Origin of the sequence: Nostoc sp. FACHB-152 (assembly GCF_014697475.1) — a bacterium.
Taxonomy (GTDB): Bacteria; Cyanobacteriota; Cyanobacteriia; order Cyanobacteriales; family Nostocaceae; genus Nostoc_B.
This window is the reverse complement of sequence record NZ_JACJRV010000048.1, coordinates 1-54,570: the sequence shown is the minus strand read 5'-3', so window position 1 is coordinate 54,570 and position 54,570 is coordinate 1. Positions and strand designations below refer to the sequence as shown.

The following is a 54,570-nucleotide window of genomic DNA, read 5'->3' as shown; positions in this document are numbered from 1 at the left end:
TTGGCAGCGTTACCTGTAGCGGTGGCATTTTGTTGATCTGCTAAAGCGTTGCTACCTGTGGCGATCGCATTTAGACCACTGGCTGTCGCCGTATCACCCGTGGCAATGGAACTGGCACCAGATGCGGTTGAAGCTTTACCTATAGATGTGGCATTTGTCCCACTGGCAGTGGCAGTGTCACCGTAAGCAGAAGCGGAAATACCTGTAGCTTTGGCAGCGTTACCTGTAGCGGTGGCATTTTGTTGATTAGCGAGAGTATTTGTACCTGTGGCGATCGCATTTGTCCCACTGGCAGTAGCAGTATCACCCGTAGCAATGGAACTCGCACCAGATGCGGTTGAAGCTTTACCTATAGATGTGGCATTTAGACCACTGGCAGTAGCAGTATCACCCGTGGCAATGGAACTCGCACCAGATGCGGTTGAAGCTTTACCTATAGATGTGGCATTTGTGCCACTGGCAGTAGTTCCGTCACCGTAAGCAGAAGCGGAAATACCTGTGGCTTTGGCGGCGTTACCTGTGGCGGTGGCGTTTTGTTGATTGGACAGAGCATTTGTACCTGTGGCGATCGCATTTTGTCCACTGGCTGTCGCTGTATCACCTGTAGCAATAGAACTGGCACCAGATGCTGTGGAACCTTTACCGATAGATGTGGCATTTGTACCACTGGCTGTCGCTGTATCACCTGTAGCAATAGAACTGGCACCAGATGCTGTGGAACCTTTACCGATAGATGTGGCATTTGTGCCACTGGCTGTGGCACTGTCACCATAAGCAGATGCAGAAGCACCTGTGGCTTTAGCGGCGTTACCTGTGGCGGTGGCGTTTTGTTGATTGGCAGTGGCAGTTGTACCTGTGGCGATCGCATTTTGTCCACTAGCAGTGGCAGTGTCACCCGTGGCAATGGAACTGGCTCCAGATGCGGTTGAAGCTTTACCTATAGATGTGGCATTTAGACCACTGGCTGTAGTTCCGTCACCGTAAGCAGAGGCGGAAATACCTGTAGCTTTGGCAGCGTTACCTGTGGCGGTGGTGTTTTGTTGATTGGACAGAGCATTTGTACCAGCCGCGATCGCATTTGTCCCACTGGCTGTGGCTGTGTCACCTGTGGCAATAGAACTGGCTCCAGATGCGGTGGAGCCTTTACCTACAGATGTGGCATTTGTACCACTGGCAGTAGTAAACGTGCCTAAAGCAGTAGCATTGTTTGCTGTTGCTTTAGCTGTATCGCCTGTGGCTGTTGCTGAAGTTCCTGAAGCTTGAGAGCTATAACCGTAGGCTGAAGAAAATCCACCAGTAGCTTGGGCTAAAACCCCAGTAGCAAGGGCATTTCCTTGATTCGCTACAGCACCACTACCTGTAGCGATCGCATTCTGCCCTGTTGCTTGAGACAAAAAACCTGTAGCGATTGCTGTGCTGCCTGTAGCTTGGGCATTATTACCTGTAGCAATCGAAGATGCACCACTAGCAGTCGTGTTACTAGAACCGATAGCTACTGAGTTAGCTCCTTGTGCTTTGACAAGATCACCCAAAGCTACAGATGAAGTATTTGAAGCATTGGCACCATTACCGATAGCTGTGGCACTACTAGCACCAGCATTAGCACTTGTACCGGCGGCGATCGCATTGGTAGCACTAGCCGCTACTGTGGCATTGTTACCAATGGCAGTTGAAGCTGTTGCACCTGTATTGACGTTGGCATTATTACCTGTAGCAATAGCACCAGTCGCTTGAGCTTTGGCAGTGTTACCTGTGGCGATCGCATTGGTAGCGCTAGCAGTTGCACTTATACCTGTGGCGATCGCATTGTTACCGCTAGCACTTGCACTTGTACCTGTGGCGATCGCATCGGTAATATTAGCAGCTACAGTTGCTCCATTACCTATCGCAGTGGAGTTTAATGCTCCAGTATTAACAGTTGCTCCATTACCTATCGCAGTAGCACTGTTAGCTAAAGCACCAATAGTACCAGCAATATTACCAGTACCTATAGAAATTGCATTAGAAGCTCCACTACCAGTAGTTGCATTAGCACCGACTGCTATTGAATTAGTAGATTGAGCCTTTGCACCATCTCCTAGTGCTGTGGATGAAGAACCTGCTGCATTACTATTATTTCCCAGTGCTGTGCCTGCGGCACCAGCAGTTGAGGACTTCCCAACTGCTGTTGCATTTATTGAACTTACATTAGCTGATTGTCCAATTGCTATTGCACCAGCAGATGAAACAGTAGCACTTACAGAAGCACTAGCACCAATAGCTATTGCACCAGATGAACCGCCTGTTGATACTATTGCATTAGTACCTACAGCTACTGAGTCCTGACTTTGAGCAGATGCGCCTGAACCAATAGCAGTAGCATTTGAACCCTGTATAGTAGAGCTAAATGTTCCACCAGTAGCATTCGGTGTAAGTCTGACGTTTTGAGCTTGAACAGCCGGAGATAAAATACTTATCAGTCCAACTGGCAAGAATAGTCTAGTAAACAGTATAATCAGTAATTTTCGGTATTTACCTTTTATAGGTTGTTTGATTGTATACCAGTAAAACGGATTGATTTTCATACAAATACTTCTGTACCTTGATAACAATAAAAAGTCGAATTTATTTGATAAACCGAAGAAACTTACTTTTAATTAATTTTGTAAAAGTTTCTATGTTTATCTGGTATTGAGCCAAGTAATTACACAAAATGGCTAACTTATTAGAGGGCAATGAATATTTAACTATTAGTGGGTTCAACCAACATTTTTTTGTCGCAAAAATACCTGACTTTAAAATTTAGCGCACATGGTCTAATGTGTAGGATTTTAATTATGGATTAGAAAACTATAGATAACCCATGTCATGACACAATAAAAGACACTCTGCTTTTTTCAAAATTCTTATACATCACTTAAAGGTATGTTCAGAATTTATACTTATTGCCAGAATGTACTCATATTTTTGTTGAAAATATATGGTTTATATTCATGAAAAAAGATGAATTATTTATTGAAATAATTCCTTCATTAATCTCATATATTGCATTATTTTCAACATGAGTTAAAAAACTAAGTTACACAAAGAATAATCAAGGTTTTTGCTTTAAATATTCTTATGTAACCCGGTTTTTTCCAGGTATTTAGGGAATTTGTTGATTGATTTAAGTTTTTTCACAGATGTTTAGCTTAAATTCTGTAATTTCACTCCCTAAAAAGATAAGATATTGAATTTGTTACATAGTATCGACACTATAAGATGAATGTAATCAGTGAATACACTATTACATCCGGAAGAATTGGAAGATGAGGTAGTTTTGTCAATAAGTCTTTAGATATACATTAAGATTTAAGCATTGACAAATAAGACAAAAAATGAATTAAGATGAATAAGAACAAAACAGTTCGGGTGATTCAAATCTTGCACCAAGCGGCTGAAGTCGCGGTTCATCTTGCACACAGATAAAACCCGCACTTCGACATGGTTCGACTGCGCTCACCAGCCCCTCAGTGACCGCCTGCGCGGGTTCCAACCGTTAGTCCGCTTGGTGCGCCAAGCGCAGCGCAAGCGCGATAGGCGGACGCGCGTTTGTATAGCCACGAATTTCATTCGTTGGGGCTAGGTGCAAGATATATGATTGCAATTATCTCTCAACCAAGCAGCTGCAAAATCAACAGAGTTTCTCATATTAAATAATTTTGTTGTTGCTGAACCAACTGTTGAGATTCCAACTTGACCAGTTTTTTCTAAAGTTTCACCTATCTCGACAAAACAGTCAGTATCAAACTCAATATCTGAGAACCATTGCCAAACTCTTTGTCCTGCTTTCAAAATCGGCGCGCCCTTTTTCACTTCCTGTCTTTTACCTACCCGATACTCAGCTAGATGAAAGCTAGTGCAATTTTCATATCCAACTCCCAATAACAGTACCCAAGCATTCAAATCATACAAACGAGCTAACGGTGAATTTTCTCCCAGAGAGTAGTCTAGAGAGTGATTTGAAACTATCTTTTCAGCATCTTTACCCCAAGCTGCAAAAGAAACTTGAGGATGAGAACTTCGCATCACATTTTCCCAAGTTCGGAAGGTTTCAACAATCTTTCCCATACCTCGTGTTGGAGTCACTTTAGGGTCAAAAGCTGGCATAGTTTCCCGAATCATAGACCACCACTCTTGAGGAACTGGTGGTTCTTTCCACATTGCAGGGTCAGACAAATCACCAGAATGGGTAGGCATTACCAAGTTTCCGGTTGGTGTAATCACATCCATCAATGCCTGAACTACTGCAACTGAACCGCCACAAACCCATCCTAGTGAACTAAGAGATGAATGGACTATCACCGTCATACCTGGTGCTAGGCCAGCATTGGATAAATCGGTTGCTAAACTCTGGCGAGTGCGAGGTGATGATGTGCTGAGAAGAACTTTTAATTCACTCATCTGAAAAACTTTTAAATATAAGAAAAGAGAGGTAAAAATTATCTACCTCTCTTTGATGAATAAATTATTTAAACCAAATCAGATTTTAGTATTTGTTGGGTTTGTGAACGATGAAGCTTAATACTTGGCATTGCTTGATGTTGTCGAAACCTACAACACGAATGAAGTGAGTAGGATATTGAGAACGGCAAGATTGAACTTCGCTCAATACTTCACGGGTAGATTTAGCACCAAATAAAGGCAACTTCCACAGTGTCCAGTAGAACTCGGTAGGTTCAGAAACTTCGTTGAACTCGATCGCTGGGATGTAACCTTGAGACAAAATGTACTGAACTTGCTTTTCAATTTGAGCGTCACTGAGGGGGGGAAGATAAGAAAGGGTTTCGTAGCGGCGCTCTTTTGGTAGGGTTTGCATAACTGGTGATAACTGTTTGCTATTTTGTGACGACTTGGAATTAGGCTTATATGCCTGTCCTAACTGGCTAAGTTGTCCCAGTCAGGATCGGAAAATCTCTGTTGTTCTGATTCAGGACTGGGGTTTGACAAACTCAGCTGCGTGATGCGTTCTAAATGCTGGCGACGCTGTTCCGTATTGGCTTGCTGAATACCAGTGCGAACCATTTCTGGCAAAAATTCTGTCACTTCTTCAGCAATATGTTCTCTGACTGTCATTATCCGTAAGGCTAAGTCTGGCTTTTCTTGGAAAAGTTCTTTAATATAAGCTTCTCCATCCTGGACTTTTCCGGCGGAAAAGTTATGCAGCCAAATTGCCAATGGTGGATTCGTTTCGCCTAGCTGTGCCAGTACAGTCCTTAGCGCCTGATAAGTTAGGTAGCTTTGGAGAGTTTTGGCTGTATCTTTCGCAATTTGCTTGAGATTCATGCTTGACCCAGCCCTTCTAAAGGTTGAAGTATAAAGTGTGCAGGATGAAGTTTTTTTCATTCAACATTCATCCTTGCACCTTCAGCCTTTATCAGACGGTATCAACAGTCTCAAACTCGAACTTAATTTCTTTCCACAGTTCGCAAGCAGCAGCCAATTCAGGAGACCACTTAGCAGCTTCGCGGATGATATCGTTACCTTCACGAGCTAGGTTGCGACCTTCGTTACGAGCTTGAATACAAGCTTCGAGCGCAACACGGTTAGCGGTTGCACCAGGAGCGTTACCCCAGGGGTGACCTAGTGTACCACCACCGAATTGTAGTACGGAGTCATCACCGAAGATTTCAACTAGTGCGGGCATATGCCAAATGTGGATACCACCAGAAGCAACTGCCATTACACCAGGCATAGAAGCCCAATCTTGGGTAAAGTAGATACCGCGAGATCTGTCTTGCTCAACGTAGTTTTCACGCAACAGGTCAACGAAGCCCATTGTGATACCGCGATCGCCTTCTAGTTTACCTACAACGGTACCGGTGTGGATGTGGTCACCACCAGACATCCGTAGTGCTTTAGCCAATACACGGAAGTGGATACCGTGGTTCTTTTGACGGTCAATTACTGCGTGCATCGCGCGGTGAATGTGGAGCAACAAACCGTTGTCACGACACCAACGAGCCAAGGTGGTGTTAGCGGTGAAACCTGCTGTTAGGTAGTCATGCATGACGATGGGCATATTGAGTTCTTTCGCGTACTCAGCCCGTTTCAGCATTTCTTCGCAGGTAGGAGCGGTTACGTTGAGGTAGTGACCTTTGATTTCGCCGGTTTCTGCTTGAGACTTGTGAATAGCGTCAGCTACGAACAAGAAGCGATCGCGCCATCTTTGGAATGGTGCAGAGTTGATGTTTTCGTCATCTTTTGTAAAGTCCAAACCGCCGCGCAAGCACTCATATACTGCACGACCGTAGTTCTTAGCAGACAAACCCAATTTGGGTTTGATTGTACAACCCAACAGAGGACGACCGTATTTGTTTAATTTGTCACGCTCTACTTGGATACCGTGGGGAGGGCCTTGGAAGGTCTTGAGGTAAGCAACAGGAATCCGTAAGTCTTCTAGACGCAGAGCTTTCAAAGCTTTGAAACCAAATACGTTACCTACGATGGAGGTAAACATATTGGTAACAGAACCTTCTTCAAACAAATCTAGAGGATAGGCAATGTAGGCAATAAATTGATTGTCTTCGCCAGGAACAGGTTCGATATCGTAGCAACGACCTTTGTAGCGATCTAGGTCGGTCAACAAGTCTGTCCATACGGTTGTCCAAGTACCAGTGGAAGACTCAGCCGCTACAGCCGCGCCTGCTTCCTCAAAAGGAACTCCGGGCTGAGGTGTAACACGGAACGCTGCCAGAATATCTGTATCTTTTGGTGTGTAATCGGGTGTGTAGTATGTAAGTCTGTAATCTTTAACCCCGGCTTGATACCCAGCTTTTGACTGAGTCTTCGTTTGAGCGTAAGACATATCTATCCTTCCAAGATGTCACTCTTTTTACTTATCAAATCACGTTTTGTGCTACTTCCTCTCACCTTTTTTCTTTCTCTGATCAACAGAAGAGAAGATTAGGCAAAATTTTTTGTTAGAGGCTGTCTTCGCCAAAGGGCAGCATTTTTTTATTAACACTTGTTGTAGCGGCAACCCGCTTCAGTAGTGCTGTTCACGCCTAGCATTGCATCATCTGACGCTCTTGCCTTTCCCTCGGTTGATGAAAATATTTCTTTTATTTATTCCTCTTTACTCGCTAAATCTTCTCAGCCTCACTAAAAACTCTCCACTTCGCAGAAAGTATGAGATTATTCTCTTTTACATTCGGTTATTTCAGGGAATGGGCTTTCTAGCTTACACTCCCGCATCCGCGCTCTTGCTGTGTTCCTCTTATAAAAAACAAGCTAGGAGAGAATCTACTGGACGCTGATTTAGTCGAGCAGTGAGCGAAAGACAAAATGGCACACAACGTAATTTGTAACTTGTCTCACAATATATCAATAAATTGCATAAGTTATTCTTTGAAAGTTCTTAACTTATATATTTAAATTTGTTATTACATAAAGATTTAAACATTTTGTTAAATTTGATTTACAAATGTGTCAGCTAACTGTATATAAATGTGAACTAAAAAACAAGGGATATATTTGTTGAGATTGGGTGTCAGTTCTGAGTAAAGAGACGAAAAAATGTCTAATTTACTGTGAAGCGAGAAAAATTAGAGTAAAAGCAAGCACAATCTTGTAATGTGTTGTAAATAAAACCTCAGCCTCCATGTCTTACGCTTCTGCATTCAGTCCCAACTACGCTGCGGCAAGATATCGCTTTTGTGCAGCAGCACAGGCATTAGGTTTTCAATTAGAAACATATCCGATTAACCAAACAGGCCCGGATGAAGAAAACTTAACAATTGATGTGGCGATATTAGGAAGTTCGCAACCTGAGAAAATTCTGGTAGTTTCTAGTGGGCTACATGGAGTTGAGGGTTTTTTCGGTTCTGCTGTCCAATGTGCCTTATTAGAAGAACGTCTAATTGGTTGGTGTCCTAACCAAGGGTCTGCTTTGGTATTTTTACACGCGTTAAACCCCTATGGTTATGCTTGGGGAAGGCGTTGGAATGAAGAGAATATCGACCTCAACCGTAATTTCCTGTTACCTAATGAAGAATATACAGGTAGTCCCCCAATGTATGGTGAGTTGGATGCCTTTTTTAATCCTACTTCCCTACCATCTCCTTTCGAGCCATTTTTGCTGAAAGCGATCGCTACTATTTTTCGTTACGGCCTAGATTCATTAATCAATACCTTACCCGTAGGGCAATACGACTTTCCCCAAGGGCTATTTTTTGGTGGACACCGCCCATCTAAAACTTATGAAATTTTAGCTGCTAATCTTCCGCGATGGATTGGCGATGCTAAAAATGTTTTGCATATTGACTTACATACTGGTTTGGGTAAAAAGGCAACTTATAAACTCTTTAATGGAGATGCACCAGATTCAGAATCTACACGCTGGTTAAAAGAAAAGTTTGGTGCTGATGTTGTCCAACCTTACCAATCAGGAAAAATGTATCAAATACGTGGCAGTTTGGGAAATTGGTGTCAAGCAATGTTTCCCCAATATCAATATAGGTGCATTACGGCTGAGTTCGGCACTTATCCAGTGATCAAAGTTGTGGAAGCCTTACGTGCAGAAAATTGCGCCCATTTTTATGCCCCACCAGGGCATCCTTTTAGAGAATGGGCGCGCCAACGTTTGCAAGAAGTGTTTGCACCAGCCGATGTTGCTTGGCGGAATGCTGTAGTTTCTCAAGGTATTGATTTGATAGAACAAGCGATCGAAGTTTGTTTTCCGACAGAAGTGATTTAAAAGGACTTATGTAAAACTACTAAAAAGTTTAATTTATCGAACCGCAAAGGACGCAAAGGACGCAAAGAGAGAGAAAAAGAGAAGATTTGAACTTTACTCCAAATTTTTCAGGCCGATCGCAATTTTACTGTGTTTCTCAATTTGCCCCATAACTTGTTTTGCCCTTTGAATTACTACTGCTGGTAAACCTGCTAATCTTCCGGCTTCAATTCCATAAGATTTATCAGCACCACCCGGTTGAACTTGGTGTAAAAAGATAATTTGGTCGGGTAATTCTTTAACTGTGACTTGATAATTTGCCACATTAGTTAACATCGCCGCTAACTCATTTAATTCGTGGTAATGGGTGGCAAAAATTGTCCGTGACCGAATCTCTGTAGCGAGATATTCTGCAACCGCCCAAGCAATAGAAAGACCATCAAAAGTTGCCGTACCACGACCAATTTCATCTAATAATACTAACGACCTAGATGTGGCATGGTTGAGAATATTGGCGGTTTCATTCATCTCTACCATGAAAGTAGATTGACCTGTGGCTAAATCATCAACTGCGCCGACACGGGTAAAAATGCGATCGCATACTCCTAACCTTGCAGACTTAGCGGGTACAAAACTACCGATTTGCGCCATTAACTGAATTAACCCTACTTGCCGCAAATAACAACTTTTACCACTAGCATTTGGCCCAGTCAGAATAACCAAGTCAGGGAGTGGTGAGTGGTGAGTGGGGAGTGGATATTCTTCACTACTCCCTAATTGTGTTGAATTTGGCACAAAGAAACCTGCAGGTAAAGACTGTTCTACAACGGGATGGCGACCGTCAACAATTTCTAATTCTCTTCCGGATATCATTTCAGGGCGACAATAACCTTGTTGTACCCCTAACTCGGCTAAACCACACAATACATCTGCCGCCGCGACAGCGCGAGAAAGCTGGCGAATAGCTTCCGCTTCTTCTCCAACTTCTTCGCGCAAAGCGACAAAAATTTCATATTCCAATTTATGTAAATCATCCCTAGCACTGAGAATACGCGCTTCTCGTTCTTTGAGTTCTGGGGTGATGTAACGTTCCTCGTTCTTGAGGGTTTGCTTGCGGATGTAGTTAGTGGGTACTTGATCAGATTTGGTACGCGAAATACTAATGTAGTAACCAAAGGTTTCATTAAATCCTACTTTCAGCGTGGGAATGCCAGTTCTCGCCCTTTCATCTACTTCTAAATTAGCTATCCATTGATGGTCTGCTTCTACAGTTGCCTTTCTTTCGTCTAACAAAACATTAATACCAGGACGAATTAGCCCTCCTTCTTTTAAATGTAAAGGCGGTGCTTCTACAACATGGGCTTGAATTTTCTGTGCCAATTCTTCTAATACAGGCGGCACTTTCTGCAAAGCTTTCAAGAAAGGAGAACGGGCATCGGCTACTAAGCGGGCTAATTCTGGTAAACGTGATAAAGAATCAGCTAAAGCAACTAAATCTCTCGCATTGGCAGTACCGGAACTGGCGCGTCCTGTAAGGCGTTCTAAATCGTAGATTTGCCGTAATAATTGCCGCAAATCTTGACGCAGAGGTGTATTTTCTTTTAATTCTTGAATTGTATCTTGTCGCGCCCGAATGCCTTTAATATCAAGTAGCGGTTGCAACAACCAACGTCGTAAAGACCGACTACCCATTGCAGTGCTAGTTCTATCTAATGCCCACAGCAAGGAACCGTGAAAAGTACCGTCACGGACTGTTTGGGTAATTTCTAAGTTACGACGGGTTTGGTGGTCAATAATTAAGTAGTCTGTGAGGGTATAGGTGCGTAGCCTTTGCAAAGAAACTACGTTTTCTTTTTGGGTATCTTCTACGTATTCTAAAAGACCGCCAGCCGCCCTAACAGCCAGAGGAAGATGGTCACAGCCTAAACCTTCGAGCGATCGCACCTTAAATTTCTGCAATAATTTACTTCTAGCTTCACCTTGAGAAAAAGGTATTTGCGATCGCAAGCTATAACAAAATGATGGTGGTAAGCATTGGGGAAGATGAGGCGATGTTTCCCCCGGACGCAGCAAAGCACCTAAATCAGGCGCATTGGTGGGAACCAACACCTCTGAAGGTTGCAGACGCATTAATTCTTGCGTCAGGTGTTCTAAATCGCTACCTTGAGTTGTGAGAAATTCACCTGTTGAGATGTCTGCGTAAGCTAAACCCCAATGATTAGCAGCAATGACAACCGCAGCCAAATAATTGTTGCGGCTAGATTTCAGCATTCCTGCTTCTAACAACGTGCCAGGGGTGAGGATGCGCGTTACCTCTCGTCGCACCAAACCCACCGCCTCCGAAGCATCTTCTACTTGGTCGCAAATAACGACTGCATAGCCTTTTTCTACCAATTGGGTGGTGTAGCGTTCCCAAGCGTGATGCGGCACACCAGTCATTGCGACTCGCCCAGCTTCGCCGCCATGCTTACTGGTGAGAACTAATTCGAGTTCTCTAGAGACAGTCACAGCATCTTGGAAAAAAGTTTCAAAAAAATCGCCTACCCGATATAGCAACAGCGCATGAGGATGCTTATCTTTAACTTCCACATAATGCTGGTACATTTTACTCAGCTTACTGCGGTCTACCAGTTGCGTATCCGCGTGAGGCGCAGGGGGTTGATGAGATTCTGTTGGCTGGTTATCAGAGTCAGGGGCGGTCATAGATGCAAGGATTCACACACGGAAAAGCCACAATACTCGATGATAACGTGATGTGAGGTTGAGTAGCGATCGCTCAAGATTTTTTTATGCTTTTCTACGACTGCTGCGGCGTGTAGGTAGCTGTGGTGGGGGTGGTTCCTGCGATTTTAACTGTTCATCATCAGTTAAAAACTCCACATGATATCCCTTATGATGGTAATGCCAACCCAAGATGACAATACTGGCATCACCCATAGAAGTCTCTTGTATGGCTTGATTAGGGAATTGCACCGCTAATTTTTTTAGTTCCTCTGCTTCCCAAAGCACAATTTGTTCACGAAAAGCCGCCCAAGGGCTTGTTTCATCAGCTGCATAAGTTATAATTTCGGCAAATTTTTGCGCCGTTGGATACTTATTTGCTGTATTTGTTTTAGCCTGTGCAATATGATTACCCGTTTCGATAACAGTCGCTAAAGGCAATACTAACGTTGTAGATTTTGATATTTCTAGCTGAATTTTCTGATTTACACGCTCAAAATTCCATTCATTATTACCAGCAGTTTTTTTACCTGGCACTTGTAACCAAACGCATAACAGCGATGTATCTATCAGTAATACCTTTCTCATACTACTCACTATTCACCATGAGAAAGGCTTCTTTCAATTGCACCCTTAGTTGTCATATTTCCCAAAGAATATGAAGCAAATAACTTAGAGAAATTATCAATATCTTCTAACAGTGTAAGCTTACTTTCTCCGGTTTCAGAATCGCGGTGTGCAACAACCACGAAGGGAACGATTTCCGGGCCTAAAGCATCGAGTAATGCTGGGTTATGAGTAGTCAGTAAGATATCTATATTTCTTTTTCCGCCAATCTCGCGTAGTATTCTCACCAGTAATTCTGCACGAGAAGGATGTAGACCATTATCTATTTCTTCAATGACAATTTGACTCCCTTCGGGGCGAGTCAATAAAGCCGTGAGAATTGCTAAAAAGTGTAAAGTTCCATCCGACATAGCTTTAGCATCTATTAATGTAGTTTCTCCAGGTTTCCATTCTTCTTCACAGTAAAGCATTGCATCAGTTTTTAATCTACCGACAGCTTCTGCAAAGACTTTTCTTATATCTTTGTCCGGTAAATTTTTGGTGTAATTTGATAGATTTAATTCGACTTCGATCTTTTTGTCTCTATCCAATGCTGCTATTACCCCAGCAATATTTGATCCATCCCTTTCTAGAGTTTCAGATAGGCGCGCATAGTCACGCATTTTATAAGGAATTGGATTTAAAACTAAAATATTTTCCAGCGTTGAAACAACTTTTTTTTTTCCTTCCTTGCTTAAAACAAAAATTGTATTATGCAATTTTTCCATGAAATCATTATCTTCTATTAAAATTACCTCGTTTTTATTGTTAGTAAGGTTAGATACTATATCTTCATTAAGCTTTAGGTCAATTCCTCTATTTTGTAAACCACTTTTTGTAGATAATCTATTATCTTTTAGCTTTATAGTTATAGTATATTTTTTAGTGTTTAGGCCCTCTCTTTCAATAAAGATTTGAAATTTAATGTACTCTTTTATAACCCTTGCTTCAGGAAGTGTTCTTATCTGAATAAAATATAAATAATCTATTCTTTCGTCCTCACCCTGGATTAATGCTTTTAATGTAAACTCAGTTTTACCTCTTCTTGCAGCCCATTCAACGCCACCTCTAATTAAAGGAAGTGTTTTATCTCCTGCTAAAGCAGCCTCAACGTTTTCACCTCTAGCTATTCTTTGTAAAAATTCTAAAGCTTCAACTACATTAGATTTACCACTTGCATTTGTACCAATAAGCACCGTCAAAGGGTCAAGTGGAAGCTCCGCATAACGGAAACTTTTCCAATTTTCTAGGATGAGTTTCTTAAGCATTACCAACTCCAAAAACTCTAAAAATTTACTCTTATTTATTCTACAGAATCAATAAAAAAACTCAGCGTCACTCTGCGTCAAACTCCGCGTTACTTTGCGTTTAAATTTAAACTTATGATTTGCTGTAGCCTGCAAGCAGAGCAATTAGCAAATTTAGCACATACTTAAATCTAGCTTGCAGCAGTAGCGATCGCTCAAGGTTTTTTTATGCTTTGATATTGCTACACAACAAATTTAACTGGTTAATTCTACTTTCCCTCCAAAAGTCTAGCCTGCTGTCTTCCTCAAGAGGCACGTATCTGCACGAAACATTCCATATCCTATGAGCAGAAATTGAGGGAGGCTAAAACAATGACGAACTGTACTGTTGGCGACTATTTAGTGCTGCGTCTCAAGCAGATTGGCGTTAAGGAAGTTTTTGGTGTTGCGGGAGACTACAATATGGAGTTTCTCGATTTTATTGTGAATCAGGATGGTATTGAATTAATTACAACTTGCAACGAACTCAACGCAGCCTATGCAGCCGATGGCTATGGTCGAATTAATGGGATTGCAGCATTAGTAACTACTTTTGGTGTCGGTGAACTCAGTGCTATTAATGGAATTGCTGGTGCATACGCTGAAAAAGTTCCTGTAGTCGCAATTACTGGTTCTCCTGCTACCAAAATGCAATCATCTGGCGCACTTGTGCATCATACGCTTGGTACTGGTGATTTCTCCCTGTTTGCTCAAATGTATGAAAAGGTCACAGTGGCTCAAGCTTATCTCACACCAGAAAATGCAACAGCAGAAATCGATAGGGTTTTAAGAGAGTGTCTGCTGAGAAAGTTACCTGTTTACATTTCTATACCTATGGATGTGGCTAAACATGAAGTGACTGCACCATCTAATCCACTCATTCCGCCTGTCTGGCAAAGTGAGCCTGCTACTTTAGCTGAGGTAGTTGATGCTTGTGTGGCGATGCTAGAAAAAGCGCAAAAACCAGTGATTCTTGCTGATTTTGCTGTTGACCGTTATCGGTTGCAGCAAGAATTGCGACAGTTACTCGCAGTGACTGGATACCCTTATGCCACTATGAACATGGGTAAGGGACTACTTGAGGAAACACATCCGCAATTTATTGGCATATACAATGGTGCTGCGAGTAAAGAGTATGTGCAGAAACGTATTGAAGAGGCTGATTGTGTGTTGAGTATCGGTACATTGATGACTGATTTCAATACAGGAAAATTCTCAGCCAAACTCGATCCTAGTCGCACTATTGAAGTAAATGGACAGTCTGTAAAAGTTAAACGTGCTTTATATAATAATGTCGCTATGCGGGATGTGCTGTCTGCTTTGAGTCAAAAATTACAGCACCGAGATACAAAAACGTTGGACTTCCAGCATAGTATAGAAACTTTAGACGCTGGTTTTACCGAGCCTTTTCAGCCTAATGAAACACCGATTACACAAAAGCGTTTTTGGTACAGATTAGCTCATTTCCTGAAAGAAGATGACATTATTGTTGCTGACACTGGAACTGCTTTGTTTGGAGCCACAGTAGTTCCTTTACCAAAGGGAGCTAATTTTGTTGGACAAGTGCTTTGGGGTTCGATTGGCTATTCAGTTGGGGCGTTGCTTGGTTGTGCGATCGCTGCTCCACAAAGACGGTCTATCTTATTAGTTGGTGATGGATCTTTTCAAATTGCCGCACAAGAACTTTCAACAATGCTGCACTATAATCTTAAGCCGATTATTTTTCTCATTAACAACGATGGATATACCATAGAGCGCGATATCCACGGTGAAAAGATGCCATATAATGACATTCAACGCTGGAATTATCACAAGCTTCATGAAATTTTTGGTAGTAATAGTTGGGGAATTAAATTAAGTACAGAATCGGAGTTAGAATCAGCATTGCAAAAAGTCGAACAGAACCAAGATCAGCTTGCTTTTATTGAAGTGATAATGAGCAAAATGGATGACCCAGAGGTTCTTTCAAAGATGTTGCAGCAATAATGCAACACCCAACTATAAATAAGAGACGTAGCATTGCTACGTCTCTACAATTACTAGCAACGTTTTCTTTGTTTTTCTGCCGCTAGTTTTGGGTAATTACCCAACCACATCGATTTAGGATTTAATTCAAATAAAGTAGCTTCTAACATTGCCATCAACAAATTTTTACGGCGGATGGCTTGTTTACGATAAATAGTTGCTTGTTGTTCTTGTGTTTTAAAAGCAGTCCAAGAAACATCTGTTGATAAATTAATATCTAAATCTGTAAGGATTTGCTGTCTAAATTGTAAGTGTGAATAAAACAGCTTCTCTATATCAATATTGGCATGATATCGCCTTAGCTGTTGAGGATGTCGCCAGATGTAGGCAATACCATCACTACTGTTAATTTCTCGATTAATCTCAGCTACTACCCAGCCTTGCTGCAAAATACTAAAAAAAGCAAAATTCTGGGCAATGACTTCGCCTGTTTCTTTAAAAGCTTGCCCTATTTCAGCAAAACAATAATGTTCGGGATGAGCAAAACACCTGGCAAAACCAAAACCAGGTTTAACATCATAATCAATTAGCTCAACAAATCCAAGTGATTCTAAAATATTAGTTTGTTGGTATAACCAAACTAAATCTATCTGTGGGTAGTCAGTCAGAACTGCCACTTTGAACCGCCATTCATCTGGCATGGCTTGAAGTAACTGGGATTTAAGATTAGTGAAAAACCAGAGTAAGGGATATACAACTATAGCAACAATTAGTGTAAAACCCATTAAATCTGGCAAGCTTAACATATTGGTCAATTGCCAACGATTACCTGCCAAAAGATATAAAAATAAACTTATACCGAATAATATATAGCTGGCGATCGCCATCCAAAATTTTTGTATACCTGCACTGAGTTGCATTGCCGACCTTCTTTTAAGCTCTAACTCCGTTAGAGTACCCAGAAAAAAGGCAGCAATAACTATAGTTTGTCATCGGCAACAGGAAACACTCAAATCCCCATGAACAAGTTAAGGGGATTTGAAATTTACACTTTTCTTTTATGATTCTGGTGGCAAATCTACACTGTAAACAGTTTTTCCAGCTAAGTTACGTAATGATACCGTCATCACCTTTGTATTGCTATTAATTTTGACTGCGCCAAAGAATTGCAACCCTTCACTTGGAGGTCTATTTGCTTTTGTACCAGGAGGGATGCTTTGAAACTTTAACTGTGGGCCAAAGGTATTTTCTAATTCGTTAGGGCCGAATGTACCAGAATTGAGAGGCCCAGCGACAAATTCCCAGAAAGGCTTGAAATCTTTAAATTGCGCTTTGTTCGGGTCGTAGTAGTGGGCGGCAGCGTAATGAACATCCGCAGTTAACCACACAACATTTTTGATGTTCTTGTATTTGATAAACCGCAGTAAGTCTGCAAGTTCTAGTTCTCTTCCTAAAGCTGGGCCGTTACCATTAGCCCAAGCTTCAAAGTCAGTCGCCCCATCTCGAACTATCAGTCCCAAAGGCATATCACTAGCAATAACTTTCCAGGTCGCTTTGGATGAGAGTAATTGCCTTTTTATCCATTGCACTTGTTTTCCACTCAAGAAATCTGTTTTAGGACTGGGTTCTGGTTGACGGTTTGGGCTATTCGGGCCTCTATAGGTGCGCTCATCCAGCATGAAAATGTCTAGTAATGGCCCATACTCAAAGGAACGGTAAATTTTGGTTTTATCTGGGTCATCTGTATACTGAATGGGCATATATTCTAAGAATGCTTGTCTTCCCCTTTTTGCTAACAAGTTAACATCCTTGACTGTATAGCGGTCATCGTTGAGGAGAATTTCGCCTGGATACCAGTTATTTGTAGTTTCGTGGTCATCCCATTGCGCCAGCATAGGAACTTCGGCATTGAAACGCTTGATGTTTTCGTCCGTCAAGTTGTATTTATAATTACCGCGAAATTCTGCTAAAGTTTCTGCTACTTTAGATTTTTCTGGTGTGACGAGGTTTCGCCAAGTTGTGCCATCATCTAGCAAAACTTCTGATTGAATAGGGCCATCAGCATAGATATTATCGCCAGAATGGATGAAAAAGTCAGGCTGAAGTTTCCGCATGGTTTCATAGATTTTCATCCCACCAAAGTCGGGATTTATACCCCATCCTTGACCAGCAGTGTCACCACCCCAAACAAAGAATATATCTCTGCCATATTTAGGAGGAGTGCGGAAAGTACCTGTGACAGGCGCACTATAAGTATTTTGATAGTTTAAATCTTGAAAAATTACCCGATAAAATATCTGTTGATTTGGGGGTAAATTTTTGAGATTGAGTCTAGCGGTAAAGTCGCTATTTTTTAAAGCATCAGGGCCAGCAATGCGCTGCACATTGCGAAAAGATTCGTTAGTAGAATATTCTACGATCATTTTGGCGGGGCGATCGCTACGGCTCCAAATCACAACATTATTTTCAGTAATGTCGCCACTAGCTACACCATAAGGTATCCTCGGACGCATTTTTTCTGAAGTAATAATGCCAGGTGCTTGAGCAAAAACTTGTGATTTAGAGACAAGATTGGTAGAAATGATTCCACCTGCTGTCAAGGCTGAACGTAGTAAAAATTGACGACGATTTACCTTTAATGGCTGATTAAATTCCATAAAATTAATTTACCTTGAAAAGGTTTATATATTCTTTGAATGATTGAAGTAAATATTGAGTTATCTAGCAGTTAATAAATGGTTATATTATTCATAAATTTGCCTAAAATTAATATCCCCAACTTCTCAAAGAAATTGGGGATATAAAGTGACAAGGTTATTTTTGTCTAATTATTAATTTCAACTGGTGAAACTTTTACACCATCCTCCTTAGAAATAACCTTTTGGCTAAGTTCTCCGGCTCGCCAGCTATCTGCAATATCCTTAATAAAACTGGCGATAGGAATAGCAATTAACAAGCCTAAAACGCCGCCTAATTTTGCACCTATGAGTAAGGAAATAACTACCCATACAGGATTTAACCCAGTTAAATTACCTAAAATTCTTGGTGCAACGATATTAGAGTTGATTTGGTCAAGGGCTAGTGCTACGCCTAGAACTTCCACACCTAACCAAAAGTTTTCCAAAGCAACTAATAAACTAACTATGCCAATTCCTATTCCTGTACCAAAGGGAAACAATGAGAAAAAGCCAATAGCAATTCCAAATAGTAAAGCTAAAGGAACTCTGAGGGCTACAAATGCTAATGTTACTAATACAGCTAAAATAGACCCTAATGTTGCCTGACCAATAAAATAATTTTGAAAATCTTCTCGGAGTATTTGTCTAACTTTCGTACCTATATGAGATGGAAACCATTGATAAATTCCATCCCACAAGTTTTCACCATTTAATATCAAGTAAATAGTTAAGACAACTGCAATTAATATATTAACTACAACACCAATGGTATCAAAAGCAAAGCTAAGAATTCTACCTGTAAAAGATTGGAATTGATTAGATAACCTATCTAAAAGCTGGAGTGCTAAACCTCTTAAGTTAACAGGAATTTGTTGCGTAGCTGCCCAATTTTGAAAAGCTTCTAATTGTTGTAAGCCAGAATCTACCCATGAAGGGAGAATATTAGCTAATTCGTTAAGCTGTTGTAAGATAACTGGCACTAAAGTAACACCAACACCAGCTAAAACCACCACAGCTAACAGCAAGACTCCAATAATAGCCAAGTTTCGGGGTACACCGCGTCTTTGAAAGAATTGGATGGGGTAGTTTAAGACAAAAGCTAGTAAGATAGCGATCGCAACTACACTAACCAAGGGTTGAAAATACTTGACAACCTGAATCAATAGCCATCCGTTGAGAATGACTAGCGGAAAGGCCAAGCCATAACTTAACCATCGTGGTAGTTTGTTTGCTGATTGCATGAGAGAGGCTCCACCACAGTTATTTAGTTTATTGTGGCATTAGATGAGTTTCTGTAAAGGGGTTAGGGGCTAGAGGCTAGGGTGTATGAGGAAAGAGAATTTTTGCCTATTGCCTATTCCCCATTGCCTGTTTATTAATAAAGTCCAGCATAATCTTTTGATGCATCGCCCCTAAAGGTCTAACTTCGCCAGCTATCGCTGAGTAACAACTACCGCGACGTATATCTTCTGCTGTCAAAAGTCCCATGTCCCAGCCTTCATTCAGTACCAGTTGATTTAAGTCCACTAACAAGGGAGCCTGAAAGACATGGCGAATTACTTTTTCATCGGGATAACAGCCAAATTTTGCAAAATTTGGCAATTCATAACCAATTTCTTCGATAATTTCTCGTTTAACTGCTACCTCTGGCGTTTCACCGGGTTCAATATGTCCACCAAAAAAAGCCCAGCAACCAGGAGCCGGAATTGTCGGAATATTATCTCGCAGTTGCATGAGATACTTGTTGTCTTGATAAAGAATAGCGATCGCTACTTCTGGTTTAGTCATAAAATTTATACTTTATAATTACTCTTCTGTTATATATACTTCACCAAAATTTTGCCCAGCGATGGGAATACTTTTGTAGCGAACTTTACCCCTTAAAACTACTTGAGTTCCCTTTTGCAGATTACTTTGATTAGTAATTACCCAAATTTTGCCAGTTGAGTCACTGATTTGGTATGCCCACTGCTTCATTAGAGGAACTTGCTTTTCTACCTTACCTTGAATATATACACTAGCCTTTTTGCCTGGTTTGGCTTGAATTTCTTCGATTGTAGTCACATTGCTACCAAAGATAAAATTGCTACCTTTTAAATCAGAAGGTGTCCAAGAACCACAACCAAAAAGTCCCGCCAGTAGTAACAAATTGCATAATACACGGTAATATTTTGAAGATTTTTGTATTCTCATAAAGAGTAGGGGCTAGAAAACTTTTCTACTGTTCTACTATTACCTGTTGCCTTTTACCTCTTCCCTGTTCCCCACTCCCTATTCCCTATTCCCTATTCCCCAGACCATAAGATTTCACGCTTTTATCCGTTAGATAAGGCAATTGATCTGAGAAGATAAACAAGTATGGTCTTGTGGTAGGAGAGACGCAACAGCAATTAACAAACAAAGACTTTGTGAAAATGTTAACTTCGCTACAGACAACTTAACTTTTGGATTAGGGCGAATCTTCTGAGGATTCTCATGGAAATAACAACTGCCAAACTTCTTGATGGTAAAGCGTTAGCAGCAAAAATTCACCAACAACTAAAAACACAAATTCAGGAATTACAAGCCAAAGTTGGCCGGCCTCCCGGTTTAGCAGTGTTGATGGTCGGCGATAACCCTGCATCTGCCGCTTATGTACGCAATAAAGAAAAAGCCTGCACTAAGGTGGGTATCGCCTCTTTTGGTAAGCATTTTCCCAAAGAAACTAGCCAAAAAGAATTAGAGGCTGTAATTGCCGAACTTAACGAAGACAAACGGGTAGATGGTATTCTGGTGCAGCTACCCTTACCAGACCACCTGGATGCTGTATCTTTGTTACATCAAATACATCCCGATAAAGATGCTGATGGACTGCACCCAGTGAATTTAGGGCGACTAGTACGTGGGGAAAATGGGTTACGCAGTTGCACACCAGCAGGTGTAATGCATCTGTTGGCAGAATATAAAATTGGGTTGCGCGGCAAGAATGCGGTAGTTGTAGGGCGCAGTATTTTAGTAGGGAAGCCAATGGCTTTGATGCTACTAGAAGCCGATGCTACCGTCACTATAGCTCACTCGCGATCGCAAAATCTGGCTAGCATCACCAAGAATGCCGATATTCTCATCGCCGCAGTTGGTCGTCCAGGACTCATTACATCTGACATGGTAAAACAGGGCGCGATCGTGGTAGATGTGGGGATGAACCGCGTCACTGATGCCAATGGCAATAGTCGCTTAGTCGGCGATGTCGATTTGGACTCAATTGCTGGTGTGGCAGAATATTTCACCCCCGTTCCTGGTGGTGTCGGCCCGATGACCGTTGCCATATTGTTGCAAAACACTTTTACCAGCTATTTGCGCGCCACAACCTAATCAAAAGTTATAGGTTATGAATTTTTTACTCCCAATTCATCCCTCATAACTTTTGGGTGCCAAAGCCCCGTAAAATTGTGACGTATAAGACAAACAGCCAAAAGCCAAAAATTGAAGGAATTATAAGAATGGTAGCAGCTGATAACCTTCAGAAGATGCCCCAAACAGCAACCTTTAACCTTGCAGCCTATCTCAAAGAACGTAAACAGCTTTGTGATACTGCTCTGGATAAGTCTATTCCTGTTGTCTATCCAGAAAAAATTTACGAATCAATGCGCTACTCTCTACTAGCTGGAGGTAAGCGTGTCCGTCCCATTCTCTGCCTTGCTACCTGTGAAATGATGGGCGGCACTATCGAAATGGCTATGCCTACAGCTTGTGCCGTAGAAATGATTCACACAATGTCATTAATTCACGATGACCTGCCAGCAATGGACAATGATGATTATCGTCGCGGTAGATTGACGAATCACAAAGTCTATGGCGAAGATATTGCGATTTTAGCTGGAGATGGGTTACTCGCCTACGCTTTTGAATTTGTTGCCACTCAAACACCTGAGAGCATTCCTAGAGACAGGGTTTTGCAAGTCATTGCTCGCTTAGGCAGAGCGATGGGAGCAGCAGGTTTAGTAGGTGGTCAAGTAGTAGATTTGGAATCAGAAGGTAAATCGGATATTTCTCTCGAAACCCTGAATTTTATTCACAACCATAAAACTGCGGCACTTCTGGAAGCTTGTGTTGTTTGTGGCGGTATTTTGGCAGGAGCATCACCAGAAGATGTACAAAGATTAACTCGCTACTCACAAAACATTGGTCTAGCATTCCAAATTATCGATGATATTTTGGATGTGACTGCAACCCAAGAACAATTAGGTAAAACAGCTGGTAAAGACCTCACAGCTAAAAAAGTCACCTATCCTAGCCTGTGGGGAATTGAAGAATCACGCGCTAAAGCTCAACAACTAGTAGAGTCAGCTTGTGCCGAGTTAGAACCATTTGGCACCCTTGCACAACCACTCCAAGCCCTAGCGCACTTTATCGTGAATCGCAAAAACTAGGCTGTACCAATTTGGATCTTCGATTTTGGAGCCACTGTGTTGTGGTGAATCAGCATTAAAGGAGGGTAAGCGACTCCTAGGTGGCTATTATGCAATTAGATTCATAGTCTTGACTAACAGGCTACTCCAAAAACTCAAATAATATTAAGTGAGCCAATTTGGTATCAGTTCCTTATAAAATTTGGAATTTGGGGTTGCGTCTAATTTTTACTTACAAAATAATTACTAGTAATTTTAACTAACTGAACCAAAACACCATGCAGGACATAACCGATATTTTAGACAACCGGGTGCTGCTGGTAGCACTGATAGCTTGTTTCATTGCTCAAGCATTAAAGCTGCTTATCGAGGTCGTCAAAAATCAAAAACTGAATGTGCGTGTTTTAGTTACAACTGGAGGTATGCCCAGCGCCCATTCTGCTCTAGTAACAGCTTTGGCTGCTGGTATAGGGCAAACTGTCGGTTGGGGATCTCCAGAGTTCGCCTTAGCGACAGTATTTGCCATTATCGTGATGTACGATGCAGCTGGAGTTCGCCAAGCTGCGGGTAAGCAGGCTCGGATACTCAATCAAATGATTGCAGAATTATTTGATGACAAACATGAGTTTAGCCAAGACCGCCTTAAAGAACTACTGGGACACACACCAGTACAAGTAATAGCTGGGTCAGCTTTGGGGATCACTATCTATTGGTTAGCAAGGGCGGCTTATTAGTGACTGGTCATTTGTCAATTGTCATTTGTTAAAGGTGCTGAGTGAGAATTTATAAATTCTTTTTCTGCTACCTTGTCTTCGTTGTCCCCTCTTGCCTTCTCACACTACTGTACTTTTACTGCTGAACGCAGTAACACTACTTTACGGCTATCGACGAGGATGGCGAAAAAGCCGCGCTCGTTGAGTTGCTGTAGTGTTTTATATGCCTGTTGTTGGTTGGTGGTATGAGTTGCTAATAAGTAAGGTCGCTGTCCATAAGAGGCAAAACCAACGTTTCCTCCCACAACTTGTTGCACGCTATTAGCTATTTCTGGACGGTTGAAGTAATCTACCAGTACGGCGTAACCCTGTCCTAGGGGTTTGGGATTATAACTAACTGTTGGCGTTGTGGCTGCGGCTTGTTGAGCAACTTCGGCAGGTCGTGTAGTAATGATGGCAGACAACCCAACAATATTGTTAATATATCTTGCCCAACGATTTGCATCTTCAATTCTTTTAAAACCACCTATCCGTGAGACTGTGTCGGTGAGATATTGACAGGTAGTGGTAGAAATCTCATTTGGCAAAGCATTGCGTAATTGCCTTTGATAATCACCTGTGGGAGTAATTACTAGTAACAGATACTCACCAGGATTAGGAGGTTGGCACACAGGAATTTTTTGTTGGGCATTAACAGAAATTGTAGTATTTATAACCCCTGCGATCGCTAGCAGCAATACACTAGATATAGTCTCAAACCTCTGCACAAAATTGAGATGCATAAGCTGAATATTTTTTAAATTTTATATTTAGTAATTCGTCATTGGTCAATGGTCAAAAGTCAATGGTCAATGAACAAGCAAAATAATCAAGTACTTTGATGAACAAAAACTCTTGACTCTTGACTCTTGACTCTTGACTAGGAGACACTAGCAAGGGATGCCAAAGGATCAGGAATTGTTCCCGAAGGAGCGTAAAACTCTCCGGTAATTACGTACTCTAATCGCAGTTTTAACCAAGTAATAAATTGAGGATTAGTAGAAATTATTGCTGCTGCGGGTTTAGGACACTTAGCTTTAACTTCTGCCATTTCTGGTGCTTCTAAAAAAGCTGGTTGTTGAACTAGCCAAAAATCAATTTCTTTTTCATTTTCATGATAATGACGAGTGCGTTCTTTTAGCACTTCCTCTAGAGGTTCTTCTTGTATTAAGAAGCGTTGGCTGGCTAAAACGTAATAATATGTTTGCATTTTCATCCTTGGGTTAATAATGGGTTAAACAGGGTACAGTGTTAATTCTGCACCCTATTTAACTAACTCTTACGAAATTTTGAGAACCAAGAACTGAAGGGACAACCACTTCCTTTAGTTTCACTATTTATTTGTTTGCCACCAGCTGTGAGTTTTTGTAAAAACAGCGTGTTGTCAAAATAGTGTTCTACGGAAATAATCTTTAAATCATCAGTGACACGAGCAATGCTCATACCGACAATTTCGACTGTCTCTCCAGTGGGTGCATAACCTTTATATGCACCTTTAAAATGTCCCCAGTGCCGCCACTTAAATGCTACGTTTGGTGGCCCTGAGAACACTTCCAGCACTTCCCAAGGAAAGCCTTGGGGAAATGTTGTGTGGAAGATTTTGGCTGATGATTCAAAGCTTTCTTCTGAAGCTTTGTAATGTTCAGAATCAGCCATAAATAAATTGTAAGTACCTTGGTTGCCTAACTGGGCTGCTGTATACTCTTTACTACCATTGGTACTAACGCGAAACTTATCACTCACAACCGATAACCACTGCTGGGGGTTCGATTTGAATGATACCTCCATCTCGAAGGTTCTCACTAAATTTTGCACGATCGCTTCTAACGATCCTTCCATGTGATTACATACACTTTCTTTGGCAAGATTTTCTTTTGAGCGAGAATAATCAGGAGGTGTTTGATAACGCCACTCAGCATCTGTGCTGGCGGCGATAACTTTATCCCGATCCTGTACCCAAAGCGGAAGGTTGTTAGATTGTGTTGAGGTCATAAAAGTCTTAGTTAAAAATTTACCCAACAAAGGCTGAAAGAAAAGTAGTTTTCGTACTTCACACTTCATCCTTCTTTCTGGATTTCGCAGTTACAACCCCCCTAATATCAGTTATCAGTTGTCAGTTATCAGTTATCCGTAAAAATTGATAACTGGTCACTGTTCACTGATTTCCTTGTATGGCTTGCTTCATCTCCCGGACAGCTCTTTCCATTCCGACTAAAGCTGCCCTACTGATGATAGTATGACCGATGTTTAGTTCTTCCATTCCGGGAAGCGCGGCGACAGGATGAACATTCCAGTATGTGAGTCCATGACCAGCATTCACCCGCAAACCAGATTTTATCGCTTGTTCACACCCTGTAACTAATAAAGCTAGCTCTTGCTTGCGGCTGGTTTCATTATGCGCTTCAGCATACTTGCCAGTGTGCAATTCAATAAATTTCGCCTGTACATTGACAGATGCTTCGATTTGTGCAGGTTCCGCATCGATAAACAAACTGACAGGAATGCCAGCACTCTGCAATTTATCGACAATCTCTCCTATTCTAGCAATTTGCCCAACGATATCAAGACCGCCTTCTGTGGTGACTTCTTCACGTTTTTCTGGGACTAAAGTCACGTAATCTGGTTTAATTTCAAGAGCGATCGCTAGCATTTCTTCTGTAGCGGCCATCTCTAAATTAAGATGGGTTCTCACTGTTTGCCGCAATAAACGCACATCTCGGTCTTGGATATGCCGTCTGTCTTCCCGCAAATGTACAGTAATACCATCTGCCCCCCCTAGTTCTGCCAGCACAGCTGCCGCCACAGGGTCAGGTTCCACCGTCCGCCGCGCTTGCCGGATGGTGGCGATATGGTCAATGTTAACTCCGAGTGTAGGCAACCCTAGTCTCCCGATTCACAGTCTTCCGAACTTGATTTTACCGGAAATCTAGTAGGAGTTATGCACTAAGATTAGTTGTTGAAATTGGGTGTAGGGGTATTGGGTGTAGGTGAGAAATTTGAATTTGTAAATTACTCATTATGTGGATTAGGCACTAAAACCCTTGATTTATCGTTGTAGAGACGTTGCATTGCAACGTCTCTACAGGACGGATAATTCTTGATATTTGGTTGATTTGGATAATTCACATCAGAGGTAAATTTGTAATGGTTGAGCTTAATTCTTTACCTTACACCCCTGCACCTTTAATTAATTTGGTGGATCTAAACGATTCACAACTGTAGCCCATAAAATCATCGGTGAACCCACGCCTAAACAGAACAACCACTGCTGCAAAGTCAATGGTGCAGTTTCAAAGACTTCATTAATCAACGGTACGTGAGCAAAGACAATTTGTAAAAGAATTGCTCCTAAAATTCCAAACCCAATTGCAGGAACATCAACGTTTTCTTTCAACGTGCCGTCCATCTTGGCAATCAGATTAGGTATTAATTGGCTAATACTCAAAAGATAAAATATCCGCCCAGCAATTAGCGAGTTAATCGCCATTGTTCGAGCTAATTCTAGACTGCCTGTTGTCTGGCGGATGTATTCAAATACTCCAAATATCACAATCCAATTAAATAGAGAAATTGCTAAGATTCGCTGTATTCGACTACCTGATAATAATGCTTCATTGGGATGACGTGGTGGTTGTTGCATCACGTTTTGTGCCTTGGGTTCAAATGCCAAAGGTACTGTCATGGTGATGGAGTTCAACATATTCAACCAGAGAACTTGTAGAGATAAAATCGGTAAGTCTCTAGCCAACAATGTACTAATTAAAATCGTCATTGATTCTCCACCATTCACAGGCAGAATAAAGCAAATCGCTTTGATGAGATTCTTATAAACGGCTCTTCCTTCTTCTACTGCTGCTTCAATAGAGGCAAAGTTATCATCGGTGAGCAGCATATCCGAAGCTTCTTTCGCTACTTCTGTACCTGCGCCTCCCATTGCTATACCGATGTCTGCTTGTTTCAAGGCGGGTGCATCGTTGACACCATCACCTGTCATGGCGACGACTTCGCCTTTAGATTGTAAGGCTTCGACTAAACGCAGTTTTTGTTCTGGTGCAACACGGGCAAAGACTACGCCTTCTTCTGCTACTTGGGCGAGTTCGGTTTTATCCATTTGGACGAGTTCTGCACCTGTGAAAGCTAGAACTGAGCCGTTTTTGTTGATTCCCATTCTCCGAGCGATCGCTTGTGCTGTTACAGCATGATCTCCCGTGATCATCTTCACCTGAATCCCTGCTGATTGGCAGGCTTGCACGGCTTTAATCGCACTCTCACGTGGCGGATCAATCATTCCTTGCAATCCCAGAAAGATTAACCCCTCAGCAATATCTGGATGATCTACTGTATTTTGCTCATCTTCTATAGGCTTTTTCGCTAAGGCTAAAACTCGCAAGCCTTGACGTGCCATGATATTGACTTCCCGTTCAATTTTGGCTCGTGATAATGTATCTACACAATCTAGAGGATAGGGTTGTCCTTCGGTATTGAGAATCAGATGACAGCGTTGCAAAATTGCTTCTACTGAACCTTTTACATAAATAGTTTTTCCTCTGGGTGTTTCATGCAAAGTTGCCATGTACTGATAATCTGACTCAAAGGGAATGCCATCTAGTCTAGGCATTTGCTGGGCTAAAATAGTTTGATTAAAACCAGCTTTATTCGCTGATGCAATCAAAGCCCCCTCCGTAGGATCTCCCATCACTACCCACTTTTTGTTTTTAACTTCTAGGTGTGAATCATTACAGAGTAATCCCGCGATTAAACATTCTTGTAAACCCTTGTCCCTATTTAAATCTACTGGTTTTTCATCTTGCAGAATTTCCCCATCAGGAACATAACCGATACCTGTGACTGTATATTGATGTCCCCCTGCATAAATGGCTTGCACTGTCATCTGATTTTCTGTCAAAGTCCCGGTTTTATCAGAACAAATAACAGTTGCACTACCCAAAGTCTCGACAGCAGGTAATTTCCGAATGATGGCATTCCGCCGTGCCATTCGGGAAACCCCGATCGCTAAAGTTACAGTTACTACTGCTGGCAAGCCTTCTGGGATGGCACTGACTGTTAAAGCAACTGCGGCTTCTAGAGCTTCGTTCATACCTCTAAAGCTCAATCCTACAGCGAAGCAGAGTGTTGCTAAACCTAGCACCATATACAGCCAATTACGGCTAAATTTATCAAATTTGCGGGTTAATGGCGTAGTAATATCTGTATGCTGCTCCATTAACTGAGATATTCGCCCAGTCTCCGTAGTGTTACCTGTGGCTACTACTATCCCAGCGCCTTGTCCGAAGGTGACAAAGCCCCCCGCATAGGCCATATTTTTTCGTTCTGCTAGAGGTGTATCTGGCTGGAGACTTCGTGTATTTTTTTCGACAGCAACCGACTCACCTGTGAGAGCAGATTCATCAATTTGCAAGTTACGGGTTTGAATTAGGCGTAAGTCTGCGGGGACTTTATCGCCGGAAGTTAACAGCACTACATCCCCTGGTACTAATTCCTGTGAGGGTACGCGGACTTTCTGCCCATCCCGCAAGACTGTGGCCTCGGTGGTGATGGCTTTAGCTAATGCAGAAATCGCACTTTCGGCTTTCGACTCTTGAATAAATCCAATAATGGCGTTGGTAGTAGTTACGCCCCAAATTACCCCAGCGTTTACAAAGCTACCAGTAACGGCTTTAACTAAACCTGCACATAACAAAATAATCAATAGTGGTTGGTTGAATTGCAGCAGAAACTTTAACCACCAAGGCTGGGTTTTCTTAGCGGTGAGTTCGTTTGCTCCTACCTCAGTTAATAATTGCGTTGCTCTAATACTACTTATACCTGTTTCTGGATCGGTTTTGAGACGGGCGATCGCCTCCCCAATTTCCAAGGAATGCCAAAACTCCGGCTGTTTATCTCCTGGTGCAGCAACGGTAGATACAGCTTGAAGCATAATTATTTAGTTTCCTTTAAAGAGTGTTAAATAAACAATAGCACTATAAAATAGTGTTTACAAAATCAAAGCACTAACAAAATTGAATAATCACCATAGTTTCCTTCAATGGTTGCCCAAAAATCGAGTATGCTGACCATTAGAGTGAGGATTGCAAAGGCGAAAAATTTGTGAGTTCGGATTTGTCTACTCCATTGCAATTGATTGGGCGATCGGCAGAGTTTCAGCGTATTGTCGAAGTGTTGTCTGAAGATGGTGATTTATTAATTACCGGCGTACCTGGTAGCGGGAGACGTACCCTAGTGAAGGGAGGAGCGCAAGAAGTTGGAGCAGTCGTACTGGAGATAGATTGCATCCGCGCCACAGATGGGGAAAGATTTTTACAACTGCTAGCAGAAGCTATTAGTCAAAACTGGGAAATAGCTAAGATTCAGAATTGGGTAAATTACAATGCTAGTGAGTTTTTTACTTTTGATGTAGACAAAAAACTCAAGTTGTCGCGTTCTCTCAACCAAAAGCAACTATGGCAAGCATTTGAAATATTGGTAGAATTGCCACAAATTATGGCAGTAGATTTACACAAGCGTTTGGTGCTGATTTTGCATAGTTTTCCTCATATCCGTTCTTGGGATCGCAATAGTTTATGGGAAACAACATTTCGGCGCAAAATCAATCAAGATACTCATGTTAACTATGTTCTGATTGCAACGATCGCTGAGAAAAGCCATCACACAGATGAAAATAATTACCCTTTAGAAACTGTGCAATTGCCGCCTTTAGCGAGAGATGTGTTAGCTGTGTGGGCGAGGGAAATGTTACACGCACATAGACTAACATTTGATTCTCGTTCCAAAGCATTACCACTGTTTTTAGATGCAGTACAAGGACATATTGGTGATGCAATGGCACTGATTCGCCGTTTGCAAAGTTCATGTCTGCCTGATAGTTTAATCACGGAACAAGATGTTACAGAAGCCATTGAAGCGTTGCTCAAAGATTTGTCAATGACTTATGAATCCTTGCTGATGCTTCTACCAGCTAATCAAGTGCATCTTTTAGAATGTTTAGCTTTAGATCCCACAGAAAAACCACAGAGTAAAGATTACATTCAAAAACATGGTCTTTCTAGGGGTGGGAGCTTACAAGGTGCGCTGACTGGTTTACAGCATAAAGGTTTGATTTATGGTGCAGAACAAGCTTACAAGTTAGCTATGCCATTATTAGGTTTGTGGCTGCGCCAGAGATTGAGCTAAGGTAACGTTACCCTAAAAAACGTAAAATGTACTGGCGTGTTAAGGCTTTAACCTAACCCACTCCTATAAAAAATAAAAAGATGGATGGTGCGTTGCGCTACACGACAACGCAGCCTACTGGCGTGGCAAGGCTAAAATATTGCATTATAAATGTTTCAATCTTCGGTTTATCTAGCGGATTTTTGAAATTGAAGTATTTACAATAAACAAGAACTTTCACGATAGTCAATAGTCATTTGTGATTTGTTATTTTTTCTGATCTACTGCTTACCTCGCCACAGCCTTTTTAACAACTTAACAGCTTTCACCAGAATTTCTTCCAACCACAACATAGCGCGATCAAGCCATACTAGTATTTTTTCTAAAAAGTGCTGCTCATAACCAATTGCAGTTGCTGTAATTTCTATCCAGTCTGGTTGAGCCTCAACTTGATGATTGTGACTTTGGTGTTGATTTATTTCGCTTTGTTGTCTAGTTGCAACTTTACCAGATGTTTTTTGACTTTGGCTCAAATTACGATTTTGTTTTTTTCTTTTTACTAAACCAGCACCAGGTTTTGGTTGTGGAATTTTAATTTTTTGCTGTGGATAAGGCTTTATTAATGGGCTAGGAGATAAGGTAGGAATTTGCTCTGATGTTAGTTTAATAGTATTGTCTGCAACTGCTTGAGAATTACCAAATAAGTCATTCCAAGTTAGCCAAGGTTCTGCGGTTACATTTTGATTACGTAACTTTCTATTTTTAGGCAAAGCTTGATAATTTTTAGGATGTAAGTATTGACTTTTGCTATTAGCTGAATGAAGTTTTTTCTCTTTACCAACACCAAAAAAGTAATTCAATGCCGCTTCAATTAAAGCTTGAAAATTAAGTGTTTGGGTTTCTAAACCATCTGGTGTAACAGCAATATCTCCTTTATTGTTTAACTGTTCTTTGCCATAAAGAAATATGTTTAATTGTGTTTGGGTAAATTGAATAATTTCATGACTGCGTTGCTGCACCGGGACTAAAGTATTTTGTTCAAATTTGGCAATAACTGCGTCTAAAATTTCTAATATCTTGCCAGCTTTCAGGGATTCTGCTGATACTCCTGCTGGCAAAGCTGGTATGTTACTTATAGGTTCACCAGTCAACTTTGATAATAAACGATTAATTTCTGGTAGTAAATCTGATTGTGTTTGAGCTTCTATTACCTGTTGAGAATGCCAGTAATTAGCAACTTCGCTAATAATTCTGTCTCTCAATTTTGCCTGCTGCTGAGGTGTCAAAACATCCAGAATTTGATTATCGCTAGAAACGAGAACTAAATTGCGATCGCCTAAACTAGTTGCAATTCCCCTAACTGCTGGTAAATAGCCCAATAGGGAATTGTCTGAAATCGTTAAGGATTGCGGCAAAGACAGGTCATTTGTGGGACTATGTTGAAACGGTATTCTCAACCATTTCCCCACGGAAGTTAAAAGTGTTGATTTTTTGACAGGAGTGCTTATTTCTTCAGATGGAAGATTTTGCACAGCTTCTAAGACACGCTGTATAGGCGTATCAGTAGTTGGGATAGTTTCGGGTGGGCAATTGGTATCGTTTGGTTGTAACTTTAGCCTAGGTTCTGGTTCTTTGGTATACAGCGTTTTCACCTTTGACTCGGCTGACTGCAATATTAGATACACAGGATAAACTAATGCTTCTACACCCCACTTAGTAGCAACTTGTACTTGTCGGAAGGTTTGCTCCCATCTTTGTGTCAACCGCCGAGACTGCTGGTGGACATAGTTAAAGAGTCTGCTTTGATAACGCCCAGAAGAACCAGATGACATGATAGTGACTTGTAAGTTTGAGTTTTGTTTAGTTGTGAGACTCCCACCAAAAAGTAGTTAACAACAAATTGTTAATCATCGTAAGTGCCATCATCTTAGCGAAAATATGACCTCTTCTGTATCTCAATCCCAGACAAATTTAATCTCCCAGACTATTGAGCAATTACGCTCTTATTGTCAAGTTAATATTTTGTCTCATTGGTTATACCAAGAATCTGACCGAAATATTACGGATGTTAATACATCTAATTGGTCTGATTGGCAACCTGTAGAATTAAATTCTAAAAGGAATATTGCTTGGACAGGGGGAAAACAAATTTTATGGCTAGTACAAAAGCTAGTGGTTCCCCAAGATTTACAGGGTTATCCTTTGGCGGGTTTGTGTTTGCGCTTGTCTTTGGTTTGGTGGGCGGACTCTGCTGAGATTTATGTCAATGGAGAATTGGTACAAGCAGGAGATTTGTTTGATTGTTCACCAAGGGTGTTGCTGAGTCAGAGTGTAACTCCTGGGGATGAGTTTATCGTAGCTTTGCGGTTGGCAAGTCCGGGTCATTGTGATGGGGCTTTGGTGCGATCGCTCTTAGTTTATGAGTCTACAGATTATAATCATCCTGACCCTGGTTTTGTGGCTGATGAGTTGGCGGTGACGCAGCTTTATTTGGAAAGGTTTGCGCCGGAAGGGTTGGATGGGTTGGCGGCGGAGATAGATAAAATAACGAATCGCATTAGATGCGAAGCAACTTCCCGAAGGGTAGACGCAAAGGACACAAAGGAAGAGATTATTGTTTTACGTCAGTCTGTCTTAAATCATCTGTACGGTAGTTCAAAATTTAAGATTAATTTACTGGGTCACGCACACTTAGATTTAGCATGGCTGTGGCCTGTGAGTGAAACTTGGAATGCAGCCCAAAATACTTTTGAGTCGGTTCTGAAATTACAAGAAGATTTTCCAGAATTAATATTTTGTCATTCTACGCCAGCCCTTTATGCTTGGGTGCAAGAACATCGCCCAGATTTATTTGCAGCTATTCAACAAGCTGTGGCGGCTGGTCGTTGGGAAATTCTAGGGGCTACGTGGGTAGAACCAGAGTTAAATTTGATTAGTGGTGAATCTATAGTCCGTCAGTTATTGTATGGTCAGCGTTATTATCACGAAAAATTCGGCAAGCTGTCGCCGATAGTTTGGGTTCCTGATACGTTTGGATTTTGTGCAACTTTACCGCAGTTTTTCGCTAATGCAGGTGTAGAGTATTTTGTCACGCAAAAACTGCGCTGGAATGATACTACTAAATTTGATTATGGGGCTTTTTGGTGGCGATCGCCTGACGGTAGTCAAGTCTTTAGTTATATGTCTGCGCCTGTTGGGGAAGGCATTGACCCAATTAAAATGGCATCCTACACTCTAGAATGGCAAGCCCAAACAAATTTACAAGAATCTCTCTGGCTTCCTGGCGTTGGCGACCACGGCGGCGGCCCTACCCGTGATATGTTGGAAATTGCTCAACGCTGGCAACATTCACCCGTATTTCCAGAAATAGAATTTACAACCGCCGAAAAGTATTTACAACAAATTAACCAAGCAGACTTTCCCACCTGGGATGATGAACTATATCTAGAATTCCATCGTGGCTGTTACACTACTCACGGTGATCAAAAGCGTTGGAATCGACGTGGTGAAAATTTACTATATCAAGCTGAATTGTTTGCGACTTTAGCAACTATTACCTGTGGGGCTACATATCCCAAAGCAGACATAGAAAAAGCTTGGAAGCAGGTGTTATTTAACCAGTTTCACGATATTTTGCCTGGTTCTTCCATTACTCAAGTTTATACTGATGCTTTGGTCGAGTGGCAGCAAGTCGAACAAGTGGGGACAAGAATATTAGAAGAATCGATGCAGGCGATCGCATCTCACTTTACCTTACCAGAACCACCAGAACCAAATAGTTTACCAATTTTTGTTTTTAATTCTCTCAACTGGCAACGTTCTGAGGTAGTTGCTGTTAGCTTACCTACAACTAATCAAGCATGGCAAATATATGATGTCGCCGGAAATCAACTAATATCTCAATTCACCCAACCCGCAACATTATTATTTTTAGCGACCGATATCCCACCTGTAGGCTACCGTCTATTTTGGCTGGTTCCAGCATCCGAACTTCCCAATAATTTAACATCGCCTACCCCTGAGTTTGTGATTGAAAATGAATTTTTGCGGGTAGTCATTGACCCTGACACCGGTGATTTAACTAGCGTTTTTGATCAGACTCATCAACGAGAAGTGTTGAATGGTGCAGGAAATCAATTACAAGCTTTTAAAGATAGTGGTCAATATTGGGATGCTTGGAATATCGACCCCAATTATGCAGAACATCCCTTACCAGCCACCAGTCTCAAATCTGTTGAGGTGCTAGAACAGGGGCCAGTGCAACATCGCTTGCGTGTGGTGCGTCAGTTAGGCGAATCAGAATTTCAACAAGATTACATTATACAAGCAGGTTCACCTCTGCTGAAAATTGCCTCTACAGTTAATTGGCAAGAAAATCAAGTCTTTGTCAAAGCTGCGTTTCCTTTGAATGTAGAAGCAGACTTTGCCACTTATGAAATTCCCTGCGGTGCTATTCGTCGCTCAACAAAGCCCCAAACACCCACCGAAAAAGCCAAATGGGAAGTACCCGCCTTGCGTTGGGCTGACTTAACAGGCGAAACAGAACTCGGTATTTACGGTGTTAGTTTGCTCAATGATTGTAAATATGGTTACGACAGTCAACCAAATCAACTACGCTTATCCCTGTTACGCAGTCCCAACTGGCCAGATCCAGAAGCCGACCGAGGCTTTCACGAATTTACCTACGCCTTGTATCCCCACGCTGGTACTTGGGAATCAGCCCAAACAGTACAACGTGGCTATGAACTAAATATTCCCCTGCAAGTAATACTCAATCCCCTCCCTACTTCCAACTCCCCACTCCCCACTCCCGACAGAGTGAGTTTCTTAAATTTAACTTCTCAAAATTTAATCTTAATGGCACTCAAGCCAACAGAAGATCATCCCCAGGAGTTTATCTTGCGGTGTTACGAATCACAGGGAGAAACAGCCGAGTTACATTTACAGAGCGACTTAGGGCTATATCTGGGCAATACAGTCGATTTATTAGAACGTCCCCTAGATATCAGTGAATTTTCAGGTGAGCAACAATCACTTATAATACAGCCTTGGAAAATCGCTACTGTCAAAGTAATACCACATCCAGAGTGATTTTTTAGATAACAGAAGCAGGTAAATAGACAGTCTGCTAATAAGCTTCCTGTCTCCTGCCTCCTGCCTTCTAATCTTCGTGGTCTTCAAAGGGATCTGCCAACTCTCTGCTAGGAGGGCCAAATGCGGTATAAATTCCATACGCAGTAATTGCTACAAGTATTGCGCCGACAGAAATGCTAAGAACTATTGCGGGTTCCATAAAATATAGATTGATTATGAGTGCTATTCTTATAGAATATTACAGAAGATTAAAAAAAGCTTTGGCAACTAATCTTAGGTGAACTATGGCACAACGGACTAGGTTGGGAGATATCCTGCGACCTTTAAATTCTGAGTATGGTAAAGTGGCTCCAGGCTGGGGAACTACCCCAGTAATGGCTGTTTTTATGGGGCTGTTTTTCGTGTTTTTGCTAATTATTCTGCAACTTTACAATAGATCAATCACAATTCAAGATGTGTTGGTTGATTGGCGCAGCTTAGGCGGCTAATAGAAGCATACCAATCAAGCTTGCGTATTCAGCGAATTTACACCCGGCTTGTCCGGGTTTTTTTGTAAGTTATGTACTTGAAAGGTTAGCCTGGAAAAAGTAAGCATAATATTGATGGGAAATTTTTATTCTAGTTTCCCGCTTGCCTCTGGTCATCTGCCTGCATACTTATAGGAGCAACCTTGTGAATATATTTGGTATTGGTCTGCCAGAAATGGCTGTAATTATGATAGTGGCTTTGTTAATCTTCGGCCCGAAGAAACTCCCAGAGATTGGACGGAGTGTCGGAAAAGCAATTCGTGGTTTTCAAGAAGCTTCTAATGAATTTCAAAGTGAGTTTAAACGAGAAGCCGAGCAAATCGAACAAGCTGTAAAAACTACAGCTGAACTCGAAACCAAGCAAATCGAACCTGCTCAACCACAACATGATGCAGCTAGTTCTTCTCAAACTAGCTGAGTTATTAGTCAATTGTCATTAGTAGCAACCCAACAAAACTCCTAGGATGTTGGGTTTCACTACGTTCTGGTGTCTAAGTTTTACCCAACCTGCACTAAAAAACTAGCCTCAAGCCTCTAATCCCCTAAAATAGTGCTGCGAATCGATTGATTGTAAGTGAAATGACGGAAGCTGTAACACAACCAGCTTTGGTAATTCCTCAACTGATTGTTGGGTTGGGGAATCCAGAGCCGAAGTATGAACAAACGCGCCACAATATTGGCTTTGCCGCCGTCGATGCTTTGGCTCGTGCTTGGCAAATTTCTTTAGCGGAAAACCGCAAGTTTCAGGGAGTGTATGGCGAGGGTATGGCATTTGCGGGAAGCAAAATCCGCTTGCTGAAGCCATTGACTTACATGAACCGTTCAGGACAAGCAATCCAAGCTGTCACAAGTTGGTATAAATTACCGCCAGAGTCTGTGTTGGTAATTTATGACGATATGGATTTACCTCTAGGAAAAACTCGCCTGCGCTTGTCTGGTTCTGCTGGTGGACACAATGGTATGAAGAGTACGATCGCTCATCTTAGCACGCAAAATTTTCCTCGTTTGCGTATCGGCATCGGTAAACCAAAAGACGCAGCTAACAGCGATAACTCAGAAACGGTCTCTCATGTATTAGGAAAATTTTCTGCCACTGAAACTAAACTAATGTCTGCTGTATTGCAATTTGTAGTTGAGTGTGTAGAAATGAGCCTCAAGCAGGGAGTCGAAAAAGCTATGAATCGTTGCAATAGTCGCACTGTTAATGATGAGTAGTCAATGGTTAATGGTCAATAGCCATTTGTTATTACTTGATTCCCTATTGCCTATTGTCTATTGCCTATTCTCTCATATAAAGCAATATACCCACGCCTTAGTTAGGCATGGGTAAATTTTGCTAATTTCATGTGAGTACTCTGGCAAAGTGCTGTTGCTGATTGAGAATTATTTCTTCAAGCAACGCCAGTACCAAACCACATAGGTTTATTTAAAACGGCGCTTGCGTCTGGCTGCTACTGCCTTGCGTTTGCGCTTTTCTAATGGTGTTTCAAAATGCCGATGATATTTCACGTCAGCTAAAATACCAGCTTTGGATACTTGTCGTTTAAACCGACGTAGTGCTGAATCTATTCCTTCATTTTCGCCTAGAACCACTTGGGTCATTCTGTTTCCTCGTTATAGATAATTTCCATTGTAATAGTAGCCTCCAACTTAGCCAATTGCCTCTCACTTGCGTTCAAACATATGAGTTTTGGCAAGCGCAAGGAAGCAGCTGCGATGAAGCAGGAGAGCGGGGTTAGAAATATTACTGATGATAGCAGCTTGCCATTATATACAATTTCAAACACATAAATCATTGTCTGTTTCAGGCAGATTTTTGATAAATTTAAGCTTGGAAATTTTATACTATAACTATTTATTGCGTAACTTTTAAGACTAATATCACGCCGCTATCTTCTGATTTAGAAGTTAATTCTGCCCTGATTTAATAACTTATATCCGGCTGCTAGTGCGGTAAATGCAACACAGAAATTCCATAAACTAGTTGGTCTTAAAATAACTCCACCACTTAAGAAAACTAGTACTATGCCAATACCTAACAATATCCAGCCAAAATTACCAGTTTCTCTAGGAAAGAAAATCAAGGCAAATATACCTGCCATAATTGCTAAAACTGAGCCGCTAGCAGGTAAACTACGATAGAAAAATGAGTAGTAACCGCTAACAAATATAATGTTTTGACCAAAGAAATATAAACCTAGAAGTAATAAAATTAAGCCTAGAAGTTTTATGAAAAGCCTACCCATAATTATTTGATTTATCTTGGTTGAATCTGAAGTAAATATTGATTAATTATATTTGACTTCTCATTAATAGAATATATGTTTTAGTAAATGTTTATACTGAAATATATAAAATCCAGCAATTATACGTAAAAGCTGCCCAAATTTACTCAGAACTCGACACTATAGATAAGGCTAGTTGATAAACTTCGCGGCGGGAAAGTGAAGTAAATTTAGCTAGTTGACGGCTGGCTTGCGATCGCGATATTCCTTGACTAATTAACTGCTGCAATTCTGTCTTCAGTTCTACCTCTGTTAATAAAGGCTGCGTGGCTGGAGTTCCCGCAACAACTAAGGTGTATTCACCTTGCGGTTCTCGTTGCTGGTAATGAGCGATCGCATCAGCGATTGTGCCGCGCCAAAATTCTTCGTATAGTTTAGTTAATTCCCGTGCCAGTACAATTTGGCGATCGCTGCCAAAAGCTTCTGCTAAATCTTGTAACGTATCTGTTAAACGATGCGGCGATTCGTAGAAAATTACAGTGCGGGATTCTGTCTGCAAATTTTCTAAATGTTCACGTCGTTGTTGCGCTTTTGGTGGTAAAAAGCCTTCAAAAGCGAACTTATCGGTGGGTAAACCAGCAGCACTCAAAGCGGTAATTGCGGCACTTGCACCGGGAATGGGAACTACTGTTATTCCGGCATCAATACAAGCTTTAATCAGTTCGTAACCAGGATCAGAAATTCCCGGCATACCCGCATCACTAACTAAAGCGATCGCTTTACCGTTACCTAAATGCTCTAATATCTCTGGAATGCGACTATTACGATTATGTTCGTGATAACTTACTTGAGGCGTTTTAACTTGAAAATGTTGTAAGAGTTTCCCTGTGTGACGGGTGTCTTCCGCAGCAATCAAATCTACCGTTTGCAAAATTCGCACCGCCCGAAAGGTAATATCTTCTAGGTTGCCAATGGGTGTGCCGACAACGTAAAGTGTTCCTGGTTTGGGATCGGTTTGCATGAGAATATAATTCGTAGTTCGTAATTCGTAATTAGGTTTTGTCGTTTTAGTTGTGGAGAATGAAAATTACTGGTGTATCGGGGATTATTTATTGGTTTAGTTACTTTAGATTTGATTTATCTTGCTGATTCTGCCCCTAAAAATAATCAGAAGCTAGTTGCTGCTGACTATACTGTAGCAGCAGGCGGGCCAGCTACCAATGCGGCTGTGACTTTTGCTCATTTAAGCAATCAAGCAACTATCTTAGGTGTGGTTGGTTCACACCCAATGACACAACTAATTCGTAGTGACTTAGAAAATTATAGAGTAGCGATCGCTGACCTGGAACCTAACAAACAGACACCACCGCCTGTATCTTCTATTATCGTTACTCAAGCAACAGGTGAACGGGCAGTTATTTCACTTAATGCTGCGAAAACCCAAGCAAATACAGGTTCTATTCCAGCTAATATTTTGCAAGATATCGATATTGTATTAATTGATGGACACCAGATGGCAGTTAGTGAAGCGATCGCTCAAACAGCGAAAGCGCAGAATATTCCGGTAGTCATTGACGGTGGTAGCTGGAAAGCAGGCTTTGAAAAAATCTTGCCATTTGTAGACTACGCCATTTGTTCGGCAAATTTCTCTCCTCCCGACTGTCAGATACAGACACAGATTTTTGATTATCTCAAGAGTTTTGGCATTCCTCACATTGTAGTTACCCACGGAGAACAACCAATTGCATATTTGAGTAGTAATCAAATTGGTACTATAACCGTACCGCAGATTCCAGTAGTTGATACACTGGGGGCTGGAGATATTTTTCACGGCGCGTTTTGCCACTATATATTAAGTGAAAATTTTCCTAATGCCTTAGCAAAAGCCGCCAATATCGCCGCTAATTCCTGCCAATTTTTTGGCACACGTCGCTGGATGGAGTGAAAAAATGAAAGACTTAGAAGAAATATTAGCGATCGCTCGTGATGTCAGTTGGGGTGCAGCCGATATATTACACTCTTATTACCACGGCACTGCAAAAGACTCTAACCTGCAAATTGAATACAAACAAAATGAGCCTGTGACTGTTGCAGATATCGCCGTTAGCAAATATATTTTGCAACGATTACAAGCAGATTTAGGTGACGAAGATTTTGCTTACATTTGTGAAGAAACTTACAAATCAGCCATACATCAAGATACTTCTAAGTTTGTCTGGGTAATTGATCCTTTAGATGGTACACGAGATTTTATCGACAGAACAGGAGACTATGCAATTCACATTGCTTTAGTTAAAGATCATCGCCCCGTTTTAACAGTTGTGGCTGTACCAGAAGCCGAGAAGATATATTACGCAACCATTGGCGGGGGTACATTTATGGCAACCCCAACAGCATCTACTCCGGTAAAAATTACTTCAGACAAACAAATTGAAGATTTAATTTTAGTTGTCAGTCGTTCTCACCGTAATCAAAGGTTAAATAACTTACTACAACACCTGCCTTGTCAAACTCACAAAAGTGTTGGGAGTGTCGGTTGTAAAATTGCCACTATTTTGGAACAACAAGCAGACATATATATTTCTCTATCTGGCCAGTCTGCCCCCAAGGACTGGGATATAGCAGCACCGGAATTAATTTTAACGGAAGCAGGCGGTAAGTTTACTCATTTTGATGGTAGTCCTTTGCAGTACAACACTGGTGATATTAATCAGTGGGGAGGATTACTTGCTAGTAATAGTAATCATCATGAATTTCTATGCAACGCAGCCCAAAAGATTTTAGCGGAGATAGACAACCAAAAATAACTTTGTTGAGTAAAATTAAGTGCCATACAGCACTTGGATAAGCTACTAAATCTGTAATTAAATTTACATCTAAACAACTAAAAAAAAATCAATCTACTAAAAGTAATAAAAATACATATAATTTAACTTTTTAATAGTAAGTTCAGCATATATACTTATGAAATATCTCTGCAATACATTAAAAATGCAAAGTTTTTTTAAGTAATGAATCATTTTGATTCTTGGAAGGTTGTGCTATACTTTTGCATATAAAGATTATTTTCGGTTGAGTAACTCGTTTTGAATTTGAAAAGCGTCTCTCCGAATTTAACTCTCTACACTCCCTGAATTCGGAGACATTATATGTCAATTTACGTCGGAAACCTGTCTTACCAAGTCACTGAGGAAGACTTGAAAATGGCATTTAGCGAATACGGTAAAGTAAGTCGCGTTCAGTTACCAACTGATCGTGAAACTGGCCGTCCTCGTGGTTTTGCCTTTGTAGAGATGGAAAATGAGTCACAAGAGACTGCTGCTATTGAAGCACTTGATGGTGCTGAATGGATGGGTCGTGATTTAAAAGTTAATAAAGCTAAACCTCGTGAAGAAAGAAGTCCTTCTCGCGGCGGCGGCTGGGGCGGCAACAACCGTGGCGGCGGCGGCGGCGGCCGTGGTGGTCGTTACTAAACTTTTGAAATAAACATTTAACATCTAGAGTCTCCAGCAGATAAGCCAAAGGCTCAATTCTGCTGGAGTATTTTATTTTTTCTCTAGGTTTGGTTATTCATCCACACAGGGAGGAATGGGAATGACGCAAGTAGTCTTGGGGGAAAATGAGGGTATTGATTCAGCTTTGCGAAGATTTAAACGGGAAGTTTCTAAAGCTGGAATTTTCCAAGACATGAGAAAGAAGCGTCACTTCGAGACACCACTAGAAAAACAAAAACGCAAAGCAGTTGCTAGACACAAGCAAAACCGCAGTAATGGTTCTCGTCGCTTCAAATAAAATTTCTCAATTAAATCTGGTTAATGGATTTTATAATTAGCCAGATGTTAAGAGGTTATTTATAAAGTATAAATAAAATTACTGTAGGGTGTGTTAAGCGCATATTTTCGAGATGATTTATCACAAAAAACTATCAAAGTGCTTAATGCACCATATAAATTAGCAGTGCGTTAGGCTAACGCCATAACATACCCTACTTAAGATCTACTTTATAAATAGTCTCTAACTGACACAGTGATTTGTAGTAGCACTAAAATTAAAAACTAGTGCTACTTCGTATGTAAATAAGTATATATATTAAATTAGTATTGTTTATAAGCCTCATTTGGCAATCCTGGCTCTGGATTTTCAGAAACAATGTTACGTGTTTATCATCTTTTCCTGCTTGTCGTCTTACTGCTGTTAGCACCATTAGGTTACAAATTGTTTTTCAGCAAAGAAGAACCAAAAAATCCCGTAACCCAAACAACACCGAAACCCTCGCCACAAATCTCCCCTGGAGTAGCTTCCACTTCCATAGAAGGAAATATTTGGCAGAAAATTTTAAATAAAAATTCTACAGTTCCTAATGGTTGGCAAATAGCACCTTGCCAAGGTAATCAGCCTTTATTATGTGTGTCTTCAAAAGGAGAAGTTTTAGGTACTGTTGAAATTAGGGTTGATCAAGTCAGCAAAGATCCGAAATTTCAAAAGCATCTCACAGAAGCAGGTATTCCGTTCGGCACTCAGCCAGATTATAAAAATTCTAGCAATCAAACTAAGGTCTTAACAGCGTTGAAAGCCTGGGCTACTGATTACTATCAGTCGTTGCTAAAAGACCGTCAAAAAGGTTATGGCAATAAAATTGTCTTCTCTACTCATCCTTTTGAAGAAGTATCGGTGGGGAAACTGCCAGGAATACGCTACGGTTTTACAGGTATTAAACAAGAAGGCGGATTACAAGAGCAATACATTAGTCATGCTGCTTACGATGGCAAGGTAATTTATGTAATTAGCACTTCTTTTGATCCTGGTGCGGCTACAGGTAAGTTTGAAAAACTTGAAAATTTCTTAATTTTTCAGCCTTATTATGATGCGATCGCTGAAAATTTAAATCTATAAATTTGTCAATTGTCATTAGTCATTAGTCCTTTGAGTGAACAACAAAATACCCGACTTCTTCAAGAAGTCGGGTATTTTAATCACCTTACTAAATTTCAGCCACCGCGCGTTCAATTAAGCGACGTGCTAAAGTTTGTGTGCCTGTGTGTTCATAATAATTAGTCGCCACATCTAAAAAAGCTGCAACATAATCTAACTTGCTATCGCTGACTTCCATAAAATTTTGCAAGTGACTAGTAACTTTTTGCGGTGTTAAATTATTGCTAACAACTAAGCCATTCATCCAACCTTTCACAGAATCAAAACTTTCACCAATAAAGTTGAGTTTGCTGCCAGCGTTGCTGCCAGGAATTACATCTTTAATTCCTTGAAAAGTTGAGTTTTGTTCTAGTTCTTGAGGATTGGTTTGGTTAACCAAAGATAAAGCTTTGCTAATAAAATCTGGGCCTAAAGGTATCAACCCATCAACACAAACTAATGCCACCATCCGGATGAGTGACTCACCACTATACTCACCTAAAGAACCGACAAAATCGCCAATACTATCTCCAGGAATGCCATTAATTTGACAAAAAGCAACCAATTCAGCTACTAGTTTTAAACACAAATCAATAGTTTGTGCCTTGTCAGGTTTAGGAGTAACAGAGTTAAGAAAACCCAAAAGCGGGATTTTTTCGCCAACTTTGTTAGCTAAAGCTGCTGCACCGAGGGCTTTGTCTGTACCATCCACGGTTTGATAAAGCCACATAGCGCGTTGATAGCCTTGAGAGCGATCATTATAAAGATAAATCGCTCGTTCAGCTATTTGTTGAATTAAATCTTCGTCAGTTTCACCAGTGACAGTTTTAATAGTATTGACAAAACCAACAGTATTTTGCCACTCTCCAGGAGCGACAAAATCCAGAGCATTCAACATAGATACAGTTAAGCCACCTGTTGGTAGTTGATCAACCAATTCAAAAATTGCTTTGCTCACGAAATTCTCCTGACTGCGAGTTTTTTATCTAAATATTTTGAGTACAAATTATTTGAGTTTTGCTAAACCATCAAGATTAAATTTACTTAGCCAATCGGCGCGATCGCTAGCTGTAAATGATGCAGCACGAGACAAGACTTTTACTTGATATTTTCCAACTAAAACCGCAGTTCCGGTTGAACCTTGTTCTACTGCTGGATATCCATCAATCTTGTTGGTGCTTTTAGAGAATTTGGCTGCTGCACTCGGTGTGCTACTAGTGTCAGAAATAGACAGCATTGCTACATTTTTGCCATCTTTTTTCAACGTAGCTTCAGCAAAACCTTTTTTCTCTTGGGTATAGACGCGATCGTAACCACCACCTGATTTGGGAAAATACTTGTTAAATTCGCTTCCCTGAGTCGCATTTTTTGCAACTGCTTGACCACTTTTTTGTTTGGTGCTTTCTTGTTGTACTTGATCAAAGCGTCCGGGTGCTTTGGGTGTACAAGCTGTTGTCAGTAATAAAACTGAGAGCAACAAAACAGCAAACACTTTACGCCCACGTTGTAAACTCATATTTCATTCTCCTGATGCGTCTTTGAGGCAATTATCAGCGCAGCTGTCAACTTTAGGCAATAAACTTTATTTTTTGATAACTATTGTGAGTATGAAGGGAATAGGTAAGAGGGAACAGGCAACAGCAAGGGTAGCCTTGATACTATTTGGAAATGGGATTTTATTCTCTCTTAACTTTGCCAACTATTACAAAAATTTGTTAAGCCAGAAAATGAACATTGATTTAGGCAATCTATCTCCAGAGAATTCTGTAATTCATGCTATACATACCTCTATCAAAGGCAGAGCTAGATATAAGGTGAGTGGGCTACATAATTCACAAGCTCTGAAACGATACTTAGAATTTAGATTGCCTAAGGAAGAAAACATCATTCAGGCTAGTGCTAATCATTTCACTGGTAATGTTTTGCTGCTTTTTCACCCAGAGGTTAATTTGCAGGCGATCGCCTGGCTACTGCAAAATATCGTTTTAGACTATAGAAGGGATCTGAGACAGTTACCAGCCAGCAGCGCACCAAAATTTACACTGGCAAATGTCACCACTACTGAGAATACAGTCTTAGAAACACCCATAAACCAATGGCAAAGTCAACTAGTTCCAGTATCAGGAGCTTTTTCTGCCCTAGTCGTCGGCACTGGACTATTACATAAATCTGGCTTAGATGCAGTTATTTTATTAGCGATTCAAAAGCTACACACGCCTCTACTAGATCGCATCATGGTGGGGATAACTTCTTTCGGTCAACCGCCACTGTTGGTGTTGACTTGTTTGGTATGGGAAGCTAGCTTGCTATATCGTCAGCGTCAGGCACAAGCAGCTACTTTTGGTATAGCTGCGGTTGGTGCCATCAGCTTAAATTACTTACTGAAAGAAATGTTTGTCAGGACACGCCCTGCACTATGGGATCACATCATTAATGTGAATCACTATAGTTTTCCGAGTGGTCATGCAATGGTATCAATGGTGGTTTATGGTTTGATGGGATATACTCTGGCTGAAGAATTTCCCCAATGGCGGAAACAAATTCTAGCCTTGACTGCTGGTTTAATTTTGGCAATTGGTTTTAGTCGGCTTTATTTAGGAGTACACTGGCCGACTGATGTGGTAGCTGGCTATGCTGCTGGTTTAGTCTGGTTAACTGCTTGTGTAATTAACGAGTCTTTACAAGAACAACGTCAGATTTCTCTGGCTGAAGTTTAAAATTGCGATCGCGTTTTATGATTTCATATCCATAGCCTAGCTAATGTTGATACCTTACGAGCCAGTAAGGTATCGAACCGCCAAGGACACAGAGGGCGCGAAGGAAGAGTTTGAGAGAGTTCTGGCTTAATTTCGATAAGCAATCACCGCATAAAAGGGATCTCCGCCAGCAATACCCATCCACCTTAAAATATCGGGTACTGTTGACTGTTGAGAAACCACTTCCGGAGTGCTAAATCCTGGTACTGAGTTGAAGTAGCCTTTGACTAATTCGACTCTTGCGGGTTCGGAAGCATCGCGCCAAGCTTGAATTGCTTTTTCAAAGAACATCCGGTTAGAAAAACTGATAATAGCAACGCCACCGGGTTTGAGGATGCGATGAATTTCCGAGAAGATTGCTTCTGGGTACTGTACGTACTGCACAGAAACACAAATCAAAACCGCATCAAAATCTTCGTCTGGGAGAGGTAGCTGCGGAATTGCATTGATGTCTTGGACAAAGTAATGATTTAAGCGGGGATTTCGTCCTAATTCCTCCGCGTTGAGTCCGTGTCCTTCGACATGGGCGAACTGTATTTCCTCTGGCAGATGAGACACCCAACTGCTCATCATATCAAGGATGCGGGTGTTGGGTTTAAGGCGATCGCGGTATAAATCTGTTAGCTGTTGAATAAATCCATCATCAACATGAGTTACAAACCGGGGATAGGCATAAAATAGCTTATCGTCTGTCTCGTCTAATTTTTGGCGTTGAGTTGGTTTGAGTATCATAAATATCTATGAGAAAACTTTTTTACAAAAATTCATCTACACAAGCACTCTGTTACATATTTTAATGAAATAAGTTTGCATAACTCCGCCCATACAGAAATAAAATTTTCAAATTAATGTTGACGACATCCCAGTTTATCCAGTCTATTTGGCGGCGAATTCGCTTATCAGCAGCCTTTCCCTATCTCAGTTTATTAACTTGGCTAGTACCTTTATTGCTATTCACCTCTGGGCAGAATAGCCTCATGGCGCACGATGAAGGGCTGTATGCTTGGCGTGCTAGGCAGATGCTTGATTCTGGCGATTGGATAGCACCTTGGGGGACTGTGCATCATAAAACACCTGGCCCTTATTGGATAATTGCTAGTGCTTACAAACTGTTTGGGATGAGTGAAGTCAGTGGGAGGGCTACTAGTGCGATCGCCGGAATATTTTGTTTATTATTAACATATGAAATCGGCAAAATTTTCATTGGTAAAAAATTAGCTTGGCTGGCGGCAGCAATTTTAAGTGTAGAGTTTCTTTGGCTGCAATACTGCCGTTTAGGTACGCCTGATATGCCAATGATATTTTTAGTCTTGTTGGCAATTTTTTCTTTATTTCAAGCAGAATTACAACCTAAATATGCAAGTGTTTGGCGATTTATTGCAGGTTTATGTTTAGGCTTCGGCTTTTTAGTTAGAAGCTTTATGATATTTTTACCAGCAGTGGCACTCTTGCCATATTTAATTGGGGAACATCGCCGTCATCGCCATCTAGCTAGCCCTATTTTATATTTAGGGTTACTGTTAGGTTTTATCCCTACTTTGAGTTGGCTGTGGTTTAGCTGGCAACGTTTTGGTAGCGGTAGTTTGGATGCTTTATTACAGTTTGTTTTGCAATTAGGCTCGGAAGAACGTGAGGGCAACGGAATAATTTTTTATTTTTGGAATATTCCTTTAAAAGCATTTCCCTGGGTATTTTTTAGTATTTTGGGATTTGTTGTAGAATTTCGCCGTCCTATTCTTCACTATCATTTATTATTAGTTGGATTTCCTATAGTTTTATTTATAGAACTAAGTATTTTCTCAACGCGGTTATCGCACTATAGTCTTTGCCTTTATCCCTTTATTGCTTTGTTAGCAGCGTTAGGTTTAGATTGGTTGAGCAAAGTTTACGAGAAGACGAAACCAGCAACAAACATTTCTCGTAATCTAAGTTATGGCTTTGGCGGATTAGGTTTTTTACTTTTACTAGCGGGTATATGCATTTTAATTTGGGGTAATGCAGACATCCGCAAGTATGCACCCCTTGGCTTGATTGTAGGGTTAGGTTGGTTAATGTTACCTGCGGTGTGGCTTGGTCGTCATCACTTTGGTTACAAGTTTCTCACAGCGCGTTACTGGTTGGCTGGTTGGTTGATTCCTTGTTGGCTGGCTTTGGCGGTGGCTGGAAGTTTGGGTTTAATAGGTGATTATAACCCTGCCTTTAGAAGTTTTTTTCAACAAAGAGCGATCGCTTCGATTATTCAAACTCATCCAATATACTTTGTCAAAGTTTATGGAAAAAACGCTGTCTTGTTGAATTTCTACACTCCTATTCACGGTTCAAGGTTAGAGTCAATTTCAGAACTACCAGCTTCTAGTTACGCTTGGATTGATTTAAAAAATGCACCTGAATTATCTCGACCTCATCGTGTTTTTGGTCAAGTAAAAGGTTATCAGTTAATTCAAATCATGCCTTAATTTAGCCGAAATGCTTTGAAATCACCTTAATTTAGATGGTTTGATGATGTTACTATCTAATTTTAAATAAATCAACAAAAATATTGATAGCTTAATAACATACCATTACTTTTGTTTATGCAATTAAAAAAAAAGAGTGTTTGACTTTATTCTTTAAAATCAATATTTTGAAGATGTGTTTGTACTGATTGCTTGCACAGCAAATTGTTATAAACAACCAGGATGCTTTTAACCAGGAGCCAGTCTATGAAAATAGCTAAAATTTTACTATGTGCATTATTCTTTTTGATAAATTTAGCCATAGCCCAACCTTCTTGGGCAGATAAAATGTCTAAAGTTAGCCCTGACTATCCTGTAGTTGTACAAAAATTAAATAGTCTTTTAATGGCTAGCAACAATCCAGAACAGTCTGGCTATACCGCAGAAGAATTACAACAAAAAATTGCTGCTCTACAATTACAAAAACAAACTCTCGAAACTTCAGAAGATTGGGCAAGTTGTCGGAATGAAACCGGAAGACCTCTGGCTATTTATACTCGCAAACCTGAAGACTCAATTCAGAACAGTCTTTATTATTTAGGAACTGGACAAACTACCGATGAAGACTGGGATTGTGATGCTGTGTATCTACCTAATGATGCTCAAGTGGCAGGCTTAAACTTGACACCAGGAGAACCAGCACTTTTAAAACTTACAGATGGCGCGCAACTGATTGCGACAACTAATCCGATGACGCAAGAAATTCAATTTACTGTTTCACCTGCACTGATGGAAGTTCTCAAGCCTGAGCAAGTAACATGGCCAGTTCCTAATTTATCTCAAGCCAATATTGATATCCAAATTCCTAATGCACCTAATGATTAAAATTCAATAAACAAGCGGCGATATTAATATTAATATCGCCGCTTTGCCTTAAATTTTTATTCTCAATGCTGGGAAAATTAAATTAGCTAGGTAAAAGAGCATCTTCGTTAATTGAACTAGCTCTGCGGAAGTAAGAAGCCGAATTTAATGCCATTGATTTGCAGTGTTCAGCGCATTTGCGGCAAATGGCAGCGCAGTACATCATTTTAGGATCTTCATTCATCTGGTCGCAAGCCATTGCAGTGCGATCGCACATTTCGGCACATAAACTACAGGCGTTGCCCATAAACTCAGAACCATCGTTTATCATGTTGACGCACATCATGCACATTTCTGCACAGTCACGCATCATCGACATCATGGTTAAATCTATATACTTACCCCGATGCTCTTTGCAGTATTTGAGGGTATCAATACAAATAGTATGGCATTCGATGCAAGTTTGTTTGCCAGCTTCTACTGTGGTGAGGATAGATTCAGTCATTTTAGAATTAACTTCCTAAAAGAAATGCTGTGAAATAGGGCTTAATTAATAAGTTAACGAGTTATTTTTAGTAATTCAATAGGTTGCCAAATTCCCACAAACAGAAGGCCACTAAATCTATGAACTTGATGGAAATTAAGCTATCGAGATAAGTTAGATAGCAGCAGAAATAGCCAAAATCCTGATGAAATAAAGCTGGCAAATATTTCGTTTTTTGCCAAACATTAATTATGAGGGCTAATTCCCTACTCACCAGCGAGCCAATTACTGTGAAATCTTATGTATTTTTAGATACAGATATACATATTTATTCAAGTTAATACATCCGTTTTCAGTGTCTAGTCTAATCAATAGAATACTTAGCTTGTAAGGCTTTTGGCTATTTTCATCAGCAATAACGCGTAGATGGAAAATACGCTATAGGTATATATTCTCCAAGTGTCGTAATGTCAAAATTTCATAACTTAATTAAGATATATTTCATTAATGAGTCTCCCAACATTACAAACACTGCACATCTAATCAAAGCTGAAAGCCTTGTATCATATACCATTTCACCCTATAAATGATACAAATAATTTCTCCTCTGCTCCCCTGCTCCCTGCTGCCTATTTGTATCAAACTTAAAGTGAAAGGATATTAGGATAGCTATTGCTGCTGTTCTTTATTGGGGACAGCATCTGATAAACGTTTAGCCAAAGTAATAAAATCAGAAGGAATCATTACTAGGGTAGTCGTGTTATTTTCTGCGCCTACTTCTGTAAGCATTTGTAACCGCCGTAACTCCAATGCGGCTGGATTTTCGGAAATTAGTTTGGAAGCTTCTGCTAGTTTGATGGAGGCTTCTTGTTCAGCCGCCGCTTTAATTATGCGAGCGCGTTTTTCTCGAATTGCTTCTGCTTCTTTAGCCATTGCGCGTTGCATTGCGGGAGGAATTTCGACATCTTTCATTTCTACCCGTTCAATGACAACTCCCCAAGGTTCGGTAATTTCGTCTACAATTTCTTGAACTTTGTTATTAATTTTGTCGCGGTTTTGTAGAACATCATCCAAAATATTTTGTCCGACAACATTACGTAATGTCGTCAGCGCGGTTTGATAAACAGCAATTTCGTAGTTTTCTACCTTATTAATCGCTTTTGAAGGGTCAAGAATGCGGTAATAAAGTACGGCATTGACTTTAATAGTAACGCTGTCGGCTGTGACTGTTTCTTGAGGCTCTATATTGACAGTTTTGGTGCGAATATCGATTTGATTTTTTTGCTCAACAAGCGGAATAATCCAGTATAAGCCAGGGCCACGTACACCATTTATTCTACCTAAACGGAAAATTACACCACGCTGATATTCTCTATCTAGCTTGAATCCGGCTACTGCAAAGAATATCAAAAATGTAAAAACTGTACCTATCAATGTACCCATATTCTTACCTATGATTAGGTTGAAATAGACCTATTTTAGTCTTGGGATAGATGTAATAAGAGTAATTATGTAGAAAGTGCAACATAAAACCGGGATCAGTCGTCTAGGTGGGTAGCGATCGCAATGGTACACCACAACTCAGCACTAGAGAGGTTAATAGATAAACTCTGGGTTAAATTGTTATAAACTATAGCTTTGTAACGGTTGTGGCTGAATAAAGAAAGTAGATCTATTATGGAATCTTGTTATGTAAAATTAAAAAGACCGAAAACATTAAAATTTGCTAACATTTCTGGCTAATAGTGCTAGAGTTTCAAAAATCTGTCAACATTTTCAGCGGGTATCAATGCTGAAGCAACTACAAAAAAACCAAGTTCCTTTAATGATTGGCGCGGCAGTGTTTGCCTTTTCAGCTGGGGCAATGGTGGCAGCACCAGAAATTGGAAAAACATTCAGTCAATGGCTCAAACTGGATAAAAATCAGTCAGAACAGCTATCAGAAGCCAACACAGTCAAATCGGCAGTGTTTGGGCTAGTCTCTCAATCGCCAGTAGAAAGGGCAGCTAAGTTAGAAGCACTCACTAAAGGATCAGCCTCAGCAGACCGCAATCGCGCCCGCTATCTTTTAGCCAGCGATTTAGTTGAAACTAGGGACGCACAACAAGCCCTTGATTTGCTGTTAGGCTTAGAGAAAGATTATCCGGTTTTAGCGCCTTATATATTGCTAAAGCAAGCACAAGCGCAAGATATTTTAGGTGAAGAAGGTAAAGCTTCAGATCTGCGGCAAAAAGTCTTGAAAGACTATCCCAAAGAAGCGGCGGCGGCGAAGGCGCATTATTTAATAGGTCAGCCAGAAAATCAAAATAAAGCGATCGCGCAATTTCCTTCTAATCCCCTCACCTGGGAAATTATACGCAAGCGTCTGGAAGAAAACCCCAATCAGCCGCAGTTAAAATTAATTTTGGCGCAATATGCCTCTAACCAACCTGGCATAGTTGGGATATTGGATCAGTTGGTGAAACAACCAAATCTCAAATCAGCAGATTGGGAAATTATCGGTACGACTTATTGGGACAATAATCAATTTCGCAAAGCTGCGGTCGCTTATACCAAAGCACCAAGAACAGCCCGCACTCTCTATCGCATAGCACGGGGATTGCAGGTAAGCGCCCAAGGTCAAAGCCAAGACAGAGAAAAAGCGATCGCAATCTACAAGCAACTAGTGCAGGAATTCCCCGAAGCTTCAGAAACGGGAACTGCATTATTACGTTTGGCAGATATGGCAAAAACCCGCAAAGATGCCTTGCCTTATCTTGAGCAAGTCATTACTCAGTTTCCAGAACAAGCACCAACAGCATTAGCAACCAAAGCCAAAACTCTTCAAAGCCTAAATGATGCAAAATCGGCTCAACAAGCTTGGGATTTATTGATTAGCAAATATGCTAAGTCAGATGAAGCCGCAGAGTATCGCTGGAAAGTTGCCCAAGATAAAGCCAAAGCCGGAGACTACATTACAGCTTGGGAATGGGCGCAACCAATCGCCATGAATAACCCTAGCAGTATATTGGCTCCCAGAGCAGGCTTTTGGGTAGGTAAATGGGCGATGAAACTTGGCAAGCAACCAGAAGCCAAAACATCCTTTGAGTACGTAATTAGCCAGTTTCCTTACTCTTATTATGCCTGGCGCTCGGCCAATATTTTGGGGCTAAATGTTGGCAACTTTAATGATGTGCGTCAACTGAATCCTGAAGTAGTGGCGCGCCAGCGTCCAGTACCTACTGCGGGTTCAGACACCTTTAAAGAATTGTATTTGTTGGGTCAAGATCGTGATGCTTGGTTGCAGTGGGAAACAGAATTTACCAATAAAAAGCAGCCTACGGTTGCAGAACAATTTACTGAAGGATTGATGCGCCTAGCTAGAGGCGAAAATCTTTCGGGAATAGACACAATTTCTAAATTGGAAGACCGGGAAACACCCAAAGAACAAGCCCAGTATCAAGCTTTAAGTAAACAAATCACTTACTGGCAGGCGCGTTATCCCTTTCCTTATGTGAAAGAGATTGAAAAATGGTCTGGCGAACGTCAACTTAATCCCCTGCTAGTTACAGCGTTAATTCGACAAGAATCACGGTTTGAGCCGGCAATTAAATCAGTTGTTGGTGCCACAGGGCTAATGCAGGTAATGCCTAGTACAGGAAAATGGATAGCCTCAAAAACCAACTTAGATAGCAAAACAATTGATTTAACCAATCCCAATGACAACATCATGCTAGGTACTTGGTATTTGGATTATACCCATCAGCAGTACGGGAATAATTCACTGTTAGCGATCGCTAGTTATAATGCTGGCCCTGGCAATGTTTCTAAATGGTTACAAACTCTCACCAAAGAAGATCCAGATGAATTTGTCGAAGCAATTCCCTTTGACGAAACCAGAAATTATGTACGTCAAGTTTTTGGTAATTATTGGAATTATTTACGACTATACAACCCAGAAATTGCTGGTGTAGTGGCGAAATATTCAGCCTCACAGCCAAAATTACCAAACCAGTGATTTGGCATTAAAATAGCAAAAACGTCTCGAATCTTTTTGAGACGTTTGCACAATTTTTGTTCGATATGCAATAAAAAGAAATTGCTAGACTGTCTTATTTTAAGTAAAAATTTCAATCAATAGGGACAACTATGACCGAACCTGAAGAAATATGTACCGCTTATCTGGGTACATCTACTAAAGATAATGATTATACGCTGTACGCAGACGGGAGGGTAAAGCGTTTTTATGATGAAAATGATTGGAAGTACAATTTAACTGAATGGCTTAGGGCGGAAAATTTGAGCAGTCAAGTAAAAGAGTCCCTACTTGACAGATGTTCTGAAGAGAATAAGGATAAAGCTAGAAAATTGCTTTATCCTTAATACATTAATGTCAGTTTTTACCTTTAATAAAACAAGCTATAGCAAGCATAAAAGCAAAAAGCGATCGCGCCTAGCCCGATAATAAAGCAGAAGTACGATCACATATGTCTTTATTCTGAAGTATTAGACTAAAACCTGTCCTTTATTTCTTCTAAGAACAGCTACTTCTTGCTTTGAGAAAACCCCCGGTTTTCTCATTATATACATCACTTGTCTTGTTCTATTTCTGTACATTTCTTGAGCTATTAACTCCTGAGCGCGTGCCTCAATTTTCTTTTGACGCTCTAATGGAAGCTCTTTGATTTTGTCGCTTAAACTCTTGCCCATTATTTAAATATCCTCCTGTTCTAATTTTAGAAGATGGTTGTTGTACCGGGCATCAGCTTTTTTAATTAATTGTTTGTAAAATTGTTTCTGGCTAACCCCTGATTTATCACCTGCTACAAGTAGAATTGCTTGCCTTGTTGGGTCTAAAGCAAAAGCCACACGCCAAACACCGCCACCAGCATTAAAACGCAATTCTTTCATATTGCTGTGTTCAGAGCCATTAAGGATTGAGAATTAAATAAGATCCAAAAATAGACACAGCAATGATAGGGTGAACTTATACTGTGAGCAACTCAAAGATGCGATGAATCCCTATCCTTTTAA

49 protein-coding genes and 1 pseudogene are annotated in these 54,570 nt (G+C 40.8%); 20 read left to right on the top strand and 30 right to left on the bottom strand.

Annotated elements, in window-relative coordinates; translation table 11 throughout:
- The 5 genes from H6G76_RS24365 to H6G76_RS24345 form a co-directional block, all read right to left on the bottom strand.
- Positions 1-2,564: hypothetical protein (locus H6G76_RS24365; protein ID WP_190706772.1), on the bottom strand; the 2,564-nt coding region annotated here is incomplete at its 3' end.
- Between the two features lie 1,036 nt (positions 2,565-3,600).
- Positions 3,601-4,422 (bottom strand): aminoglycoside N(3)-acetyltransferase, encoded by an 822-nt coding sequence (locus H6G76_RS24360; RefSeq protein ID WP_190706769.1) that lies wholly within the window; start codon positions 4,420-4,422, stop codon positions 3,601-3,603.
- 85 nt (positions 4,423-4,507) lie between these two features.
- Positions 4,508-4,837 (bottom strand): ribulose bisphosphate carboxylase small subunit, encoded by a 330-nt coding sequence (locus tag H6G76_RS24355; RefSeq protein WP_190706766.1) that lies wholly within the window; start codon positions 4,835-4,837, stop codon positions 4,508-4,510.
- A gap of 59 nt (positions 4,838-4,896) precedes the next feature.
- On the bottom strand, positions 4,897-5,304 hold the full coding sequence (rcbX, locus tag H6G76_RS24350) for a RuBisCO chaperone RbcX (RefSeq protein WP_190706763.1): 408 nt from the start codon (positions 5,302-5,304) through the stop codon (positions 4,897-4,899).
- Positions 5,305-5,395: 91 nt separating this feature from the next.
- The gene (locus H6G76_RS24345; RefSeq protein ID WP_190706760.1) at positions 5,396-6,826 is read right to left on the bottom strand and encodes a form I ribulose bisphosphate carboxylase large subunit; all 1,431 of its coding nucleotides are present in this window, start codon (positions 6,824-6,826) and stop codon (positions 5,396-5,398) included.
- Positions 6,827-7,621: 795 nt separating this feature from the next.
- Here H6G76_RS24345 and H6G76_RS24340 point away from each other — a divergent pair.
- Complete coding sequence (locus H6G76_RS24340; RefSeq protein WP_190706756.1) at positions 7,622-8,716, top strand: DUF2817 domain-containing protein; 1,095 nt, start codon at positions 7,622-7,624, stop codon at positions 8,714-8,716.
- Between the two features lie 93 nt (positions 8,717-8,809).
- Here H6G76_RS24340 and mutS read toward each other — a convergent pair whose 3' ends face one another.
- The 3 genes from mutS to H6G76_RS24325 form a co-directional block, all read right to left on the bottom strand.
- On the bottom strand, positions 8,810-11,398 hold the full coding sequence (gene mutS, locus H6G76_RS24335) for a DNA mismatch repair protein MutS (protein ID WP_190706753.1): 2,589 nt from the start codon (positions 11,396-11,398) through the stop codon (positions 8,810-8,812).
- A gap of 84 nt (positions 11,399-11,482) precedes the next feature.
- Positions 11,483-12,004, bottom strand: a complete 522-nt coding sequence (locus H6G76_RS24330) for a hypothetical protein (RefSeq protein ID WP_190706750.1) — start codon at positions 12,002-12,004, stop codon at positions 11,483-11,485.
- An 8-nt stretch (positions 12,005-12,012) separates the two neighbouring features.
- The gene (locus H6G76_RS24325; protein ID WP_190706747.1) at positions 12,013-13,290 is read right to left on the bottom strand and encodes an AAA family ATPase; all 1,278 of its coding nucleotides are present in this window, start codon (positions 13,288-13,290) and stop codon (positions 12,013-12,015) included.
- A 351-nt stretch (positions 13,291-13,641) separates the two neighbouring features.
- Between H6G76_RS24325 and H6G76_RS24320 the strand changes: the two genes are divergently transcribed.
- Positions 13,642-15,294 carry an alpha-keto acid decarboxylase family protein gene (locus tag H6G76_RS24320; protein WP_190706745.1) on the top strand — a complete coding sequence of 551 codons (1,653 nt, stop codon included), beginning with the start codon at positions 13,642-13,644 and terminating at the stop codon, positions 15,292-15,294.
- 53 nt (positions 15,295-15,347) lie between these two features.
- On the opposite strand, the gene H6G76_RS24315 is transcribed toward H6G76_RS24320, so the two are convergent.
- The 5 genes from H6G76_RS24315 to H6G76_RS24295 form a co-directional block, all read right to left on the bottom strand.
- A complete protein-coding gene (locus tag H6G76_RS24315) occupies positions 15,348-16,193 on the bottom strand; it encodes a hypothetical protein (protein WP_190706742.1) in 846 nt (281 codons plus the stop codon).
- A gap of 138 nt (positions 16,194-16,331) precedes the next feature.
- Entirely contained in the window at positions 16,332-17,930 is a 1,599-nt protein-coding gene (locus H6G76_RS24310) for an alkaline phosphatase (RefSeq protein WP_190706740.1), read from the bottom strand.
- Positions 17,931-18,097: 167 nt separating this feature from the next.
- Complete coding sequence (locus tag H6G76_RS24305; protein WP_190706737.1) at positions 18,098-19,192, bottom strand: AI-2E family transporter; 1,095 nt, start codon at positions 19,190-19,192, stop codon at positions 18,098-18,100.
- 106 nt (positions 19,193-19,298) lie between these two features.
- Complete coding sequence (locus tag H6G76_RS24300) at positions 19,299-19,739, bottom strand: NUDIX hydrolase (RefSeq protein WP_190706735.1); 441 nt, start codon at positions 19,737-19,739, stop codon at positions 19,299-19,301.
- An 18-nt stretch (positions 19,740-19,757) separates the two neighbouring features.
- Entirely contained in the window at positions 19,758-20,144 is a 387-nt protein-coding gene (locus H6G76_RS24295) for a hypothetical protein (RefSeq protein ID WP_190706731.1), read from the bottom strand.
- 282 nt (positions 20,145-20,426) lie between these two features.
- Between H6G76_RS24295 and folD the strand changes: the two genes are divergently transcribed.
- From folD to H6G76_RS24280, 3 genes are all read left to right on the top strand, one after another.
- Entirely contained in the window at positions 20,427-21,302 is an 876-nt protein-coding gene (folD, locus tag H6G76_RS24290) for a bifunctional methylenetetrahydrofolate dehydrogenase/methenyltetrahydrofolate cyclohydrolase FolD (protein WP_190706727.1), read from the top strand.
- Between the two features lie 128 nt (positions 21,303-21,430).
- Entirely contained in the window at positions 21,431-22,360 is a 930-nt protein-coding gene (gene crtE / locus H6G76_RS24285; protein ID WP_190706724.1) for a geranylgeranyl diphosphate synthase CrtE, read from the top strand.
- A 257-nt stretch (positions 22,361-22,617) separates the two neighbouring features.
- Positions 22,618-23,073 (top strand): divergent PAP2 family protein, encoded by a 456-nt coding sequence (locus tag H6G76_RS24280; protein WP_190706722.1) that lies wholly within the window; start codon positions 22,618-22,620, stop codon positions 23,071-23,073.
- Between the two features lie 104 nt (positions 23,074-23,177).
- Here H6G76_RS24280 and H6G76_RS24275 read toward each other — a convergent pair whose 3' ends face one another.
- The 5 genes from H6G76_RS24275 to H6G76_RS24255 form a co-directional block, all read right to left on the bottom strand.
- Positions 23,178-23,834: a hypothetical protein gene (locus H6G76_RS24275; RefSeq protein WP_190706719.1), complete on the bottom strand. Its 657-nt coding sequence runs from the start codon at positions 23,832-23,834 to the stop codon at positions 23,178-23,180.
- 137 nt (positions 23,835-23,971) lie between these two features.
- On the bottom strand, positions 23,972-24,301 hold the full coding sequence (locus H6G76_RS24270) for an MgPME-cyclase complex family protein (protein WP_190706716.1): 330 nt from the start codon (positions 24,299-24,301) through the stop codon (positions 23,972-23,974).
- Between the two features lie 62 nt (positions 24,302-24,363).
- Positions 24,364-25,083, bottom strand: a complete 720-nt coding sequence (locus H6G76_RS24265; protein ID WP_190706707.1) for an ester cyclase — start codon at positions 25,081-25,083, stop codon at positions 24,364-24,366.
- Positions 25,084-25,246: 163 nt separating this feature from the next.
- Positions 25,247-25,969, bottom strand: coding sequence for a pyridoxine 5'-phosphate synthase (locus H6G76_RS24260; protein ID WP_190706705.1), 723 nt, complete (start codon positions 25,967-25,969; stop codon positions 25,247-25,249).
- Positions 25,970-26,278: 309 nt separating this feature from the next.
- Entirely contained in the window at positions 26,279-29,029 is a 2,751-nt protein-coding gene (locus H6G76_RS24255; RefSeq protein WP_190706702.1) for an HAD-IC family P-type ATPase, read from the bottom strand.
- Between the two features lie 170 nt (positions 29,030-29,199).
- Between H6G76_RS24255 and H6G76_RS24250 the strand changes: the two genes are divergently transcribed.
- A complete protein-coding gene (locus tag H6G76_RS24250) occupies positions 29,200-30,282 on the top strand; it encodes an ATP-binding protein (protein WP_190706699.1) in 1,083 nt (360 codons plus the stop codon).
- A gap of 260 nt (positions 30,283-30,542) precedes the next feature.
- Here H6G76_RS24250 and H6G76_RS24245 read toward each other — a convergent pair whose 3' ends face one another.
- Entirely contained in the window at positions 30,543-32,093 is a 1,551-nt protein-coding gene (locus tag H6G76_RS24245) for a hypothetical protein (RefSeq protein WP_190706696.1), read from the bottom strand.
- 106 nt (positions 32,094-32,199) lie between these two features.
- On the opposite strand from H6G76_RS24245, the gene H6G76_RS24240 reads away from it, so the two are divergent.
- Positions 32,200-35,352, top strand: a complete 3,153-nt coding sequence (locus tag H6G76_RS24240; RefSeq protein ID WP_190706693.1) for an alpha-mannosidase — start codon at positions 32,200-32,202, stop codon at positions 35,350-35,352.
- A gap of 70 nt (positions 35,353-35,422) precedes the next feature.
- Here H6G76_RS24240 and psbN read toward each other — a convergent pair whose 3' ends face one another.
- Positions 35,423-35,554 carry a photosystem II reaction center protein PsbN gene (gene psbN, locus H6G76_RS24235; RefSeq protein WP_190706691.1) on the bottom strand — a complete coding sequence of 44 codons (132 nt, stop codon included), beginning with the start codon at positions 35,552-35,554 and terminating at the stop codon, positions 35,423-35,425.
- 85 nt (positions 35,555-35,639) lie between these two features.
- Between psbN and psbH the strand changes: the two genes are divergently transcribed.
- The 3 genes from psbH to pth all read left to right on the top strand — a co-directional run bounded on the left by psbH (position 35,640) and on the right by pth (position 37,097).
- A complete protein-coding gene (psbH, locus tag H6G76_RS24230; protein ID WP_190706689.1) occupies positions 35,640-35,843 on the top strand; it encodes a photosystem II reaction center phosphoprotein PsbH in 204 nt (67 codons plus the stop codon).
- A 184-nt stretch (positions 35,844-36,027) separates the two neighbouring features.
- Complete coding sequence (locus H6G76_RS24225; RefSeq protein ID WP_190706686.1) at positions 36,028-36,300, top strand: TatA/E family twin arginine-targeting protein translocase; 273 nt, start codon at positions 36,028-36,030, stop codon at positions 36,298-36,300.
- Between the two features lie 161 nt (positions 36,301-36,461).
- Positions 36,462-37,097, top strand: a complete 636-nt coding sequence (pth, locus tag H6G76_RS24220) for an aminoacyl-tRNA hydrolase (protein WP_190706683.1) — start codon at positions 36,462-36,464, stop codon at positions 37,095-37,097.
- Between the two features lie 207 nt (positions 37,098-37,304).
- On the opposite strand, the gene rpsU (H6G76_RS24215) is transcribed toward pth, so the two are convergent.
- From rpsU (H6G76_RS24215) to rsmI, 3 genes are all read right to left on the bottom strand, one after another.
- On the bottom strand, positions 37,305-37,484 hold the full coding sequence (gene rpsU / locus H6G76_RS24215; protein WP_008226419.1) for a 30S ribosomal protein S21: 180 nt from the start codon (positions 37,482-37,484) through the stop codon (positions 37,305-37,307).
- 299 nt (positions 37,485-37,783) lie between these two features.
- Complete coding sequence (locus H6G76_RS24210; RefSeq protein WP_190706680.1) at positions 37,784-38,128, bottom strand: hypothetical protein; 345 nt, start codon at positions 38,126-38,128, stop codon at positions 37,784-37,786.
- Between the two features lie 142 nt (positions 38,129-38,270).
- Positions 38,271-39,128 carry a 16S rRNA (cytidine(1402)-2'-O)-methyltransferase gene (rsmI, locus tag H6G76_RS24205; RefSeq protein WP_190706677.1) on the bottom strand — a complete coding sequence of 286 codons (858 nt, stop codon included), beginning with the start codon at positions 39,126-39,128 and terminating at the stop codon, positions 38,271-38,273.
- 69 nt (positions 39,129-39,197) lie between these two features.
- Here rsmI and H6G76_RS24200 point away from each other — a divergent pair, with 69 nt between their 5' ends.
- The 5 genes from H6G76_RS24200 to H6G76_RS24180 all read left to right on the top strand — a co-directional run bounded on the left by H6G76_RS24200 (position 39,198) and on the right by H6G76_RS24180 (position 43,000).
- The gene (locus H6G76_RS24200) at positions 39,198-40,052 is read left to right on the top strand and encodes a sugar kinase (RefSeq protein ID WP_190706775.1); all 855 of its coding nucleotides are present in this window, start codon (positions 39,198-39,200) and stop codon (positions 40,050-40,052) included.
- A 4-nt stretch (positions 40,053-40,056) separates the two neighbouring features.
- Positions 40,057-40,914 carry a 3'(2'),5'-bisphosphate nucleotidase CysQ gene (locus tag H6G76_RS24195; RefSeq protein ID WP_190706674.1) on the top strand — a complete coding sequence of 286 codons (858 nt, stop codon included), beginning with the start codon at positions 40,057-40,059 and terminating at the stop codon, positions 40,912-40,914.
- 342 nt (positions 40,915-41,256) lie between these two features.
- The gene (locus tag H6G76_RS24190) at positions 41,257-41,580 is read left to right on the top strand and encodes an RNA-binding protein (protein ID WP_190706672.1); all 324 of its coding nucleotides are present in this window, start codon (positions 41,257-41,259) and stop codon (positions 41,578-41,580) included.
- A gap of 121 nt (positions 41,581-41,701) precedes the next feature.
- Positions 41,702-41,899 (top strand): 30S ribosomal protein S21, encoded by a 198-nt coding sequence (rpsU, locus tag H6G76_RS24185; RefSeq protein WP_190692519.1) that lies wholly within the window; start codon positions 41,702-41,704, stop codon positions 41,897-41,899.
- 357 nt (positions 41,900-42,256) lie between these two features.
- Positions 42,257-43,000 carry a hypothetical protein gene (locus H6G76_RS24180; RefSeq protein WP_190706669.1) on the top strand — a complete coding sequence of 248 codons (744 nt, stop codon included), beginning with the start codon at positions 42,257-42,259 and terminating at the stop codon, positions 42,998-43,000.
- An 88-nt stretch (positions 43,001-43,088) separates the two neighbouring features.
- Here H6G76_RS24180 and H6G76_RS24175 read toward each other — a convergent pair whose 3' ends face one another.
- Both H6G76_RS24175 and H6G76_RS24170 read right to left on the bottom strand, forming a co-directional pair.
- A complete protein-coding gene (locus H6G76_RS24175) occupies positions 43,089-43,976 on the bottom strand; it encodes a hypothetical protein (RefSeq protein ID WP_190706666.1) in 888 nt (295 codons plus the stop codon).
- A gap of 48 nt (positions 43,977-44,024) precedes the next feature.
- Positions 44,025-44,534, bottom strand: coding sequence for a hypothetical protein (locus tag H6G76_RS24170; protein WP_190706663.1), 510 nt, complete (start codon positions 44,532-44,534; stop codon positions 44,025-44,027).
- A 211-nt stretch (positions 44,535-44,745) separates the two neighbouring features.
- Here H6G76_RS24170 and H6G76_RS24165 point away from each other — a divergent pair, with 211 nt between their 5' ends.
- Positions 44,746-45,735 carry a phosphatase PAP2 family protein gene (locus H6G76_RS24165; protein ID WP_190706661.1) on the top strand — a complete coding sequence of 330 codons (990 nt, stop codon included), beginning with the start codon at positions 44,746-44,748 and terminating at the stop codon, positions 45,733-45,735.
- Positions 45,736-45,861: 126 nt separating this feature from the next.
- Here H6G76_RS24165 and H6G76_RS24160 read toward each other — a convergent pair whose 3' ends face one another.
- Positions 45,862-46,506 carry a class I SAM-dependent methyltransferase gene (locus tag H6G76_RS24160; RefSeq protein ID WP_190706658.1) on the bottom strand — a complete coding sequence of 215 codons (645 nt, stop codon included), beginning with the start codon at positions 46,504-46,506 and terminating at the stop codon, positions 45,862-45,864.
- Between the two features lie 116 nt (positions 46,507-46,622).
- On the opposite strand from H6G76_RS24160, the gene H6G76_RS24155 reads away from it, so the two are divergent.
- Positions 46,623-48,230: a glycosyltransferase family 39 protein gene (locus H6G76_RS24155; RefSeq protein ID WP_190706655.1), complete on the top strand. Its 1,608-nt coding sequence runs from the start codon at positions 46,623-46,625 to the stop codon at positions 48,228-48,230.
- A 246-nt stretch (positions 48,231-48,476) separates the two neighbouring features.
- Positions 48,477-49,094, top strand: a complete 618-nt coding sequence (locus H6G76_RS24150) for a hypothetical protein (protein WP_190706652.1) — start codon at positions 48,477-48,479, stop codon at positions 49,092-49,094.
- A gap of 82 nt (positions 49,095-49,176) precedes the next feature.
- Here H6G76_RS24150 and H6G76_RS24145 read toward each other — a convergent pair whose 3' ends face one another.
- Entirely contained in the window at positions 49,177-49,578 is a 402-nt protein-coding gene (locus tag H6G76_RS24145) for a four-helix bundle copper-binding protein (protein ID WP_190706649.1), read from the bottom strand.
- Between the two features lie 648 nt (positions 49,579-50,226).
- Positions 50,227-51,000: a slipin family protein gene (locus H6G76_RS24140; protein WP_190706646.1), complete on the bottom strand. Its 774-nt coding sequence runs from the start codon at positions 50,998-51,000 to the stop codon at positions 50,227-50,229.
- Positions 51,001-51,346: 346 nt separating this feature from the next.
- Between H6G76_RS24140 and H6G76_RS24135 the strand changes: the two genes are divergently transcribed.
- The gene (locus H6G76_RS24135) at positions 51,347-53,554 is read left to right on the top strand and encodes a transglycosylase SLT domain-containing protein (RefSeq protein WP_190706643.1); all 2,208 of its coding nucleotides are present in this window, start codon (positions 51,347-51,349) and stop codon (positions 53,552-53,554) included.
- Positions 53,555-53,685: 131 nt separating this feature from the next.
- The gene (locus tag H6G76_RS24130) at positions 53,686-53,919 is read left to right on the top strand and encodes a hypothetical protein (protein WP_190706640.1); all 234 of its coding nucleotides are present in this window, start codon (positions 53,686-53,688) and stop codon (positions 53,917-53,919) included.
- Positions 53,920-54,042: 123 nt separating this feature from the next.
- On the opposite strand, the gene H6G76_RS24125 is transcribed toward H6G76_RS24130, so the two are convergent.
- Together H6G76_RS24125 and H6G76_RS24120 are read right to left on the bottom strand one after the other, a co-directional pair.
- Positions 54,043-54,246 (bottom strand): hypothetical protein, encoded by a 204-nt coding sequence (locus H6G76_RS24125; RefSeq protein WP_190706637.1) that lies wholly within the window; start codon positions 54,244-54,246, stop codon positions 54,043-54,045.
- Between the two features lie 3 nt (positions 54,247-54,249).
- Positions 54,250-54,471, bottom strand: a pseudogene (locus tag H6G76_RS24120) (type II toxin-antitoxin system RelE/ParE family toxin); the annotation flags it as partial.
- Positions 54,472-54,570: the final 99 nt, after the last annotated feature.

Excerpts from the sequence above, each read along its gene's own strand:
- H6G76_RS24360 (WP_190706769.1), bottom strand. The coding sequence starts at position 4,422 with ATGAGTGAATTAAAAGTTCTTCTCAGCACATCATCACCTCGCACTCGC.
- H6G76_RS24355 (WP_190706766.1), bottom strand. The coding sequence starts at position 4,837 with ATGCAAACCCTACCAAAAGAGCGCCGCTACGAAACCCTTTCTTATCTT.
- rcbX (WP_190706763.1), bottom strand. The coding sequence starts at position 5,304 with ATGAATCTCAAGCAAATTGCGAAAGATACAGCCAAAACTCTCCAAAGC.
- H6G76_RS24345 (WP_190706760.1), bottom strand. The coding sequence starts at position 6,826 with ATGTCTTACGCTCAAACGAAGACTCAGTCAAAAGCTGGGTATCAAGCC.
- H6G76_RS24340 (WP_190706756.1), top strand. The coding sequence starts at position 7,622 with ATGTCTTACGCTTCTGCATTCAGTCCCAACTACGCTGCGGCAAGATAT.
- mutS (WP_190706753.1), bottom strand. The coding sequence starts at position 11,398 with ATGACCGCCCCTGACTCTGATAACCAGCCAACAGAATCTCATCAACCC.
- H6G76_RS24330 (WP_190706750.1), bottom strand. The coding sequence starts at position 12,004 with ATGAGAAAGGTATTACTGATAGATACATCGCTGTTATGCGTTTGGTTA.
- H6G76_RS24325 (WP_190706747.1), bottom strand. The coding sequence starts at position 13,290 with ATGCTTAAGAAACTCATCCTAGAAAATTGGAAAAGTTTCCGTTATGCG.
- H6G76_RS24320 (WP_190706745.1), top strand. The coding sequence starts at position 13,642 with ATGACGAACTGTACTGTTGGCGACTATTTAGTGCTGCGTCTCAAGCAG.
- H6G76_RS24315 (WP_190706742.1), bottom strand. The coding sequence starts at position 16,193 with ATGCAACTCAGTGCAGGTATACAAAAATTTTGGATGGCGATCGCCAGC.
- H6G76_RS24310 (WP_190706740.1), bottom strand. The coding sequence starts at position 17,930 with ATGGAATTTAATCAGCCATTAAAGGTAAATCGTCGTCAATTTTTACTA.
- H6G76_RS24305 (WP_190706737.1), bottom strand. The coding sequence starts at position 19,192 with ATGCAATCAGCAAACAAACTACCACGATGGTTAAGTTATGGCTTGGCC.
- H6G76_RS24300 (WP_190706735.1), bottom strand. The coding sequence starts at position 19,739 with ATGACTAAACCAGAAGTAGCGATCGCTATTCTTTATCAAGACAACAAG.
- H6G76_RS24295 (WP_190706731.1), bottom strand. The coding sequence starts at position 20,144 with ATGAGAATACAAAAATCTTCAAAATATTACCGTGTATTATGCAATTTG.
- folD (WP_190706727.1), top strand. The coding sequence starts at position 20,427 with ATGGAAATAACAACTGCCAAACTTCTTGATGGTAAAGCGTTAGCAGCA.
- crtE (WP_190706724.1), top strand. The coding sequence starts at position 21,431 with ATGGTAGCAGCTGATAACCTTCAGAAGATGCCCCAAACAGCAACCTTT.
- H6G76_RS24280 (WP_190706722.1), top strand. The coding sequence starts at position 22,618 with ATGCAGGACATAACCGATATTTTAGACAACCGGGTGCTGCTGGTAGCA.
- H6G76_RS24275 (WP_190706719.1), bottom strand. The coding sequence starts at position 23,834 with ATGCATCTCAATTTTGTGCAGAGGTTTGAGACTATATCTAGTGTATTG.
- H6G76_RS24270 (WP_190706716.1), bottom strand. The coding sequence starts at position 24,301 with ATGCAAACATATTATTACGTTTTAGCCAGCCAACGCTTCTTAATACAA.
- H6G76_RS24265 (WP_190706707.1), bottom strand. The coding sequence starts at position 25,083 with ATGACCTCAACACAATCTAACAACCTTCCGCTTTGGGTACAGGATCGG.
- H6G76_RS24255 (WP_190706702.1), bottom strand. The coding sequence starts at position 29,029 with ATGCTTCAAGCTGTATCTACCGTTGCTGCACCAGGAGATAAACAGCCG.
- H6G76_RS24245 (WP_190706696.1), bottom strand. The coding sequence starts at position 32,093 with ATGTCATCTGGTTCTTCTGGGCGTTATCAAAGCAGACTCTTTAACTAT.
- H6G76_RS24240 (WP_190706693.1), top strand. The coding sequence starts at position 32,200 with ATGACCTCTTCTGTATCTCAATCCCAGACAAATTTAATCTCCCAGACT.
- psbN (WP_190706691.1), bottom strand. The coding sequence starts at position 35,554 with ATGGAACCCGCAATAGTTCTTAGCATTTCTGTCGGCGCAATACTTGTA.
- psbH (WP_190706689.1), top strand. The coding sequence starts at position 35,640 with ATGGCACAACGGACTAGGTTGGGAGATATCCTGCGACCTTTAAATTCT.
- pth (WP_190706683.1), top strand. The coding sequence starts at position 36,462 with ATGACGGAAGCTGTAACACAACCAGCTTTGGTAATTCCTCAACTGATT.
- rpsU (WP_008226419.1), bottom strand. The coding sequence starts at position 37,484 with ATGACCCAAGTGGTTCTAGGCGAAAATGAAGGAATAGATTCAGCACTA.
- H6G76_RS24210 (WP_190706680.1), bottom strand. The coding sequence starts at position 38,128 with ATGGGTAGGCTTTTCATAAAACTTCTAGGCTTAATTTTATTACTTCTA.
- rsmI (WP_190706677.1), bottom strand. The coding sequence starts at position 39,128 with ATGCAAACCGATCCCAAACCAGGAACACTTTACGTTGTCGGCACACCC.
- H6G76_RS24195 (WP_190706674.1), top strand. The coding sequence starts at position 40,057 with ATGAAAGACTTAGAAGAAATATTAGCGATCGCTCGTGATGTCAGTTGG.
- H6G76_RS24190 (WP_190706672.1), top strand. The coding sequence starts at position 41,257 with ATGTCAATTTACGTCGGAAACCTGTCTTACCAAGTCACTGAGGAAGAC.
- rpsU (WP_190692519.1), top strand. The coding sequence starts at position 41,702 with ATGACGCAAGTAGTCTTGGGGGAAAATGAGGGTATTGATTCAGCTTTG.
- H6G76_RS24180 (WP_190706669.1), top strand. The coding sequence starts at position 42,257 with ATGTTACGTGTTTATCATCTTTTCCTGCTTGTCGTCTTACTGCTGTTA.
- H6G76_RS24170 (WP_190706663.1), bottom strand. The coding sequence starts at position 44,534 with ATGAGTTTACAACGTGGGCGTAAAGTGTTTGCTGTTTTGTTGCTCTCA.
- H6G76_RS24165 (WP_190706661.1), top strand. The coding sequence starts at position 44,746 with ATGAACATTGATTTAGGCAATCTATCTCCAGAGAATTCTGTAATTCAT.
- H6G76_RS24160 (WP_190706658.1), bottom strand. The coding sequence starts at position 46,506 with ATGATACTCAAACCAACTCAACGCCAAAAATTAGACGAGACAGACGAT.
- H6G76_RS24155 (WP_190706655.1), top strand. The coding sequence starts at position 46,623 with ATGTTGACGACATCCCAGTTTATCCAGTCTATTTGGCGGCGAATTCGC.
- H6G76_RS24150 (WP_190706652.1), top strand. The coding sequence starts at position 48,477 with ATGAAAATAGCTAAAATTTTACTATGTGCATTATTCTTTTTGATAAAT.
- H6G76_RS24145 (WP_190706649.1), bottom strand. The coding sequence starts at position 49,578 with ATGACTGAATCTATCCTCACCACAGTAGAAGCTGGCAAACAAACTTGC.
- H6G76_RS24140 (WP_190706646.1), bottom strand. The coding sequence starts at position 51,000 with ATGGGTACATTGATAGGTACAGTTTTTACATTTTTGATATTCTTTGCA.
- H6G76_RS24135 (WP_190706643.1), top strand. The coding sequence starts at position 51,347 with ATGCTGAAGCAACTACAAAAAAACCAAGTTCCTTTAATGATTGGCGCG.
- H6G76_RS24130 (WP_190706640.1), top strand. The coding sequence starts at position 53,686 with ATGACCGAACCTGAAGAAATATGTACCGCTTATCTGGGTACATCTACT.
- H6G76_RS24125 (WP_190706637.1), bottom strand. The coding sequence starts at position 54,246 with ATGGGCAAGAGTTTAAGCGACAAAATCAAAGAGCTTCCATTAGAGCGT.